Annotated in this window: 47 protein-coding genes (1 of these 47 running past the window's edge); 20 read left to right on the top strand and 27 right to left on the bottom strand. The window is 67.5% G+C overall.

Features of this window, described 5'->3' with window-relative positions:
* Positions 1–629: the beginning of a carboxylesterase/lipase family protein gene (locus J2W68_RS15180; RefSeq protein WP_310237414.1), read on the bottom strand. Its footprint begins 979 nt before the window's first position; the window shows 629 of its 1,608 coding nt (coding positions 1–629); it begins with the start codon at positions 627–629; the stop codon falls past the left edge of the window.
* Positions 626–1,579, bottom strand: a complete 954-nt coding sequence (locus J2W68_RS15175; protein WP_310237412.1) for an alpha/beta hydrolase — start codon at positions 1,577–1,579, stop codon at positions 626–628. Before J2W68_RS15175 ends, J2W68_RS15180 begins: the two co-directional genes overlap by 4 nt.
* 141 nt (positions 1,580–1,720) lie before the next feature.
* Between J2W68_RS15175 and J2W68_RS15170 the strand changes: the two genes are divergently transcribed.
* The 4 genes from J2W68_RS15170 to J2W68_RS15155 are packed head-to-tail and all read left to right on the top strand — an operon-like array spanning position 1,721 to position 5,397.
* Entirely contained in the window at positions 1,721–2,575 is an 855-nt protein-coding gene (locus J2W68_RS15170; protein ID WP_430539748.1) for a 2-keto-4-pentenoate hydratase, read from the top strand.
* Positions 2,572–3,564: a TRAP transporter substrate-binding protein gene (locus tag J2W68_RS15165; RefSeq protein WP_310237409.1), complete on the top strand. Its 993-nt coding sequence runs from the start codon at positions 2,572–2,574 to the stop codon at positions 3,562–3,564. Before J2W68_RS15170 ends, J2W68_RS15165 begins: the two co-directional genes overlap by 4 nt.
* 29 nt (positions 3,565–3,593) lie before the next feature.
* Positions 3,594–4,112, top strand: coding sequence for a TRAP transporter small permease (locus J2W68_RS15160; protein ID WP_310237407.1), 519 nt, complete (start codon positions 3,594–3,596; stop codon positions 4,110–4,112).
* 1 nt (position 4,113) lies between these two features.
* Positions 4,114–5,397, top strand: a complete 1,284-nt coding sequence (locus tag J2W68_RS15155; RefSeq protein WP_310237405.1) for a TRAP transporter large permease — start codon at positions 4,114–4,116, stop codon at positions 5,395–5,397.
* A gap of 774 nt (positions 5,398–6,171) precedes the next feature.
* Here the strand turns inward: J2W68_RS15155 and J2W68_RS15150 are convergent.
* The 5 genes from J2W68_RS15150 to xylB all read right to left on the bottom strand — a co-directional run bounded on the left by J2W68_RS15150 (position 6,172) and on the right by xylB (position 11,801).
* Entirely contained in the window at positions 6,172–6,408 is a 237-nt protein-coding gene (locus J2W68_RS15150) for a hypothetical protein (protein WP_310237402.1), read from the bottom strand.
* A gap of 205 nt (positions 6,409–6,613) precedes the next feature.
* Positions 6,614–7,486 (bottom strand): methylglyoxal synthase, encoded by an 873-nt coding sequence (locus J2W68_RS15145; RefSeq protein ID WP_310237395.1) that lies wholly within the window; start codon positions 7,484–7,486, stop codon positions 6,614–6,616.
* Positions 7,486–8,901 (bottom strand): sugar porter family MFS transporter, encoded by a 1,416-nt coding sequence (locus J2W68_RS15140; RefSeq protein ID WP_310237392.1) that lies wholly within the window; start codon positions 8,899–8,901, stop codon positions 7,486–7,488. The genes J2W68_RS15145 and J2W68_RS15140 overlap by 1 nt, the downstream gene beginning before the upstream one ends.
* Before the next feature lie 28 nt (positions 8,902–8,929).
* Positions 8,930–10,273, bottom strand: coding sequence for a xylose isomerase (gene xylA / locus J2W68_RS15135; RefSeq protein ID WP_310237389.1), 1,344 nt, complete (start codon positions 10,271–10,273; stop codon positions 8,930–8,932).
* 34 nt (positions 10,274–10,307) lie between these two features.
* Complete coding sequence (xylB, locus tag J2W68_RS15130; protein WP_310237386.1) at positions 10,308–11,801, bottom strand: xylulokinase; 1,494 nt, start codon at positions 11,799–11,801, stop codon at positions 10,308–10,310.
* Between the two features lie 210 nt (positions 11,802–12,011).
* Here xylB and J2W68_RS15125 point away from each other — a divergent pair, with 210 nt between their 5' ends.
* The 7 genes from J2W68_RS15125 (at position 12,012) to J2W68_RS15095 (ending at position 20,879) form a co-directional block, all read left to right on the top strand.
* A complete protein-coding gene (locus J2W68_RS15125) occupies positions 12,012–13,631 on the top strand; it encodes a family 43 glycosylhydrolase (RefSeq protein ID WP_310237382.1) in 1,620 nt (539 codons plus the stop codon).
* A 94-nt stretch (positions 13,632–13,725) separates the two neighbouring features.
* Positions 13,726–14,778: a LacI family DNA-binding transcriptional regulator gene (locus tag J2W68_RS15120; RefSeq protein ID WP_310237379.1), complete on the top strand. Its 1,053-nt coding sequence runs from the start codon at positions 13,726–13,728 to the stop codon at positions 14,776–14,778.
* Between the two features lie 386 nt (positions 14,779–15,164).
* Positions 15,165–16,013 (top strand): 5-dehydro-4-deoxy-D-glucuronate isomerase, encoded by an 849-nt coding sequence (kduI, locus tag J2W68_RS15115; protein WP_310237377.1) that lies wholly within the window; start codon positions 15,165–15,167, stop codon positions 16,011–16,013.
* Between the two features lie 45 nt (positions 16,014–16,058).
* Positions 16,059–16,814: a 2-dehydro-3-deoxy-D-gluconate 5-dehydrogenase KduD gene (gene kduD / locus J2W68_RS15110; RefSeq protein WP_310237375.1), complete on the top strand. Its 756-nt coding sequence runs from the start codon at positions 16,059–16,061 to the stop codon at positions 16,812–16,814.
* A gap of 116 nt (positions 16,815–16,930) precedes the next feature.
* Positions 16,931–17,569, top strand: coding sequence for an RpiB/LacA/LacB family sugar-phosphate isomerase (locus J2W68_RS15105; protein WP_310237373.1), 639 nt, complete (start codon positions 16,931–16,933; stop codon positions 17,567–17,569).
* An 89-nt stretch (positions 17,570–17,658) separates the two neighbouring features.
* Positions 17,659–18,771 carry a GDSL-type esterase/lipase family protein gene (locus tag J2W68_RS15100; protein WP_310237371.1) on the top strand — a complete coding sequence of 371 codons (1,113 nt, stop codon included), beginning with the start codon at positions 17,659–17,661 and terminating at the stop codon, positions 18,769–18,771.
* A 536-nt stretch (positions 18,772–19,307) separates the two neighbouring features.
* Complete coding sequence (locus tag J2W68_RS15095) at positions 19,308–20,879, top strand: SDR family oxidoreductase (RefSeq protein WP_310237368.1); 1,572 nt, start codon at positions 19,308–19,310, stop codon at positions 20,877–20,879.
* Between the two features lie 22 nt (positions 20,880–20,901).
* On the opposite strand, the gene J2W68_RS15090 is transcribed toward J2W68_RS15095, so the two are convergent.
* A complete protein-coding gene (locus J2W68_RS15090) occupies positions 20,902–21,159 on the bottom strand; it encodes a hypothetical protein (protein ID WP_310237365.1) in 258 nt (85 codons plus the stop codon).
* A gap of 61 nt (positions 21,160–21,220) precedes the next feature.
* Between J2W68_RS15090 and J2W68_RS15085 the strand changes: the two genes are divergently transcribed.
* Both J2W68_RS15085 and J2W68_RS15080 read left to right on the top strand, forming a co-directional pair.
* A complete protein-coding gene (locus J2W68_RS15085) occupies positions 21,221–21,997 on the top strand; it encodes an SDR family oxidoreductase (RefSeq protein ID WP_159677844.1) in 777 nt (258 codons plus the stop codon).
* Positions 21,987–22,481 carry a methyltransferase family protein gene (locus J2W68_RS15080; protein WP_310237363.1) on the top strand — a complete coding sequence of 165 codons (495 nt, stop codon included), beginning with the start codon at positions 21,987–21,989 and terminating at the stop codon, positions 22,479–22,481. The genes J2W68_RS15085 and J2W68_RS15080 overlap by 11 nt, the downstream gene beginning before the upstream one ends.
* Here J2W68_RS15080 and J2W68_RS15075 read toward each other — a convergent pair.
* The 3 genes from J2W68_RS15075 to J2W68_RS15065 form a co-directional block, all read right to left on the bottom strand.
* Positions 22,478–23,128, bottom strand: a complete 651-nt coding sequence (locus tag J2W68_RS15075; RefSeq protein WP_310237360.1) for a DUF4124 domain-containing protein — start codon at positions 23,126–23,128, stop codon at positions 22,478–22,480. The two genes, J2W68_RS15080 and J2W68_RS15075, sit on opposite strands and share 4 nt — an antisense overlap.
* Entirely contained in the window at positions 23,125–23,781 is a 657-nt protein-coding gene (locus tag J2W68_RS15070) for a DUF4124 domain-containing protein (protein WP_310237355.1), read from the bottom strand. Before J2W68_RS15070 ends, J2W68_RS15075 begins: the two co-directional genes overlap by 4 nt.
* A gap of 293 nt (positions 23,782–24,074) precedes the next feature.
* Positions 24,075–24,281 carry a hypothetical protein gene (locus J2W68_RS15065; protein ID WP_310237352.1) on the bottom strand — a complete coding sequence of 69 codons (207 nt, stop codon included), beginning with the start codon at positions 24,279–24,281 and terminating at the stop codon, positions 24,075–24,077.
* Between the two features lie 161 nt (positions 24,282–24,442).
* Between J2W68_RS15065 and J2W68_RS15060 the strand changes: the two genes are divergently transcribed.
* Both J2W68_RS15060 and J2W68_RS15055 read left to right on the top strand, forming a co-directional pair.
* On the top strand, positions 24,443–27,490 hold the full coding sequence (locus J2W68_RS15060) for a TonB-dependent receptor (protein WP_310237349.1): 3,048 nt from the start codon (positions 24,443–24,445) through the stop codon (positions 27,488–27,490).
* A gap of 86 nt (positions 27,491–27,576) precedes the next feature.
* Positions 27,577–29,091 (top strand): tryptophan halogenase family protein, encoded by a 1,515-nt coding sequence (locus tag J2W68_RS15055; protein ID WP_310237347.1) that lies wholly within the window; start codon positions 27,577–27,579, stop codon positions 29,089–29,091.
* A 110-nt stretch (positions 29,092–29,201) separates the two neighbouring features.
* On the opposite strand, the gene J2W68_RS15050 is transcribed toward J2W68_RS15055, so the two are convergent.
* The 10 genes from J2W68_RS15050 to J2W68_RS15005 all read right to left on the bottom strand — a co-directional run bounded on the left by J2W68_RS15050 (position 29,202) and on the right by J2W68_RS15005 (position 44,674).
* Positions 29,202–30,686, bottom strand: coding sequence for an FAD-dependent oxidoreductase (locus tag J2W68_RS15050; RefSeq protein WP_310237343.1), 1,485 nt, complete (start codon positions 30,684–30,686; stop codon positions 29,202–29,204).
* Between the two features lie 160 nt (positions 30,687–30,846).
* A complete protein-coding gene (gene gltB / locus J2W68_RS15045) occupies positions 30,847–35,304 on the bottom strand; it encodes a glutamate synthase large subunit (protein ID WP_310237530.1) in 4,458 nt (1,485 codons plus the stop codon).
* A 248-nt stretch (positions 35,305–35,552) separates the two neighbouring features.
* A complete protein-coding gene (locus J2W68_RS15040) occupies positions 35,553–36,119 on the bottom strand; it encodes a Sua5/YciO/YrdC/YwlC family protein (protein ID WP_310237341.1) in 567 nt (188 codons plus the stop codon).
* 10 nt (positions 36,120–36,129) lie between these two features.
* A complete protein-coding gene (locus tag J2W68_RS15035) occupies positions 36,130–38,694 on the bottom strand; it encodes a DNA topoisomerase I (protein WP_310237339.1) in 2,565 nt (854 codons plus the stop codon).
* A gap of 144 nt (positions 38,695–38,838) precedes the next feature.
* Positions 38,839–39,759 carry an RDD family protein gene (locus J2W68_RS15030; protein ID WP_310237336.1) on the bottom strand — a complete coding sequence of 307 codons (921 nt, stop codon included), beginning with the start codon at positions 39,757–39,759 and terminating at the stop codon, positions 38,839–38,841.
* A gap of 58 nt (positions 39,760–39,817) precedes the next feature.
* The gene (locus J2W68_RS15025; protein WP_310237333.1) at positions 39,818–40,825 is read right to left on the bottom strand and encodes an RDD family protein; all 1,008 of its coding nucleotides are present in this window, start codon (positions 40,823–40,825) and stop codon (positions 39,818–39,820) included.
* An 80-nt stretch (positions 40,826–40,905) separates the two neighbouring features.
* Positions 40,906–41,634: a GYF domain-containing protein gene (locus J2W68_RS15020; protein ID WP_310237330.1), complete on the bottom strand. Its 729-nt coding sequence runs from the start codon at positions 41,632–41,634 to the stop codon at positions 40,906–40,908.
* Positions 41,635–41,771: 137 nt separating this feature from the next.
* The gene (locus tag J2W68_RS15015; RefSeq protein ID WP_310237326.1) at positions 41,772–42,245 is read right to left on the bottom strand and encodes a DUF494 family protein; all 474 of its coding nucleotides are present in this window, start codon (positions 42,243–42,245) and stop codon (positions 41,772–41,774) included.
* 33 nt (positions 42,246–42,278) lie between these two features.
* Positions 42,279–43,430 (bottom strand): DNA-processing protein DprA, encoded by a 1,152-nt coding sequence (dprA, locus tag J2W68_RS15010; RefSeq protein WP_310237324.1) that lies wholly within the window; start codon positions 43,428–43,430, stop codon positions 42,279–42,281.
* 86 nt (positions 43,431–43,516) lie between these two features.
* A complete protein-coding gene (locus tag J2W68_RS15005; protein WP_310237321.1) occupies positions 43,517–44,674 on the bottom strand; it encodes a LysM peptidoglycan-binding domain-containing protein in 1,158 nt (385 codons plus the stop codon).
* Between the two features lie 136 nt (positions 44,675–44,810).
* On the opposite strand from J2W68_RS15005, the gene def reads away from it, so the two are divergent.
* The 4 genes from def (at position 44,811) to J2W68_RS14985 (ending at position 48,541) form a co-directional block, all read left to right on the top strand.
* Complete coding sequence (gene def, locus J2W68_RS15000) at positions 44,811–45,329, top strand: peptide deformylase (protein WP_310152426.1); 519 nt, start codon at positions 44,811–44,813, stop codon at positions 45,327–45,329.
* A 115-nt stretch (positions 45,330–45,444) separates the two neighbouring features.
* A complete protein-coding gene (fmt, locus tag J2W68_RS14995; protein WP_310237318.1) occupies positions 45,445–46,371 on the top strand; it encodes a methionyl-tRNA formyltransferase in 927 nt (308 codons plus the stop codon).
* Entirely contained in the window at positions 46,337–47,668 is a 1,332-nt protein-coding gene (rsmB, locus tag J2W68_RS14990; protein ID WP_310237527.1) for a 16S rRNA (cytosine(967)-C(5))-methyltransferase RsmB, read from the top strand. The genes fmt and rsmB overlap by 35 nt, the downstream gene beginning before the upstream one ends.
* A 39-nt stretch (positions 47,669–47,707) precedes the next feature.
* Positions 47,708–48,541, top strand: a complete 834-nt coding sequence (locus J2W68_RS14985; RefSeq protein ID WP_310237314.1) for a glycosyltransferase family 2 protein — start codon at positions 47,708–47,710, stop codon at positions 48,539–48,541.
* 278 nt (positions 48,542–48,819) lie between these two features.
* Here J2W68_RS14985 and J2W68_RS14980 read toward each other — a convergent pair whose 3' ends face one another.
* Positions 48,820–49,584 (bottom strand): glycosyltransferase family 2 protein, encoded by a 765-nt coding sequence (locus J2W68_RS14980; RefSeq protein ID WP_310237311.1) that lies wholly within the window; start codon positions 49,582–49,584, stop codon positions 48,820–48,822.
* 96 nt (positions 49,585–49,680) lie between these two features.
* Between J2W68_RS14980 and J2W68_RS14975 the strand changes: the two genes are divergently transcribed.
* A complete protein-coding gene (locus J2W68_RS14975) occupies positions 49,681–50,613 on the top strand; it encodes a glycosyltransferase family 2 protein (protein WP_310237309.1) in 933 nt (310 codons plus the stop codon).
* Here the strand turns inward: J2W68_RS14975 and J2W68_RS14970 are convergent.
* The 5 genes from J2W68_RS14970 to J2W68_RS14950 form a co-directional block, all read right to left on the bottom strand.
* On the bottom strand, positions 50,610–51,869 hold the full coding sequence (locus J2W68_RS14970) for a PepSY-associated TM helix domain-containing protein (protein WP_310237306.1): 1,260 nt from the start codon (positions 51,867–51,869) through the stop codon (positions 50,610–50,612). The genes J2W68_RS14975 and J2W68_RS14970 overlap by 4 nt on opposite strands.
* Positions 51,870–51,878: 9 nt before the next feature.
* Positions 51,879–54,014, bottom strand: coding sequence for a TonB-dependent siderophore receptor (locus tag J2W68_RS14965; protein ID WP_310237304.1), 2,136 nt, complete (start codon positions 54,012–54,014; stop codon positions 51,879–51,881).
* Positions 54,015–54,089: 75 nt separating this feature from the next.
* Positions 54,090–55,640 (bottom strand): PH domain-containing protein, encoded by a 1,551-nt coding sequence (locus J2W68_RS14960; protein ID WP_310237301.1) that lies wholly within the window; start codon positions 55,638–55,640, stop codon positions 54,090–54,092.
* Positions 55,627–56,178 carry a PH domain-containing protein gene (locus tag J2W68_RS14955; RefSeq protein ID WP_430539747.1) on the bottom strand — a complete coding sequence of 184 codons (552 nt, stop codon included), beginning with the start codon at positions 56,176–56,178 and terminating at the stop codon, positions 55,627–55,629. Before J2W68_RS14955 ends, J2W68_RS14960 begins: the two co-directional genes overlap by 14 nt.
* 10 nt (positions 56,179–56,188) lie before the next feature.
* A complete protein-coding gene (locus tag J2W68_RS14950) occupies positions 56,189–57,109 on the bottom strand; it encodes a lauroyl acyltransferase (protein WP_310237298.1) in 921 nt (306 codons plus the stop codon).
* Positions 57,110–57,671: the final 562 nt, after the last annotated feature.

Raw genomic sequence — 57,671 nt, 5'->3', positions numbered from 1 at the left:
GAATCGCCGCCGAATTCGGCCGCATGCGTTTTCACCCATTCCAGCGCCTGCACCAGATCGAGCTGGCCGACGTTGCCGGCGTGCGCGAATGACCCGTCGCCGAGATCGCGCAGATGCAGATAGCCGAACGCATTGAGCCGGTGATTGACGGTCACGACCACGACGTCGCCGCTGCGGCACAGCGCGCCGCCGTCGTAGAGCGGGTCGCTGCCCGAGCCGGTGTTGAAACCGCCGCCGTGGATGTAGACCAGTACCGGGCGCTTCGCGCCGTCCCGCAGCGCGGGCGTCCAGACGTTGAGGCGCAGGCAGTCCTCGCTGCCGGGGCCCTCGCTGCCGCGCTGCGGCGCAGAAGGCCCGTACTCGAACGCATCACGCACGCCGCGCCAGGCGGTTTCCCGCAACGCAGGTTGCCAACGCCGCAGCGTGGTATCGGCGCCATATGGAATGCCCCGGAAGACATGCACCCCCTGCTCGATGCTGCCGCCGATGCGTCCGCTGCGCACGCGCGCGACGGTCGTGCGCGGCGCAGGATCGGCGGCAAAGACGCCGGGCAACGCGGTCAGCGCCGCGGCGCCAGCGCCGACACGCAGCCAGTGGCGGCGGCCGGGATCGGTAGGTGTGTCGGTCATGGCGTGGGCGTCTGTTCCTGGATCCAGTCGATGGCCAGCTGCGGCCAGCGGGCGAGGGCGCCGGTGGCACCGCGGGTGCCGAATCCGTGCCCGCCGTGCGGAAAGATATGCAGCGATGCCGGCACGCCCGCGTGCAATGCGGCGGCATGCATGGCCAGTGTATTGCCGACCGGCACGACCTCGTCGTCCTGCGCATGCAACAGGAACAGCGGGGGGGTGCGGCCGTCGACATGCAGATCGGGTGAGAAGCGTTCCAGCGTGTCGGCATCGGGCGTGTGATCCGCAGCCAGCACACCCGCCCGTGAGCCGGGGTGCGCCAGCGGTGTGTGCATCGAGATCACCGGATAGACGAGCAGGGCGAAATCGGGACGCCCGGGCTGCGTATCCGCCGCGTCGACAGCGGGATAGACGGCCTCCGGCGTGGTGGCGAGCCGCGCGGCGACGTGGCCACCGGCGGAGAAACCCATCACACCGACACGCGCCGGATCGATTCCGTAGTCGGTCGCGTGCGCGCGGATCAGCCGCATCGCACGTTGTGCATCCGCCAATGGCGCATCCGCGCCTTCGGCATGTGTACGGTCCGGCAGTCGATAGCGCAGTACGAACAGGGTGATGCCAGCTGCGTCGACGAACGCGGGCACCAGGGCGGTGCCTTCCTTGTCCAGCACGATGCGCGCGTATCCGCCGCCCGGCGTCACCAGCAACGCGGTGCCGTTCGGGCGCGCGGGCGTGTAGATGGCGAGATAAGGCGCGCGGACTTCTTCGATGATGCGGTCCGGCGCGGTGGGGTCATCGCTGCGCTCGGTGATCCGCCCCTTCGGCGCGCCCGCGTCTGCCGGCCACAGCGTGAGCGTCGGCACCGCATCGTCGCGTGCAGGTGCAGCATCGGCAGCCGCGGACAGCGCGAGCAGAAAACTGCCGAAAAGCACTGCAATTCCCCAGATTCGCATTGCAATTATCCCGTCTTCCTATCGCGTCTTCGTGTTTTTGCCGCAGTGCACATTGAAGATGACACCGGTTTACCATACAAGACACCCCCAGGCATCGCGATCTGCGGTGCAGCAAACGGACCCAGGCCAGGAGCAACCCGCTTGAACAACGCCTCCGCGCATCTGCCGACGTCGAATCCGACGCCGAGCGACGCCACCCGCGGCATCGTCGACGCGTTCCTCGACGCACGCAGGAACGGGCACTCGCTGCCCGGTTTCCCCGGTGACATCCCCGACGATCTCGTCGCCGCCTATGCAGTGCAGGACGCTGCGATCGCGCAGTGGCCCGACACCCTGGTCGGCTGGAAGGTCGGCTATATCGTCCCGGAAAAGCGCGATGCATCCGGCGACGAGCGCCTGCTCGGACCGGTCTTCCGCAACCGACTGCAACGCGCGGACGCCGCCACCGAGTTCCACGTCTTCGAGGGCGGATTCGGCGCAATCGAGGCCGAGTTCGTGCTGCGTCTTGATGCTGACGCACCGGTGGACAAGATCGACTGGACGCCGGACGAGGCGGCGGCGCTGCCGTCGACGCTGTTCGTCGGAATGGAAGTCGCGAGCAGTCCGCTGGCGACGATCAACCAGCTCGGCCCACGCGTGGTCGTGTCGGATTTCGGCAACAACAATGGTCTGATCGTCGGCGGCGAGATCGCGGACTGGACGACGCTCGACGAGGCCACGCTGACCGCGGAGAGCTGGATCGACGACGCGCGCGTGGGCACCGGTGGTGCCACCACGCTGCCCGGCGGTCTGCGCGCGGCGTTCGCGTTCGCGCTCTCGCGCTCGGCACGTCGCGGCCGTCCGCTGAAGGCTGGCGAGCTGATCGCGACCGGCAATGCCACCGGTATCCACGACATCCTGCCGGGTCAGCTGGCCCGCGTGGTGTTCCCGGGACACGGCGAGCTGGTGCTCACCGCGCGCGCGGCGACACCGCAGACGGAGGAGAGCGCGGCATGACGACGCGGCGCGCCTTCCTCGCCGGATTCGGCGCGGCCTGCGCCGCGCCGTTGCTGCCGTCCGTGTTGCGTGCCGACGAGGCGAGCACGGTGCTGACCGCCACCGACGTCCACGTCGCCAACTACCCCACCGTCGAGGCGGTGCAGTGGATCGGCGAGACGATGGCGCGTGAGACCGGCGGCCGCGTGCGCCTGCGCCAGTACCACTCGGGCCAGCTGGGCCGCGAGTCGGAAGCGATCGACATGGCGCGCTTCGGCGCGATTGACATGACCCGGGTCTATGCCGGTGCGCTCAACAATGCGTTTCCGCTGACCACCGCGCTGTGCCTGCCGTACGCGTTCGATTCCGTTGCGCACATGCGCCATGCGCTCGACAGCGGCGTGGCGCAGACCGTGCTCGACGGCTTCGGCACCCGCGATCTCGTCGGCCTGGCGGTCTACGACAGTGGCGCGCGCTGCTTCTACAACACGCGCCATCCGATCGTGACGCCGAAAGATCTGCACGGACTGAAGCTGCGTGTCGCCGCCTCGGACATGTTCATCGATCTGGTGCGGTTGCTCGGCGCCAACCCGACGCCGATGTCGCTCGGTGACACGTTCTCCGGCATGGAGACGAACATGATCGACGGGGCCGAGAACAACATGCGCAGCTTCCATTCCAGCCGTCATTTCGAGGCCGCGCGCTACTGGTCGCAGAGTGACCACTCGTATGCACCCGACATCCTGTTGATCTCGCGGCGCTCGCTGGATGCGTTGCGTCCAGGGGACCGTGACCTGCTGATCGACACCGCGCGTGCATCGGTCCCGGTGATGCGCGGACTGTGGGACGAGTCCGAAGGGGCCGCCCGACAGTCGGTGGCGGACTACGGCATCGCGTTCAACGATGTCGACATGGACGCCTTCCGCACCGCGGCGCAGCCGATCCGCGATCGCTATCTGCAGCAGCCGGATCTGCAGGCCCTCTACCGTCGCATCCGCGACCTCGCCTGATCCGCCAGGATCCGACACGGGAATCCACGATGTCCGAAGACACGACCCTCGCGCCCGAAGTCGCTCACAAGAGCGCGCTCGATCGCGTGGCCGATGCCGTCATCGCCGTTGCCGCCACCGCCCTGTTCGGGCTGGTGATCGTGCAGGGCTGGCAGGTGTTCGCCCGCTATGTGATCAACGATTCGCCCAGCTGGACCGAGCCGGTGACGCTGCTGCTTCTGAGCACGGCGATGAGCCTGGGTGCGGCTGTGGGCGTGCATACCAACCGCCATTTCGGCTTCTTCCTGTTGCAGGAGCACATGCGCCCGGCGATCCGGCGCGTGGTCGAATTGCTGGTGCCGCTTGTGATCGTGGCGATCGGCGCGGTCATCGCCTGGTGGGCCACGATCCTGCTGTTCGATGGCCTGGGCATCAAGGCGGCCGGCGCGAATCTGCCGCAGAGCATCAACTATCTGCCGCTGGCGATCGGCGGCGCGCTGATGGTGCTGTTCGCACTCAACCATTTCGTGCGCGTCCTGCGCCCTGCGCCGGCCGGGGAGGGCCACTGACATGGCGATCGCGCTTCTGTTCATCATCTTCGCAGTGCTGCTGATGCTCGGCGTGCCGGTGGCGTTCGCGCTGGCCGCGGCTGCGCTGGCGACACTTCTCTATCTCGATCTGCCGACGATCGTGCTCGTGCAGCAGATCTCGGCAGGCACCGGCACCGCCTCGCTGATAGCGATTCCGCTCTTCATCTTCGCCGGCGAGATCATGATGCGCGGCGGCATCTCCGAACGCCTGATCGCGCTTGCGTCGTCGCTGGTCGGCCGGATGCGCGGCGGCTTGGGCCAGGTGTCGGTGCTGTCGTCGCTGTTCTTCGGCGGCGTGTCGGGCTCGGCGATTGCCGACGTGTCGGCCGTCGGCGGCACGATGATCCCGCAGATGGTCAAGCGCGGTTACGACCGCGACTTCGCGGTCAACGTCAGCATCACCGCGGCGCTGGTCGCACTGCTGGTGCCGCCCTCGCACAACCTGATCCTCTACACCGCAGCGGCCGGTGGCGGCCTGTCGATCGCCGACCTGTTCGCGGCCGGCATCATGCCGGCGCTGCTGATGACCGCGGCGCTGATGCTGACAGGCTATCTGGTCGCGCGGCAGCGTGGTTACGGCGTGGAGATCTTCCCGGGCTGGCGTGCTGTGCTGCTGCGGCTGGTCTCGGCGCTGCCGGGCCTGGGCCTGGTCGCGCTGATCTTCGTCGGCATCCGCATGGGCATCTTCACCGCGGTCGAGAGCGCGGCGGTGGCGGTGGTCTATGCGTTGCTGGTGACGACCGTGCTGTACCGCCAGCTGCGGCTGCGCGAGTTCATGGAAACGATCGTGCATGCGGCGCGCAGCACTGGCGTGATCCTGTTCGTGATCGCGACCGCCTCGGTGTTCGGCTGGCTGCTGGCCTATCTGCAGGTACCGGCGGCGGCGGTCGACTTCCTGCAGTCCTTCGCGCACAGCAAGCTGGCCGTGTTGCTGATGATCATCCTGGTCCTGTTGCTGCTGGGCACGTTCATGGATCTGGCGCCATTGATCCTGATCTGCACGCCGATCTTCCTCCCCGTCGCACGCGCCTACGGCATCGATCCGATCCACTTCGGCCTGGTGCTGGTGCTGGCCGGCGGTCTGGGTCTGGTGACGCCGCCGGTGGGCTCGGTGCTGTTCATCGGCACCGCGATCGGCAAGATCACGGTCGTGGAGAGCATGCGCACGATCTGGCCGTTCTGGATTGCGGGCTTCGTGGTGTTGTTGATCGTGGCGCTGTTCCCGGAAATGTCGTTGTGGTTGCCGGGGGTATTGCGCGCCTGATCGGTGAGTAGTTATTGACCACGAGACGGCCCCGCTTGCGGGGCCGTTTCTTTTTGTTGAACCAGCCTTGCGTTGATTGTGTGTTCGTTTGTGCCTTCGCCTTTCGCTGCTGTTCGCCTTCGCTCCACCGCCGTCATTCCCGCGATCGCGGGAGGCGCTTTTCAACAGCGCTTAGCGCTGGTCATCCATGTTGATTGTGCTTTGGCTATCGTTTCGTCCCTTGCCTTGGCTTGGCTTGGCTTTCAGCTTTTGACTTCAATCGAGCCGTAAAGCGAGCCGAGCATCGCAGGGGGGCGGGGTCGAAGAGCAGCCCATGTCTGAGCGTAGCGAGTTTGGGCTGCGTGCCCCGGCGACCGAGAAGCGCAGGGAACCGGCACGGCATAGCCGTGTCGGATCGCGTCCGGCGAAGACGGTTTTGCTTACTTTTGCCAAGACAAAAGTAGCCGCGCGACAGCGCGGAAGCCCTGTACTTGATCTTCGCGAAGCGAGCGTTTCGCTTCAGAGCGCGTAGCGCCAATGCGAAAGCAAAGAGCAAGGCCGAAAAGCTCAAGCAAGTGCAGGGCTTTCGCCCGCTGCGCGTGCGAGTCCCTTTTGGATGGACCCAAAAGGAACCAAAAGGTCCCTTCGCCGGACGCGAGCCGATGCGATGAAGCCGCATCGGTCCCCTGTGCTCCTCGCCTGACGCGGCACGCAGCCCAAACTCGCTGCGCTCAGACATGGGCTGCTCTTCGGCCCCGCCAGGCTCCAGTGCTCGGCTCGCTTTACGGCTCGATTTCAAATCAAAAGCTGTAAGCCAAAGCCAAAGCCAAAGCCAAAGCCAAAGCCAAAGCCAAACCCAAGGCCAAGGCCAAAGCCAAGGCCGAACGCGGGGCAGGGCACAGCCAACGTTCCGCTGGGATAGAACACTGGAGCGTGTTCGAGTCCGGCTTCATGGGACGGGCTCGGGCGCTGCGGCACCGGCAGTCTGCGCGCGCGCGAAGCGTGCCTCTGGCCAAAGCTGTTCGCGCGCAAGCGCGCTCCTACACATCGGGCCGCCTCGTGACTTTGTAGGAGCGCGCTTGCGCGCGAGGGCCTTTCCACGTGCGCGCGCGCACACAGAGTGATCTTGCCGGACATCCTTCGCGCGCGAGCGCGCTCCTACAGGAAGCATCGGGTGATCGAATGCGGGTGGCCGGACGCAGCGCCAGTGACCGGAGGTCTCAGCGCACCTGCAGGTTCAGGGCATCGCCGCGCGGCGCGCTGCCGCCTGCGCCCATCGGTCGGCAACTGCCGGCGAGGTCAGGCAAGCGACCGTATCGGTCACGGTGGTGACCGCGCGCTCCAGCAACTGGATATCCGCCTCGTGCTGACGTGCGACATGCGGGTCCTCGAAGAACACTGCGCGCTGACAGCGGCCGGACAGCACGAGGTCGGCGATCTGCGCGTCGCCGCCGAGCGGCCCGCTCTTGAAGCGCTGCGTCCAGGACTGGTCGAGGGGCCAGCCGCGCTGCCAGGCCAGATCATTGAGAAGCTGGCCGGTGGTGCCGGTGGCGACGCGAGCGTGGAAGCGCGACAGCAGATCGAAATGACGTTCAACGAACTCCAGCATTTTCGGCTTCATCGCATCGTGGGCGATCAGCGCGAGTGTCTGCTGTTCGAACGCGTGCAGATCGTCGGCGCCCGGATCAGCGGGCAGGCCGGCGTGCAGGCGCTCGCTTTCGATGAAGTCGCGCGCCGAGGCGACGGTCGACAGGAATGGTTTGCCCTGGATCACGCACTGGCGTTTCAACGCCACCGCTTCGGGAAAGATCGATGACGGATCCACCGGATCGATCAGATAGACCACACCGTCGAGCGTGCGTGCCGGGCCGAGGCCGACGATTTCGGCGACCAGCGTCATCAGGCCGCCTTCGCGCCCGTAGGGATACCGCTGCAGCCCCGTGTGTCCGGCGAGCGCGTCGCGTTCGACGATCGCATCGAAGGTGCGACCTACGGCATGCAGTCCGATGTCCAGTGCCCGGATGCCTGCGCCGCTGGCGCGTAGCCAGCGGAACAGGGCGGCGTCCGGGCGCGCGTGGTGCAGCCGGTTTGCCGCCAGTCCCAACCGCATCAGCCTTCCATCTGCTCGAGTTCGCGGCCGCGTGTCTCGTTGACGTAGCGCAACACGAATACCACCGACAACGCCGCGGCGATTGCATACAGGCCGTAGGCACCCGCCAGGCCGATCCCGGCCAGCAGCATCGGGAAGGTCCAGGTGATCAGGAAGTTCGCGCCCCACTGGAACAGGCCTGCAACCGCGAGGCCCGAGCCGCGGATCTGGTTGGGGAACATCTCGCCGAGCATCACCCACATCACCGGGCCCCACGAGGCGTTGAAGAAGATCACGTAGAGGTTCGCGGCAACCAGTGCCAGCAGCCCCATCGAGTCGGACAGCACCAGCCGGCCGTCGTCACCGAGCGTGCCGGTCCAGAACGCGGCGGTCACCGCCGCCAGCGTGACCGCCATGCCGGCCGAGCCGATCCACAGCAGCGGCTTGCGACCGATGCGGTCGACCAGCAGCAGCGACACGACGCAGGCGCCGATGCTCAGCGCGCCGGAGAGCACATTGATCAGCAGCGCATCGTTCTCCGAGAAGCCGACCGCCTGCCACAGCACGGCGCCGTAATAGAACACGACGTTGATGCCGACCAGTTGCTGGAACACCGCCAGACCAATGCCGACCCAGACGATCGGGCGCACGCGCCCCGTGACCTTGGACATGAGATCGGAGAACTTCGGGCGATGCAGATCGGAGGCCAGTGAATCGCGGATCTCGCCGAGCTTGCGGCGGCCGTCGATGTCGCCGTACAGGCGTACCAGCACGGCTTCGGCCTGTGCCAGCCGGCCGCGGGCGACGAGGAAGCGCGGACTTTCCGGAATCGCGAACAGCGCCAGCAGGAACAGGGTGGCCGGCGCCATTTCAATCCAGAACATCCAGCGCCAGGCCTCGAAGCCGGCCCAGAATTCCACGGTCGAGCCGCCGGCAAACCGTGCCAGCAGGTAATTGCTGAGGAACGCCGCGAACAGGCCACCGATGATCGCGATCTGCTGCACCGTGGCCAGCCGGCCGCGGTAGCGCGCCGACGACACTTCGGCGATGTAGGCGGGCGACATCACGCTCGCCGCGCCGACGGCGAGGCCGCCGATGATGCGGTAGAGCACGAATTCCAGCGAACCGGTCGCGATACCCGAGCCCCAGGCCGAGACCAGGAACAGCACGGCGGCCACGATCAGCAGCGTGCGGCGGCCGAACACGTCTGCCAGCCGGCCGGCGAAGAACGCGCCGACCGCGCAGCCCAGCAGCATGGACGCGACATTGAAGCCGGTGCCCACCGAGTCGGAATTGAACGCCCGCTGCAGGCCGTCGACCGTGCCGTTGATGACGCCGCTGTCGAAGCCGAACAGGAATCCGCCGATCGTGGCGACACAGCTGATCAGGATGATCAGCCGTGTGTTCTCACCGCTCTGTGTTGCCGTCATGTGCATCCCCTCCCGAGGGCGTGTCGTGATGCGCTCAGCGACGCAGGTACTGGTTGACCAGGTTCTCGTAGAGTTCCTGGCGCCCACTGCGCTGGCGCGGCTCGCCGGAGCGTAGCGCAATCGCATGCAGGTCCTGCAGCCCGCGTTCGCCGTTGGCGAAGGCCAGGCCGTCGCCGGCGTCGAAACTGGCGTAGCGTTCCCGGCGCCAGGTTTCCAGCGGCGAGGCTTCCAGCAGCGCATGCGCGACCTCGAGACCGCGTGCGAATGCGTCCATGCCACCGATGTGCGCGGCGAACAGATCTTCGGCATCGGTGGATTCGCGGCGCACCTTGGCGTCGAAGTTCAGTCCGCCCGGGGCAAGGCCGCCCTGGCGCAGCACGACCAGCATCGCGCCGACGGTGTCGTAGAGATCGCTCGGGAACTGGTCGGTGTCCCAGCCGTTCTGCGGATTGCCACGGTTGGCGTCGATGCTGCCGAGCATGCCGGCGTCGCTGGCGACCTGCAGGTCGTGTTCGAAACTGTGGCCCGACAGCGTGGCGTGGTTGGCTTCGATGTTGAGCTTGAAATCCTGGTCGAGCCCATGCGCGCGCAGGAAGCCGACGCAGGTCGCGCTGTCGAAATCGTACTGGTGCTTCATCGGCTCCATCGGCTTGGGCTCGATGAGGAAGTTGCCGGTGAAGCCGATGCTGCGGCCGTAGTCGCGGGCCGCGGTGAGGAAGCGCGCCATGTGGTCCTGTTCGCGCTTCATCTGGGTGTTGTGCAGGCTGGCGTAGCCCTCGCGGCCACCCCAGAACACGTAGTTCGCGCCGCCCAGTTCGACCGTCGCGTCCAGCGCCGCCTTGACCTGCACGGCCGCGCGCGCGACGACGGCGAAGTCCGGATTGGTCGACGCACCGTTCATGTAACGCGGGTGCGAGAACAGGTTCGCCGTGCCCCACAGCAGTTGCATGCCGGTGGCCTGCTGGCGCTGCTTGGCCAGCGTGACCATGTGTCGGAGGTTCTGTTCGTATTCGCCGATGTCGTCGGCATCCGGCGACAGGTCGATGTCGTGGAAACACCAGTACGGCACGCCGAGCTTGGTGAAGAATTCGAACGCGGCGTCCAAGCGCGCTTCGGCCTTGTGCAGCGCGGTGCCGGTGCCGGCATCCCATGGATACGCGCGCGAGCCGGGGCCGAACGGATCGGCGCCATTGCCGCAGAAGCTGTGCCAGTAGCACGCGGCGAAGCGGAGGTGCTCGGCCATCGTGCGGTCGCCGATCGTCTTGTTGGCGTCGTAGACCTTGAATGCCAGTGGATTGTCGGAGTCCGGGCCTTCGAACGCGATGCGGTCGATGCCGGGAAAGTACGTGGTGTCGCCGGTGAAAACCTGGGGGGACATGTCGGGTTCCGTGGTCGGTCGTGGGGGAGGGCGATCAGGCGCGGTAGAGCGGTGCGATCGCATCGAGATGGCGCTCGAAGGCGCGGTACTGCATGCGGTAGGCGTCGACGCTGGCGGCGTGTGGCTGCGCGGCGGCGGACGCGTCGAGTTGCACATGGGCATCGACGACATCGACCAGCGCGGCCCGGCCGCCTACATGGCGCCGCAACGCCCACAGCGCCTGCAGAGCCGCGCCGAAGGCTGCGCCTTCCGGCTGCGTCGGCACCGAGACCGGCAGATCGAGCATGTCAGCGGCCATCTGCCGCCACGCCGCGCTGCGGCTGCCGCCGCCGGTGAGCAGCAGGGTGTCGAAGTGCAGGCCTGCATCGATGAAGGCATCAAAGCCACTGCGCAGGCTGCAGGTGGCGCCTTCCATCGCCGCGCGCACCAGATGCGCGGGGGTGGTGTTCGACGGCGTCATGCCATGCAGGCAGCCACGCCCGGCCGGCAGGTTCGGCGTGCGTTCGCCGTTGAAGAACGGCAGCAGCAACAGGCCGTCGGCGCCGGGTGCGGTCTCGGCCAGCAGCGCTTCGCGCGCGGCCGTGCCCAGGCCCAGCAGCCGGCCGATGGTCTCGGTGGCCACGGTGCAGTTCATCGTGCAGATCAGCGGCAGCCAGCCATCGGCCGACGCGCAAAACGCAGCCCAGCGCGCCTCGTCGTCGACAACCGGCTGCGCGGCATGCGCGAACAGCGTGCCCGAGGTGCCGAGACTCATCGTCAGTCGGCCGGGCACGACGTTGCCGGTGCCGATGGCCGCCATCATGTTGTCGCCGCCACCGACCGACACGCGCACGTCGGGCGACAGGCCCAGCGATTCGGCGGTGGTCGCGCGGATCGGGACGCTGGCGTCCGCGTCGAGCAGAGGGGGCAGGCACAGGGTGAGATCGCGATCGGGATCGATCGCCGCCAGCAGTTCCGGCGACCAGCGCCGCGTGCGGACATCCAGCCAGCCGGTGCCCGAAGCATCGCCGGCTTCCATGAAGCGCTCGCCGGTCAGCCAGAAATTGAGGTAGTCGTGCGGCAGCAGCACGGTGCGCATCGCGCGCCAGGCGTCGGGCCGATGGGTGCGCGTCCATGCGAGTTTCGACGCGGTGTAGCCGGCGAGGATCGGATTGCCGGCCGCGGCGATGCAGGCGGCCTCGCCGCCAACCGCGATCATGATCGCGTCGCATTCGGCCTGCGTGCTCGTATCGCACCACAGCTTGACCGGCGCGACGACCGCGCCCGCCGCATCGACCGGCACGAAGCCGTGCTGCTGGCCGGACACGCCGAGTGCGCGGATGCGCTGGCGGATGTCCGCGGGGATCTGCGCGAAGCAGTCGGCGATCGCCGTCGTCCACCAGTCGGCCTGCTGTTCGCGGGTGCCATCGTCGCGTTCGATCAACGTCAATCCAACGCTGGCGGCTGCGATCACGTCGCGGCGGTCGGTGTCGTAGATCAGGAGTTTGACGCTCTGCGTGCCTGCGTCGATGCCGGCGACAAGCGTCACGACATGACCCGCGGAAACACGCTGTAACAGCTGGCTATCGGTGTCATTCTGGGGCGGACTGCAGCGGCTTGGGTCGTCACGACTGTAGCGGCGCACCCGGGAAAAGCCTTGCTGCGACGCAAAATGATGGATCCGGGCCGGTCTGCTAGGGTCCGTTGACTATCGGTGTCATCACTCGCATGCGCCGGCCGTTTCTACCTGGAGTTGCTGATGTCGCGATCGATGTTGCGTGCCCCCGTTCTCGTTGCCTGTCTCGCAGGCCTGTCGCTCGCTGCCGGCGCGTTCGCCGCGCCACCGGCTGCCAGCGCCACTTCAGACGCATCGCCCTGGGCGCGCGGTATCGAGAACCAGCGCAAGGCCGATCTGGGCGACGGTACCTTCCTCAACCCGGTGTTCGCGGGCGATCGCCCGGATCCGTCGGTGCTCAAGGATGGAGACGACTACTACCTCACGTCATCCTCGTTCGATGCCTATCCGGGCCTGCCGCTGTGGCACTCGCGCGATCTGGTGAACTGGCAGCCGCTGGGCCATGCGATCACGAAGAACGTCGGCTCGATCTGGGCGCCGGACATCATCAAGCACGGCGAGCGCTACTACATCTATTTCCCCGCGCGCACCGGCGGCACCGAAGGCAGCGAGCGCAGCAATTACGTGGTCTGGGCCGACGACATCAAGGGGCCGTGGAGCGAGCCGGTCAACATCGGCCTCGGCCGCTACATCGATCCCGGCCACGCGGTCGGCGAAGACGGCAAGCGTTATCTGTTTCTCAGTGGCGGCGCCTACGTACAGCTCTCCGACGATGGCCTCAGCGTGGTCGGCGTGCCGAAGCACGTCTATGACGGCTGGCAGTATCCGGAAGAATGGGACGTTGAGGCCTACGCGCAGGAAGGCCCGAAGATCAATTTCCGTGACGGCTGGTACTACATGACCACCGCCGTCGGTGGCACGGCCGGTCCGCCGACCGGGCACATGGTGATCACCGCGCGCTCGCGTTCGATCCACGGCCCGTGGGAGAACTCGCCGCACAACCCGATCGTGCGCACCGTCGATCGCAGTGAGCCGTGGTGGTCACGCGGGCACGCGACCATCGTCGAAGGCACCGATGACCGCTGGTGGATGATCTATCACGGTTACGAGAACGGGTACTGGACGCTCGGCCGCCAAGCGCTGCTCGAGCCGATCGAATGGACCGACGACGGCTGGTTCGTCGCCAAGGGCGGCGATCTCGGCCAGCCGCTGGCCAAGCCCGCCGGCGAGTCGGTCGGCCAGCACGGCATGGCGCTCTCGGACGATTTCAGCGGCGACACCCTCGGCGCGCAATGGTCGTTCTACGATCCGACGCAGACCGAATACGAGCGGCTGTCGTTCGGCGACGGCACGCTGACGCTGCAGGGCAAGGGCACGCAGCCGCGCGACAGTTCGCCGCTGACCGTGATCGCCGGCGACAAGTCCTACGAATTCCAGGTGGAAATGGAGATCGAGCCGGGCGCGCAGGGCGGGGCGCTGCTGTTCTACAGCGACAAACTGTATGTGGGTGTGGGCAGCAACGGCGAGCGTTTCATCATGCATCGCTATGGCGAGGAACGTCCCAACCAGATCGCGCCCGCCGCGGGCGGCAAGCTGTGGATGCGGGTGCGCAACGATCAGCACATCGTCACCATCCACACGAGCACCGACGGCGAGACCTGGACCAAATATCCGGTGCAGATGGAAATCTCGGGCTACCACCACAACGTGGCCGGCCGTTTCCTCGCGGTGAAGCCGGCGATCTACGCAGCCGGCGAAGGCAAGGTGCACTTCCGCGACTTCCGGTACCGCGCGCTGGACTGACAGGTCCGCCCAGGTGACCGGCGCCGCCGCACGGCGGCGCGGGAACTGCCGCTAGAATGGAAACCGCGCGACAACCCGACGGACGGAACGGCCGATGCCTGCAGCAAAGAAGACACCCAAGGCGCCGGCCGTGCGGGACCCGTCGCGTCCCGCGACGATCAACGACATTGCCCGGCTCGCCGGCGTGTCGAAGAAGACCGTGTCGCGGATCATCAACCACTCGCCACTGGTGCGGCAGGACACACGCGAGAAGGTCGAGACGCTGATGCGCGAAGTCGGCTATTCGCCCGACCCGCTGGCGCGCGGACTCGCGTTCCGCCGCTCGTTCCTGATCGGCATGGTCTACGACAATCCAACCGCGCAGTTCATCGTCAACATGCAGTACGGCGCATTGGATTCGCTGCGCGGCTCGGGCTTCGAGCTGGTGGTGCATCCCTGCGACAGCCGCAGCCCCGATTATGTCGACGGCGTGCGCCGCTTCGTACAGCAGCAGAAACTGCATGGCGTAATGCTGGTGCCGCGCGTGTCGGAAGATCCGGCGCTGGCGGCGATGCTCGATTCGATCGGCGTGCGCTATGTGCGTATCGCGGCGGTCTCGATGGACAAGCCCGAGCGCATGGTGGTGACGCACGACCACGACGGCGCGGCGGAAGTGGCCGATTACCTGCAGTCGCTGGGTCATCGCGATATCGCCCTGATCACCGGTCCGCGCGATTACCGCTCGTCGATCGAACGCACCGGCGGGTTCCTGTCGGCGCTGCAGAAGCGCGGCATCGAACTGCCGAAGTCGCGCGTTGTCGAAGCGGGCTACACCTTCGAATCCGGCGTCGCCGCAGCGGAGAAACTGCTGTCGGGCAAGAAGCGCCCGACTGCGATCTTCTGCGGCAACGACGAAATGGCGGCGGGCGTCTATCGCGTGGCGATGCGTGACGGTATCAACGTGCCACGCGACCTGTCGGTGGTCGGCTACGACGACAGCCCCCTGGCCACGCGCCTGTGGCCGCCGCTGACCTCGGTCCGCCGCGACACCCGCGACACCGGCCGCATCGCCGCGGCGATGCTGATCCAGCCCGAAGACGGCCCGAGGCCACTCGCCAGCGTGCGCCCGCATCTGATCCTGCGCGATTCCTGCCAGCCACCCCGATAAGACGTCATCTGCCGCAGAAGGCGGCAGATACCGATGCCCCTCTCCCTCCGGGAGAGGGGAGGACCGCCTGCGAAGCAGGTGGTGGGGTGAGGGCAGCTCGTACTGCGTTTTCACCCCACAACTTTGTGCAAGGTATTTGAGCTGAGGCCGTGCGTGCAGGGCTAAAGGCCATCCGGAATGACGGGCGAGAAATGGCGCGCGCCAAGCAACGCGATTGCGCGGAAACCGGTGGGCCTGGGGCTTGGCCGCGCAGTCATCTACCGAAGTCATTCACCCATGCCGCGCCGCGGAATGACACCGGTTACCGGACATCATAGAATGGCCCTCCGCGCAAGAACCCGGCGCCGTGCCGTGGTCACCGTGCCCTGTCCCGTCTGGAGCCCGTCATGTACCAGAAGACCTATCACGCGACCCATCCCGGTGTGATGCAGGGCATCGACAACGACACACTGCGTGACCTGTACCTGCTCGACGGTCTGTTCGCCGACGACGCGATCCGCCTGAGCTACACGCACTACGAGCGCTTCGTCATCGGCGGCGCGTCGCCGGTCGCCGGTCCGCTGTCGCTGCCCACGCAGACCGAACCTGCGTCCGCGGCGGGCCGTCCGTTCCTGGAGCGTCGCGAACTGGGCATCGTCAACGTCGGTGCAGGCGCCGGCACGGTGACCGTCGACGGCACCGCATACGCGCTCGCGCCGAAGGACGGTCTGTACGTGCCGATGGGCAGCGCCGAGGTCGTGTTCGCGTCCGACGATGCATCCGCGCCCGCGAAGTTCTATCTCGCCTCGACCCCCGCGCATGCGCGCTTCGAGACGAAGAAAATCTCGATTTCCGATGCGGTGCCGCTCGAACGCGGGTCGCTTGAAACCAGCAACGAACGCACCATCTACCAGTACATCGTGCCGGCGACCTGCCAGTCCTCGCAGCTGCTGCTGGGCCTGACGATCCTCAAGCCGGGCAGCGTCTGGAACACGATGCCGCCGCATCTGCACGACCGTCGCAGCGAAGTCTATTTCTACTTCGATCTCGGCGACGCCGATCGCGTCTACCACTTCATGGGCGAACCCGACGCGCAGCGCCACATCGTCATGCAGAACAACGAGGCCGTCGTCTCGCCGCCGTGGTCGATCCACATGGGCGCCGGCACGTCGAACTACTGCTTCATCTGGGCGATGGGCGGCGAGAACCTCGATTACACCGACATGCACGTGCTGGACATCTGCCAGCTCAAGTAACCGGCCGCACGTGGCCACTCACGCATCGCAACAGGGAGCAACGCAATGACGAATCCGTTCAGTCTCGAAGGCAAGGTCGCGCTGGTCACCGGTGCCAATACCGGCCTGGGACAGGGCATCGCAGTGGCGCTGGCAGAGGCCGGCGCCGACATCGCCGCGGCCGGCATCAGCCCGCCGACCGAAACCGAAGCCAAGGTCAAGGCGCTGGGTCGGAAATTCGTCGCGATCGAAGCCAATCTGACCAGCATCGAGCCGGTCGCGCGTCTGCTGCGCGAAACGCTCGACGGCCTCGGCGGCGTCGACATCCTGGTCAACAACGCCGGTCTGATCCGCCGCGCCGACGCGGTCGATTTCAGCGAGCAGGACTGGGACGACGTGATGAACGTCAACATCAAGTCCGCGTTCTTCCTGTCGCAGGCCGTCGGCCGCCACTTCATCGCGCAGGGAAGCGGCAAGATCATCAACATCGCCTCGATGCTGTCGTTCCAGGGCGGCATCCGCGTGGCCTCGTACACCGCCAGCAAGTCGGGCATCGCCGGCATCACCCGCCTGCTCGCCAACGAATGGGCCGGCAAGGGCGTCAACATCAACGCCATCGCGCCGGGCTACATGGCGACCGACAACACCGCGCAGCTGCGCGCCGACGAAGCCCGCAACAAGTCGATCCTCGACCGCATCCCGGCCGCGCGCTGGGGCGAGCCCTCGGATCTCGGCGGCACGGCGGTATTCCTCGCCAGCCGCGCCTCCGATTACGTCAACGGCGCGGTGATTCCGGTCGATGGCGGCTGGCTCGCGCGCTGATCGACTTCCACCACCTCGTGTAGGAGCGCGCGCCGGGCGCGACGACGTCCGCGGGAACGCATCATCGCGCCCGAGGGCGCTCCTACAGTGTTTCCAATCCGACCAAGAGAACATTCATGAAAATCGCACTGATGCAGGAATTCAGCCAGGCCGCCAAGAACCCGGTCGTGCTGGAACAGCTCAACACTGTGGCTGCCGACAAGGGCCACACCGTCTTCAACGTCGGCATGGACGGTGACAACGACCACCGCCTGACCTACATCCACCTCGGCATCATCGGCAGCCTGCTGCTGAATTCGAAGGCGGTCGATTTCGTCGTCGCCGGCTGCGGCACGGGCCAGGGCGCGCTGATGTCGCTCAACGCGTGGCCGGGTGTGTACTGCGGCTACTGCATCGAGCCGACCGACGCCTTCCTGTTCGCGCAGGTCAACAACGGCAACGCGCTGGCCATTCCGTTCGCCAAGGGTTACGGCTGGGGCGCGGAAATCAACATCCGCTACATCTTCGAGAAGGCGTTCGACGGCGAGCGCGGCCAGGGCTACCCGGTCGAGCGCAAGGAATCGCAGATGACCAACGCCGGCATCCTGGCCGACGTCAAGAAGGGCGCGTCCAAGGACTTCGTCGAAGGCCTGAAGGCGATCGACCAGGACCTGGTGAAGCAGGCCGTTGGCGGCGAGCGCTTCCAGAAGGCGTTCTTCGACAACGCGCAGGACGACGCCATCGTCGCCTACGTCAAGGGCGTGCTGGGCAAGTAAGCCCCGCGCGACATCGTTGCACGGCGCAGGCCGTCGCCATGGCGCGGCGGCCTGCGGTTCACCCCGGATTTCTGCGGAGCGCGCTCACGATGAAACGTCTGTTGTCGCTGCTGCTGTTCGGCGCCGCGGGTACCGCGTTCGCCGCATCGCCTGCTCCGCATCGCATCTTCATCGCCGGTGATTCCACCGCGGCGACCTACGGCGCCGAGCGCGCGCCACAGGCCGGCTGGGGGCAGAAGCTCCCGAACTGGACCGTCGAAGGCTGGGACGTCCGCAACCACGCCGTGGGCGGACGCAGCACGCGCAGTTTCATCGACGAAGGCCGGCTCGACGCGATCGCCAGCGAGATCGGCGCGGGCGACGTCCTGCTGATCCAGTTCGGCCACAACGATGCCAAGCGCGAGGACGCCACACGCTATACCGACCCCGCGACCGACTACCCGCAGCTGCTGCAGCGCTATGTCGAAGTCGCACGCGCAGCCGGCGCCACGCCGATCCTGATCACCCCGGTCGCCCGACTGCTCTACGACTTCCGCTCGCTGGTCGACACCCATGGCCGCTACACGCTGGCGATGCAGGATCTCGCGACACGCGAAGATGTCGCGCTGATCGACCTCAACGCCACGTCCAGCGACTGGATCCGCGCGCATGGCGAGGAGGGCGCCAAGCCCTACTTCATGCACGTGCCCGCGCAGGGCAAGACCGACGGCACCCATTTCAGCGAGGCCGGCGCCGATGCCGTGGCCTGCCTCGTCGCGGCCGGCTGGCGCGGCATCGATGCCGATGCGCCGGTCAAGGCCGTGACCGCGGCCGACTGCCACGCGTTGCCCGCACCGCCTGTGGCGCCGGTCTCGCCCTCGGTCGTCGTGCAGGAGCGCGACATCGCGATCACCCAGCCCGGCCCGCATGAGGGACTCGGTACGACGACCGCGTACCCGTTCTTCTCGGACGCCACCGGCTTCGACCTGATCTTCCGCAAGCGCGCCTTCCACCCCGGCGCGACGATCGGCGATCACGTCAACGACAAAGATGAGATCTACTATGTGCTGTCGGGCCGCGGCCGCCTGACCTTGAACGACACGGTGCGCGAGGTCGGCCCCGGCGACGCCATCCTGACCCGCAACGGCGACCGGCATGCGCTGGAGCAACTGGGGGACGAGGAACTGGTGATCTTCATCGTGTATCAGCCGGTGAAGCGCTAGGGCCATTTCCAACGAATCGCTTTAGGCGTTCTGACGGGGTAGGTAGGCTTTCGAGCGGTTCGCGAATCGCTGAAATCGTCATTCCCGCGCAGGCGGGAATCCAAGGACGTTTGTGCCTTCCTAAGCGAAAGTCCCTGGATTCCCGCCTGCGCGGGAACGACGGCCGTTTGCCCGAGGGTGTCGGAGAAAACCCCTCGCTTCTGAGCCCGTGCAGCAAGGCTTCCAGCCAACCGCGAAAAGGATCCTTGGCGGGTCAATCATGAACTCCAGGCCGGGCTTCCGGTGATCGCAGCCAGTCTTAGCTGACGTCGCAGGGGCCTCGCTCAGCCGTCCAATGGCACAGCCCCCGCTAATCGGCGAAAATGCCCCGGTTGTGGATCCCATCCGATCCCGACACGGTGACGCACCAGGCACCTCACGCCGCTGTCGCGACCACTCCACGCCCGCGAAGGCCGATCGGCCGATGCACCGCACGCCTCCCACCCGACACCGGCGCCCCGCGTCCTGCGTGTCGCGCACGCCCCACGGACACGCTCTTGAACTCGACCTCCGCTCCGCCCCCGGCATCCGACGCCGACGACTCCCTGCCGCAGCGCGCACGCATCGCCGCCGACCTGCTCGAGGCGATCCGCGACGACCGCAGCGTGCTCGACGGCCTGCCGGACGAGGCCCGCATCCGCCTGCTGCAGGCGGTCGCGCTCGTGCACCATCCCGAGCCGCGCGCGCGTCGCAAGCAGGCCAAGGAAGCGCTGCGCGAAGCCAACCGCGAGAAGGTGCGGCGCACCGAGGCGCTGCTCGACCAGACCGGTATCCGCACACTGCGACGCAAGCCGGTGTTCACCACGCCGAACTACTTCCCGCCGCAGCCCCCGGGGCAGCACGATCCGCGCAACGCCGCGCCGGAAGAGCTGCCGTACGCCGAGTCGCCGGAACTGCTGCACTGCTACGTCTGCAAGCAGAAGTACACGCAGGTGCATCATTTCTACGACCAGCTGTGCCCGACCTGCGCGGAACTGAATTTCATCAAGCGCACCGAGACCGCCGATCTCACCGGCCGCGTCGCGCTGCTGACCGGCGGCCGGGTCAAGATCGGCTACCAGGCCGGCCTGAAGCTGCTGCGCGCGGGCTGTTCGCTGATCGTCACCACGCGCTTCCCGCGCGACTCCGCGCAGCGCTACGCGCAGGAGCCGGACTTCGGCGAGTGGGGTGACCGGCTGGAGGTGTTCGGCCTCGATCTGCGCCACACGCCGAGCGTCGAAGCGTTCTGCGCCGAACTCGTCGCCACCCGCGACCGGCTCGACTTCATCGTCAACAACGCCTGCCAGACCGTGCGCCGTCCGCCGGCGTTCTACGCGCACATGATGGCCGGCGAGACCGCCGCGCTGCACGAGCTGCCCGAACACGTGCGCAAGCTCGTCGGCGGCTACGAAGGCCTGCGGGCGGCGGATCTGCTGCCCGGCGGCAGCCAGTCGCTGGTCGGCGGCGACACCAGCCGCGCCGGTCTCGCACGCGCCGCGGAACTGTCGCAGGTGCCGCTGCTCGCCGACGAACTGGTCGGCCAGGCGCATCTGTTCCCGGAAGGCCGCGTCGACAAGGACCTGCAGCAGGTCGATTTGCGCGGGCGCAATTCCTGGCGCCTGCAGATGGACGAAGTGCCGGCGGTCGAACTGCTGGAGACGCAGCTGGTCAACGCGGTCGCGCCCTTCATCCTCAACGCGCGTCTGAAGACACTGATGCTGCGCACACCCGAACGGGACAAGCACATCGTCAACGTGTCCGCGGTCGAGGGGCAGTTCTACCGCAACTTCAAGACCACCAAGCACCCGCACACCAACATGGCCAAGGCTGCGCTCAACATGATGACGCGCACCTCGGCTGCGGATTACCACGGCGACGGCATCCACATGAACGCCGTCGACACCGGCTGGGTGACCGACGAGGATCCGGTGGAGATCGCCGAGCGCAAGATCGTCGAGGAGCGCTTCCATCCGCCGCTCGACATCGTCGACGGCGCCGCGCGCATCGTCGATCCGATCATCGACGGCCTCAACACCGGCACCCACGTTTGGGGCCAGTTCCTCAAGGACTACAAGCCGACGGACTGGTGAGTCGTCGGAACGCCGGGGCAGCTCAGCCGCCGGCGTCTTCGATCGCCTGGCGTTGACGCTGCGCATCGGCGTCGGCGGTCGCTTGTGCTGCGCGCGCGTTGTCGAGTGGTGCCGGCGTTGCATCGCGCACCTGCGTGGCCTGCGGCTCTGCGGGTTTCTCGGTCGGCGAGTCGGGCGGCGGCGTACAGGCTGCGCAACCGAGCAACAGCAGCGCGCCGATGCCGACGCGGGCGCGGTGATGGACGGTGGCGACGAACGGATCCATGCGTTGACTGGACATGCGGCACTCCGACGGACGGGCTCGGCGCTATCCTAACGCCGACACAGATCAGGGATTGACGATGGATCCGCACCGCTGGCGCCTGGATGGACAACTGGCCCTCGTGACGGGCGGTAGCGCCGGCATCGGCCGCGCGATCGCCCGCGAACTGACCGGCTTCGGCGCGACCGTACTCATTGTCGGTCGCAACGGCGATGCACTGGAATCGACGCGCGACGAACTGCTCGAGGAATTTCCCCAGGCCGACGTGCGCGCGATGATCGCCGACGTCGTCGACGAAGAGCAGCGGCGCGAGATTCTTGACTGGGTCGAAGACCAGGGCGACGGGCTCGACATCCTGGTCAACAACGCCGGCGGCAATCTGAGCCGCGCGGCGAACGATTACGCCGAAGACGAGTGGCGCGAGATCTTCGAGGTCAACGTGTTCAGCGCGTTCGAACTCGCGCGCTATGCGCATCCGCTGCTCGCGAGTCGCGGCAGCTCGGCGATCGTCAACGTCGGCAGCGTCTCGGGCATCACTCACGTGCGCAGCGGCGCGCCCTATGGCATGAGCAAGGCGGCGTTGCACCAGATGACCCGCAACCTCGCGGTGGAATGGGCCGAGGACGGCATCCGCGTCAATGCGGTGGCGCCCTGGTACATCCGCACGCGGCGGACTTCGGGCCCGCTGTCGGATCCCGACTATCTCGACGACGTGCTGCTGCGCACGCCGATGGGCCGCATCGGCGAACCGGAAGAAGTCGCCGCGGCGGTCGCGTTCCTGTGCTTGCCGGCATCGGCCTACATCACCGGCGAATGCATTGCCGTCGACGGCGGATTCCTGCGCCATGGTTTCTGAGCCGCTGGATGTCGCGCCGCGCGCACCCTGGCTGGTGCGCAGCACGTCGCCGGTGCAGTGCATCCTGGCGTTCGTCGCGGGCGCCGGCCTGCAGCATGCGCTTGATCTGCCGCTGGCGCCGGAAGGCATTCGCCCCGCGCTGCATCTGACGGGCACCCTGCTCGCCGACGCTGGCCTGGTGCTGGCGGTGTGGGCCTTCGCGCTGTTCGCGCGTCGCAGGACCACGATCATCCCCGCGCACACGCCGGCGCGATTGATCCTGCGCGGCCCGTTCCGGTGGACGCGCAATCCGATCTACCTGGCCCAGGTGCTGGCCTATGTCGGCCTGGCGCTGATGCTGGATCTGCCCTGGGCGCTGCTACTGCTGCCGTTGCCGGTGCTGGCGCTGCAGCACGCGATCATTCCGTTCGAGGAAACGCGCCTGCGTGCGTGCTTCGGATCCGAATACGAGGCCTATCGGGCGGCCGTGCCACGCTGGCTCTAGTCGGCTGCGGGCGCGACGGCGGCGCCCGGACCGCACGTGCTGTCGCGCCAGGTGGTGAACAGCTGTTCGTACTCCAAGCGCAGCGGCGGCTGCTCGACTCGCTGCGCGTAGCGCCAGCGGAACTCCGCTTCGCGCACACGCGTTTCCCAGGCGCCGCACAGCGCCTCCGCGGGCACTGCCTCACAGGCATCCGCCACCTGTTCGCAGGCCTGGCCTGCTTGCATGCCGGGCAGTCCGCCGATGCCGACGGTCTGCATCGGGCGGCAGCGCAGTGGCGGTGTGTCGTCTTCGCGCCAGTAGGTGCTGTTGTCGAAGACGCGACAGGCGAACAATGCGGGCGGTGGATCGGGGACGTCGTCGTCCTCGCGCGCCAAGACTGGCTCTGGCGCCGGCAGGCGCGAGATCAGGGGCACCTGGGGTGGCGCGACGGGCGTTGCCGGCGGCGAAACGTAGGCGGGCATCGGCGTCGCCATTTCCACGACGCGACGTTCCTGTTTGTGTCCGCTCGGACAGGCCGAGCCGTTCTGGAACGTCACCGCGCCCGCAGCGTCGGTACACCGATAGATCACCGTCGTCACCGCCGCTTGGCTGCCGCCAGTCGCCAACGCGCATGCGAGCGCAATGCCGAGACGCCTGTGTGGTGTCACCGCTCGCAGTCCTGCGCCAGGCGTGCGTTGATCGTCTGCTCTTCGTGGGTCAGCTGCGCGCGCTCGGTGGGCTGCGCATTGAAGAAACGGCGGCGGATTTCCTCGCGGCGCGTGCCGAGCAGGCTGCACACCTCCCCCTGCGGCATCTGTCGGCATTCGTCCCGGATCCAGGTGCCCGCGCCGTAGTAACCGCCGCGCGCACGCTGCCGTGTGTCCACGCCGGAATCCACTTCGATACTGCCGCGCCCATCGCCGGCTTCGACACGCGTCGACGGGCCGCGCCGTGTGGGTCCGTAGCCGAGCGTCCACAGCGGCACCCAGCGCGGATTGCCGTCCGAGGAATCGCTGGTGTAACTGCTGCCGTCCGGGCGCACGCAGCGATACATCGGCTGCGGTGGGCGCATCACGATGACCTGCGGCGCCGGCGGATCGACCACGGCCGCGGTGGGTTCGCTCGGGCGCGGCGGCAGCGGCGTGCCATCGACCGGGCGCAACATATTGCGCACTTCTTGCGTCGCGCCTTCCGCGCAGGGCGAATCGCGCAGGGCCACGCGACCACTCGCATCGGTACACCGGTAGACGGTGACCTGCGGCGGCGGCGGCGATGCGAACGCAGACGCTGCACAGAGGCCACCGAGCAGCATTGGCAACATGCAGCAGGCGGGACGGGAGAAGAGGGCGATCCGTCGCATATCCATCGCTGCATCATGCAATGCACGACGCGGCGCGCGCACCCCTGACCAACCGTGGCACGGCGGTGATTCAGCCCACGTACGTATGCGCCGCGACAGAAGCCGGAACGTGCGTCTGCTGCACTGCCGCATGTAAACGGTTACATGCGGTGGTAGCGTCCGCCCCACTGACGAGGGCGGACGTTCGAATGAGCGCGGGGACGGTCGGATACGGTGAGCATGCGGCAGCGGGCTGCCGGGCGACTGTCGCCTGTTCAGTCATGACGACCGTCCTCGTAGACGGCGGCGCTGCGCAGGACTACGATGCGCGCCGACCCGCTCCGCCGCGCCCCCTCGTCACCCGAGGCCGCGCGGATGATGCAGGCGCCGGCGCCTGCCGTGATGACGTGCCCCGGCACGGCTCGCAATGCGGCGCGATCGGTGGAGACCGATCCGGCCAGGACGTGGATGCCACCCGACATCCGCGCTCCGTCCCGTCGATTTATAGGCCTAACCCGCTTCCGAAGCTCCGGTTCGCACCGGCGCGCGGTCGTGCGTGGGCGTGCCGCAAACGCTGTACCGCTGTCCCGACGTCAGAACAAGAACTCACACCAAGTATCGGAAGTCCCTCGGAGGGGATCCCATGAAAGCCAATCGCACCTCGCGTGCCCCCAAGCCCAGCCTGCTCGCCTGCGCGCTGCTGGGTTGTCTCGTCGTCGCAACGCCCGCGTTCGCCCAGTCCAGCAGCGCCACGCTGCGCGGTCAGGTGTCCTCCGAGGCCGGTGCGGAAGCCGGTACCACGGTCACTGCGACCAATCTCGCCACCGGGGCCACCCGAAGCGTGCAGACGAATGCCAACGGCAGCTACACGCTGGGCGGCCTGCCGCCGGGGACCTACCGGGTCGATGCCGGTGGCAATTCGCAGACGGTGACGCTGACGGTTGCCTCCACGTCGACCTTGAACCTGTCGGGCACGACCAGTGAGACGCCGGCCCAGGGCGACGTGACCGATATTGGCGCGGTGCGGGTCACGGCGCCCGTGCTGCGCGAGGTCAAGACATCGGAGGTCGGCAACACCATCTCGCTGCGCCAGATCCAGCAACTGCCGCAGGCCACGCGCAACTTCCTCGAGTTCGCGGACGTGGTGCCGGGCATGGTGTTCGAGATCGACGGCAACGGGAACACCAAGCTGCGTGGCGGTGCCTCGAATGCGAGCGCCGGCAACCTGTACATCGACGGCGTGGGCCAGAAGAGCTACGTGCGCAGCGGTGGTATCGCCGGTCAGGCAGACACGCAGGGCAACCCGTTCCCGCAGCTCGCGGTCGGCGAGTACAAGGTCATCACCTCGAACTACAAGGCCGAGTACGGCCAGATCAGCGGCGCGGCGATCACCGCGGCGACCAAGTCGGGCACCAACGAGTTCGAAGGCGAGGCGTTCTACCGCTTCACCAACCAGGACCTGCGCGAGGAGCGCCCCGACGAAGCGGCGAGCGGCAAGATCGATTCGCAGACCAAGGAGTTCGGCTTCGCTCTGGGCGGCCCGATCCTGCAGGACCGGCTGCATTTCTTCGTGGCCTACGAGGGCAAGGAGAACATCGTGCCCAAGAGCGTGCAGGCAGACCCCAACGCACTGCCCTACATCGGGTTGCTGCCGGCCAACCTGTCGAGCCAGTACGGCGCGGCCAACATGCCGTTCGAGCAGGATCTGGTCTTCGGCAAGTTGACGTTCGAAGCAGGCGACAACGACCGCATCGAACTGAGCACGCTCTATCGCGACGAGACCCAGACCGCGAACGTCGGCGGCATCAACAATCTTGAGCAGGCCACCGAGAAGCTCAACACCGACAAGCGCACCAACCTGCGCTGGCAGCACTATGCCGACAGCTGGATCAACGAGCTGGTCGTCGGCACCGAGGACTCGTCCAACAATCCAAGCGCGACCAGCCTGGGCAACGGCATCGTCTACAAGGTCCTCGCGCCGCGTCCGAACTCGACCGACGTCGATGAGTATGCGTTCCTCGCAACCGGTCCGGCCGGCGGCCTGAGTGTGCAGAACAAGAGTCAGAAGGGCTGGTTCCTGCAGAACGCGCTGACCTTCAACAGCTTCGAGTGGCGGGGCGAGCACACCATCAAGATGGGCTTCAACTACAAGGACGTGGAGCTGACCTCGCAGGACGCGGCGTCGGTCAATCCGCAGTTCTCGTATGAGATCGATGCCGCGGGCATCGCCGCCACGCCCTATCGTGTCGACTTCGTCGCGCCCTACGACACACCGGGTCAGCGGGCGACCGTGGTGTCGCCGTCCAAGCAGTACGGCATCTTCATCCAGGACGACTGGGCGGTGACCGACAAGCTGATGCTCAATCTGGGCATTCGCTACGACTACGAGGACACGCCGTCCTATACCGACTTCGTGACCTCGCAGGGCATTGTGGACGCGCTCTATGGCGACGATCCGGACCTCCCGGGCCAGCAACCGTGGGCGGACCGTCTGCTGCCCAGCGGCATCGACATTGCGGATTACATCAGTACCGGCAACAACCGCAAGAACTTCAAGGATGCGTGGGCGCCGCGCTTCGGCTTCTCCTACGATTTCCTGGGCGACGAAACGGCCGTGCTGCACGGCGGCGCCGCGCGTTCGTACGACCGCAACCTGTTCGAGCAACTCGCGTTGGAAACCAGCAAGGCGGCGCTGTCGCCGGTCGCGGTGTATTTCGAAGACCCGGCGACCGGTGAGTGCTTTCGCGACGATCGTGTCTGCGTGCCCTTCGACCAGCGTTATCTGGATGGCATCGACCAGCTCAATACGATTCCGGGCGTCAGCGGCAGCGCCGAACTCTTCATGTTCAACAACGAGATCAAGACGCCCTACAGCGACCAGTTCAGCATCGGCATCAGCAACCAGGTCGGCGAATGGCTCACCGACGTGACGTTCCAGCGCGTGCTGAGCTACGACGGTTTCGCGATGTCGTTGATCAACCGCTATCCGGATGGTTCGTACTTCGAGAATGGCAGCGTGCCGTGGGGTGAGCCGGTGCCCGGTTTCCAGAACACGATCATCGGCATGAACGGCCTGGAGCAGCGCAGCAGCCAGATCCTGCTGTCGGCTGAGCGTCCCTACACCGAGGAATCGGGTTGGGGCCTCAACCTGGCCTACACGCACACCAGCGCCCGCCAGAACCGCAACATCGACGAGGCGTTCGCGTTCGACAAGCCGACGATCCACGACTATCCGTTCGTAAAGTCGGATGCGGCATCGGCGCATCGCTTTGTCGCTTCCGGCTCGATCGACGGTCCGTGGGGCATCACCTTCGGCGCGAAGATCGTGCTGGCGACACCGGAGCCGATCAACACGTTTGCCTGCTTCGGTTTCACCGATCCCGATGGTGCGACCTGTCAGCAGGTGGGTGTCACGCCGCCGGGTACGGGCAAGTTCCTGTTCGGCGGCGATATCTGGGGCTACCGCACGGTCGACTTCCAGGCCAGCAAGGATTTCACCGTGGCCGGCAACTTCAAGCTGTCGGCGCGCGTGAATCTGCTCAACGCGTTCGATTTCAAGAACTACTCCACCTACGCCTACAACGGCTTCGGCAGCAACGGCCGCTTCAATCCCGATCTGACGGTCAACTCGACGGGCGACATTCTGTACGTGCCGCGTACGGTGACGTTCGAGGTCGGCGCGAAGTTCTGACGCAGTCCATCGCGTCCGCGTGATCACGACGGGACCTGCGGGTCCCGTCGTGCCGTGTGTCGTCGCCTTCGCAACAGGAGACCGGAATGGAACGTCTGCAACGCATCGTCATCGTCGGCGGCGGCACCGCGGGCTGGATGACCGCCGCCGCGCTGTCGCGCGTACTCGGGCCCGGCTACGACGTCGCACTGGTTGAGTCGGAACAGATCGGTACAGTCGGCGTCGGCGAGGCGACCGTGCCGCACATCAAGGCCTTCAACCAGCTGCTGCGCATCGACGAAGCCGATTTCGTGCGCAGCACGCAGGGCAGCTTCAAACTCGGCATCGAGTTCGTCGACTGGCTCGATCTTGGCGAACGCTACATCCACGGCTTCGGCAGCGAGATCGGGCATCCGCTCGGTCTGCTGCCGTTCCACCAGTACTGGCTCAAAGCGCGGCGTGCAGGACGTGCGGGCCCGCTCGGCGATTACACGCTCAATACGTTGGCCGCGCAGCGCGGCCGTTTCATGGTGTCGGCGACCGATGTGCCGGTCGGGTCACCGCTACGCAATATCGCCTATGCCTACCATTTCGATGCCGGGCTCTATGCCCGCTATCTGCGCGGCTACGCCGAGCAGCGCGGCGTGCGCCGGCACGAAGGCTTGATCGACCACGTGGCGCAGCATTCCGAAAGCGGTTTCGTCACCTCGGTGCGGTTGCAGGACGGCACCGTGCTCGAAGGCGATCTGTTCGTCGACTGCTCCGGTTTTCGCGGCCTGCTGATCGAGCAGACACTGCAGACCGGCTATCACGATTTCACCCACTGGCTGCCCTGCGACCGCGCGCTGGCCGTGCCGACCGCGAACGTCGGACCGCCTGCACCGTTCACGCGCTCGACCGCGCGCGCGGCGGGTTGGCAGTGGCGCATTCCGCTGCAGCACCGCACCGGCAACGGTTACGTGTATTCGAGCGCGCACGTCAGTGACGACGAGGCCGCCGCAACGTTGCTGGCGAACCTGGAAGGCGAAGCGCTGGGCGACCCGAGACCACTGCGTTTCACCACCGGTCGCCGCAAGCAATGCTGGAACCGCAACGTCGTCGCGATCGGACTGTCGAGCGGATTTCTCGAACCGCTGGAATCGACCAGCATCCATCTGATCCAGTCGGGCATTTCCAAGCTGCTGGAACTGCTGCCGCGCGACGGCTTCAATCCGGTACTCGCCGAGCGCTACAACGCGCAGCTGGCGTTCGAGTTCGACCGCATCCGCGATTTCATCGTGCTGCACTACAAGGCGACGCGTCGCGACGACACGTCGTTCTGGCGCCAGTGCCGGACGATGGAGGTGCCTGCGGAACTGCAGGGCGTCATCGATCTGTTCCGCGACAGCGGCCGGTTCTTCCGCAATGCCAGCGAGATGTTCGACACCATCAGCTGGGTGCAGGTGATGATCGGGCAAGGCATCGTGCCGCGGGGCTGGCATCCGCTGGTCGACAACGTGCCGGACGAAGAAGTCCATCGCTTCATCGACAGCATCGGCCGCACCTTGTCGGCCTGCGTGGATGCGATGCCACCGCATCAGGCGTTCATCGATCGGCATTGCAAGGCGACGCCGCCGGCCTGATCTGCCAGCGCGTGTCTGGATGTGCGGCGATCCGCTCCTTCCCCGCACGCGGGGGAGGGCCGTTACCAGCGGCAGGCTGAGGCGGATCGCGAGTCGCTCGCGCCAGACCCTCAGATCGTGTCGAGCGCTGCCATCTTCGGACGTGCGCCTTTGCGCAACATGCGCGCGATGCTGGCCGCGGCGTCGCGGCCTTCCTGCACGGCGGTGACGACGAGATCTGCGCCACGCACGGCATCGCCGCCCGCGAACAGCTTCGGATGCGCGGTCTGGTAGGGCAGGCGACGTTCGCCGCCGACACCGATGCGCCCGTTGCCCTTGGCTTCGACGCCGTGCGTGGTGAGCCACTCGGGCACCACCGGGGAGAAGCCGAACGCGATGATCACGACGTCCGCGCCCAGCAGCGATTCCGTGCCGTCGATCGGCACTGCGGCGCGGCGACCGTTGGCATCGGCTTCGCCGAGTTTCGTTTCGACCACGCGCACGCCGGCGACATCGCCGGCCGCGTTCGCTTCCACGCCAAGCGGCTGGCGGTTGAACAGGAAACGCACGCCTTCCTCGCGCGCATTGCCGACCTCGCGCGCCGAGCCGGGCATGTTGGCCTCGTCACGGCGATAGGCGCAGGTCACGCTGGCTGCGCCCAGGCGCACCGCGGAGCGCACGCAGTCCATGCCGGTGTCGCCGCCGCCGAGCACGACGACGCGCTTGCCGTCGAGCTTCGGCAGCGTCAGCGTGGTTTCCCAACCGGCGACCGGACGGCCCCAGGTATCGCCGCCGGTGACGATGCGGCCGTTGTGCACGAGGAATGGCAGGGCCGGCAGCACGCCCGGCAGATCCTGGCCGGGGAGGCCGCCGTCGGTGTAGCGGTAGGCGCCGGTGCCGACGAAGACCGCGTCGAACTCTTCGAGCAACGTGTCCATCCCGACGTCCTTGCCGATCTCGACGCCGAGGCGGAATTGCACGCCCATGCCTTCGAGCACTTCACGGCGCGTCGCGATCACCGACTTGTCGAGCTTGAAGCTCGGGATGCCGAACTGCAGCAGGCCGCCAATCTGTTCGTAACGGTCGTAGACAACGGCCTGGATGCCGGCGCGTGCGAGACGGTCCGCGCAGGAGAGACCCGCAGGCCCGGCGCCGATCACCGCAACACGCTGACCGGTTGCCACGACCTTCGACAGATCCGGTCGCCAGCCCTGCGCGAACGCGGTGTCGACGATGTACTTCTCGACCGCGCCGATGGTTACCGCACCGAAGCCGTCGTCGAGCGTGCATGCACCTTCGCACAGCCGGTCCTGCGGGCACACGCGGCCGCACATCTCGGGCAGTGGATTGGTCTCGTGACACAGCGCCGCGGCTTCGAGCACGCGGCCTTCCTGCACAAGCTTGAGCCAGTTCGGAATGTAGTTGTGCACCGGACACTTGGCTTCACAGTACGGATTGCCGCAGTCCAGGCAGCGATCCGCCTGACGCCCGGCCTCGCGATCCTCGAAGCTGCCGTAGAGCTCGTTCCAGTCGCCGTCGGTGCGCAGCGGCAGTGGCACCTTGTCCGGCATCTCGCGGGGTTCGTTGAGGAACCGGAATACATCGCGTTTGGTCATGGGGATTCGGAATTCGGGATTTGGGATTCGGAAATGCGAAGGTCCGCGAGCTTACGGATCGCCGTCGTCGGTAATCGATCGGGCGCAAGCCAAAGGGATCCGGTCGCGGAGAACCGCCGCGTCGAATCCCAAATACCGAATCCCCAATCCCCGCTCTCCATCATGCCGCCCGCCTCAGATCTTCGGCCAGCGCTTCCAGACTCGCGGCCTTCGGCTTGACCAGCCAGAACTTGCCGACGAAATCGCGGAACTCGTCGAGGATGCGGCCGCTCCAGGCGCTGCCGGTCAGGCGTGCATGGGTTTCGATCAGATCGCGCAGGTGCGAGCGGTAGTTGTCGAAGGCTTCCGGCGTGACGCGCAGGATGTCGATCAGCTCGTGGTTGTAGCGGTCGACGAAATCGCGATCGAGATCGAGCACATAGGCGATGCCGCCGGTGAAGCCGGCGCCGAAGTTCAGGCCGATGCGGCCGAGCACCGCGACTGCGCCGCCGGTCATGTATTCGCAGCAGTGATCGCCGGCGCCTTCGATGACCGCGACCGCGCCCGAGTTGCGCACGCCGAAGCGTTCGCCCGCGCGACCCGCGGCATAGACTTCGCCGCCAGTCGCGCCGTACAGACAGGTGTTGCCGAGGATCGGCGTGTTGCGAGAATCGAACACGCTGCCCGCCGGCGGGCGCAGCACGATGCGGCCACCGGCCATGCCCTTGCCGACGTAGTCGTTGGCGTCGCCTTCGAGATCGATGTGCAGGCCGCCGGCGTTGAACGCGCCGAGGCTCTGGCCGGCAGTGCCGCGCAGGCGCAGCGTGACCGGACGATCGCTCATCGCGGTGTTGCCGTGATGGCGCGCGATCAGGCCAGACAGGCGCGTGCCGATGCTGCGGTCGGTGTTGCGGATCTCGAAATCGAATTCACCACCGTCACCGCGTTCGATCGCCTTCGATACGCGCGTCTCCAGTGCCGCAGCCAGACCATCGGGCGGCGACTGCAGCGCCGGCGTGCCGCAATAGGACAGCGGCTTGTCCGGATCGCGGCGCAGCAGCATCGACAGGTCGATGTCGACGGCGTCGCGGGTGTGACGCAGATGCTGTTCGAGCAGGTCGGTGCGTCCGACGATCTCGTCGAGCGAGCGCACGCCGAGTGCGGCCAGATGTTCGCGTACGTCTTCGGCGACGTTGCGGAAGAACGTCTCCACGCGCTCGGGCAGGCCCTTGTAGTGATTCGCACGCAGGCGCTCGTCCTGGGTGGCCACGCCGGTCGCGCAGTTGTTGAGATGGCAGATGCGCAGGTACTTGCAGCCCAGCGCGATCATCGGCGCGGTGCCGAAGCCGAAGGTGTCGGCGCCGAGCATCGCGGCCTTGATGACATCGAGGCCGGTCTTCAGGCCGCCGTCGGTCTGCAGCAGCACCTGTCCGCGCATGTCGTTGTACTGCAGCGCCTGGCGCGCTTCGGACAGGCCGAGTTCCCACGGCGCGCCGGCGTAGCGGATCGAGCCCAATGGACTCGCGCCGGTGCCGCCGTCGTGGCCGGAGATCGTGATCAGATCCGCGCCGGCCTTGACCACGCCGGCGGCGATCGTGCCAACGCCTGCATGGCTGACCAGCTTGACCGAGATCAGCGCGTCGGGATTGACCTGGCGCAGGTCGAAAATCAGCTGCGCGAGATCCTCGATCGAATAGATGTCGTGATGCGGCGGCGGCGAGATCAGGCCGATACCGGGCTTGGCATAACGCAGGCGCGCGATCAGCGGATTGACCTTGCTGCCGGGCAGCTGGCCGCCTTCGCCGGGCTTGGCGCCCTGCGCGACCTTGATCTGCAGCACTTCCGCATTGATCAGGTATTCCGGCGTGACGCCGAAGCGGCCCGATGCGATCTGCTTGATCTTGCTGCGGCGATCAGTGCCGTAGCGTTCGGGATCCTCGCCGCCTTCGCCGGAATTGCTGCGGCCGCCGAGGCGGTTCATCGCGATCGCCAGCGCTTCGTGCGCCTCGGGCGACAGCGCACCGAGACTCATCGCCGCCGAATCGAAGCGGCGCACGATCGACGCGACCGGTTCCACGTCATCGATGGAGATCGGCGTCGCCGCCTTCGGCCGCAGCAGATCGCGCAGCGCAGCCGGCGGGCGCGTGTCGACGAAATCCGAGTAGCGCTTCCAGTCCTCGCGCTCGCCGGTCAGCACCGCGCGCTGCAGCGAGGTCACCACGTCCGGATTGAACTGGTGGTACTCGCCGCCGTGCACGTAGTGCAGCAGGCCGCCGGGCTCGGGCAGGGCGGCATCGTCCCAGCCCTGTTCGGCGAGATGGCGCGCATCGGCTTCCAGACGCGCGAAACCGGCGCCGCCGATGCGCGACGGCGTTGCCTCGAAGCACAGGTCGACGACTTCCGGCGCGAGGCCGACGATCTCGAACAGCTGCGCGCCGCGATAGCTGGCGATGCTGCCGATGCCCATCTTGGACATGATTTTCAGCAGGCCCTTGCGGATGCCGCGTCGGTAGCTGCGACCGAGCTGCAGGTGTTCGTTGCCGACCTTGGTCGCCAGCACGCCGCGGCGGCCCAGCGCATGCAGGGTCTGGAACGCGAGATAGGGATAGACCGCCGTCGCGCCGAAGCCGATCAGGCAGGCGAAGTGATGCGGGTCGCGCGCGGTGCCGGTCTCGATGACCAGATTGACGTCGCAACGCAGGCCGGCGCGCACCAGATGCAGATGGATCGCGCCCGTCGCCAGCAGCGCGTGCACGGGCACGGTGCCGCGCTTGGGATAGCGGTCGCTGAGCAGCAGGATCTCGACCCCTGCACGCGTCGCGGCTTCGGCCTCGGCGCACAGACGGTGCAGCGCGCCTTCGAGGGTTTCGGTGTCGGCGTCGAAGTACAGATCCAGCAGCCGGTTGGATTCCGCAAAACGGGGCAACGCCAACAACTGGCGCAGCTTGCGCTGCGACAGCACCGGCGAGTTCAGCAGCACGTGGTGCACGTTCTCGGCGCGGTCGAGGAAGATGTTGCCCTCGCGGCCGATCTGCGTGGACAGCGTCATGACCGCGCCTTCGCGCAGTGGATCGATCGGCGGATTGGTGACCTGGGCGAATGCCTGGCGGAAACAGTCGTAGAGCGGCCGCACGCGCTGGCTGATCGCGGCCATCGGCACGTCGTCGCCCATCGAGCCGATGCCTTCCTGCTCGGTCTCGGCCAGCGGGCGCAGCACCGATTCCTGTTCCTCGCGGGTGAGCTGGAACAGCTTCTGGAACGCGAGCAGGGTGTCGGGCGCGAACGGCTCGGCGGCGAGAGCGGGATCGATCAGTTCGGTGTGCAGATAGCTCATGCCGCGCTTGAGCCATTGCTTGTATGGCGCGCGCGCGCGGTTCACTTCGTCGATCGCGTCGTTGTCGAGCAGCGTGCCGGTGGTCAGGTCGATCGCGATCATCTCACCCGGGCCGAGCTTGCCCTTGGCCTTGACGCGTTCGGGCGCGACGTCCCAGACGCCCGCCTCGGAGGCGATGACGAAGATGCCGTCCTGCGACAACGTCCAGCGCGCGGGGCGCAGGCCGTTGCGGTCGAGCGTGCACGCGGCATGGCGGCCGTCGCACATCACCACGCCCGCCGGGCCGTCCCACGGCTCGGAATTGATCGCGTAGTACTCGTAGAACGCGGCGAGGTCGGCGTCCTTGTACTCCAGCGACTGCGTGGCCGGCGGCATCAGGATGCGCATCGCCTGCAGCAGGTCCATGCCGCCGAGCAGCATCCACTCGAGCATGTTGTCGAGCGTCTGCGAATCGGAGCCGTGCATGGTCACGGTTTCGTCGAACTCGGAGATGTCGAGCTGCTTAGATGCCCACACGCCGCGACGTGCCTGCGCCCAGCGCCGGTTGCCCTCGATGCTGTTGATCTCGCCGTTGTGCGCCAGGCGCCGGAACGGATGCGCCAGCGGCCAGCGCGGCAGCGTGTTGGTCGAGAAACGCTGATGGAAGACGACGGTCTTCGCTGCGAGATCTTCGCGCGCGAGATCAGGGAACAGCTGGGTCAGATGGCTCGGCAGCACCATGCCCTTGTAGCCGAGCAGGCCGGGGGTGAGACCGACGACGTAGAAATGTTCATGCGCGCGCAGCGCCTGTTCGGCGCGGCGGCGGGCGAGGTACAGCACGCGCTCGAAGGCCTGCGTGTCGTCGCCGTCGGCGGTCACGAACACCTGTTCGATACGCGGCATCGAGCTGCGTGCGAGTGCACCCAGCGCGGCGTCGTCGAGCGGCACTTCGCGCCAGCCGGCAACGCGCACGTCGACATCGCGCAGCAGTTGCGTGAGCGTCTCGCGGCACTGTTCGGCAGCGTCTGTCTCGTGCGGCAGGAACACCATGCCGGCAGCGCGACGCGCGCCGTTGAATGCGAGTCCGGCCTCGGCGGCGAGCGTGTCGACGAACGTATCGGCGGCGTAGAGCAGCACGCCGCAGCCGTCGCCCGACAGACCGTCGGCGGCGATGCCGCCACGATGCGCCATGCGCGACAGCGCCTGCAGCGCACCGTCGACGATCACGCGCGACGCGTCGCCGCCGATCGTCGAAATCAGGCCGAAGCCGCAGGCATCGCGTTCGTCAGCGGGGTCGTAGAGGCCCCGATCCGGGTGTTCCCGCATCGTCGTCATCGCAGTCCGTGGAGAGGTGCTGGGCCGGCGCGGGGATCGGAGCGCCAAGGTCCTTGCATCGCGACAACGCGTCCACACCGGGTCACGACTAGAGCATAGTTTGTGCAGTGCGGCAACCCGGTTTTCCGCGGCATTTCAGTTGCGTTTGCAACCGCAACGCGGGGCCTGCGGGCAGGCGCGGATTCAGCAGATTTGACGGGTGGCCGGTGTCGGCCAGCGGCGCATCGCGTACGCGCGGATCAGGCGCGCAGGATGTCACCGGTCAGCGCATCGCGGATCGTGGACGGTCCCTCGCGCCCACCGGTTGCGCCGTCGAGCACGCCATCGATGCGGGTGAGCAGCCGCAGGTCGAGCGCAGCGCGATCTGCGACCGCGGGTTCGCCGGTCAGGTTCGCGCTGGTGGAGACGAGTGCGCCACCGAACGCCGCGCACAGCGCCACGACATCGGCGTGCGCACTGACGCGCACCGCGACGCTGGCATGCGCGCCGGTGATCCAGGCGGGCACATCCGCGCGTGCGGGCATCACCCAGGTATTCGGGCCGGGCCAGCTGCCCGTCACGCGCTGGCGGGCGGCGTCGGGAAGACGCGTCCAGTCGACGATCGCGTCGAGCTGCGCGAGCGCGCCGGCGATCAGGATCACGCCCCTGTCGACCGGGCGCTGCTTGATGTCGAGCAGGCGTTCCACGGCATCGCGATCGAAAGGATCGCAGCCCAGACCCCACACGCCTTCGGTGGGGTAGGCGAGCACGCCGCCGCGCGCGAGCAATGCCGCGGCGGCTGGGATGTCGAGCACGGGTGCGGTCATGCGCGGCGTCTCAGAACGGCGCGTCGTCCGTGACCGGCTTGTCGCCGCCGGCCTTGATCACGCGCTTCTTGCCCGGCGCGACCTTGGACGCGGTCAGCAGCGACTTCGCCGGCTCGACGGCAGGCGCGATCGACTTGCTGGCCTTCTTCGCGGTCTTCTTGGCGGCCTTCTTGGCAGGCGCCTTCTTGGTCACGGCTTTCTTGGCAGCCGGTTCCTTCTTCACCGCGACTTTCTTCGCTGCAACCTTCTTCGCCGGTGCCTTCTTGCCGAAGCCCTTGCGCACCGGCTTGCCGGTTTCCTCGAGCAGCTTGGTCACTTCATCGAACGTCAGCGACGCCGGCTCGCGGTCCTTGGGAATCTTGCCGTTGAGCTTGCCGTCGCTGATGTAGGGGCCGAAACGGCCATTGAGCACCTGGATGTCGCTGTCCGGGAACTCCTTGATGATGCGGTTGCGCGCAATCTCTTCCTTTTCTTCGATCAGGAACACCGCGCGGGCGAGATCGACCTTGTACGGGTCGTCCTCCTTTTTCAGCGACGCGTAGACGCTGCCGCGCTTGGCGAACGCGCCGAAGCGGCCGATGCCGACGCTGACGTCCTCACCCTTGTCCTGGCCCAGGATGCGCGGCAGCAGGAAAAGCTCCAGCGCGTCCTCGAGCGAGATCGTGTGCATGCTCTGGCCCGGACGCAGCGATGCGAACTTGGGCTTGTCCTCGGCGTCCTCGGCGGTGCTGCCGATCGCGGCATACGGCCCGAAGCGCCCCAGTCGCACGCTGACCGGTTTGCCGGTCTTGGGATCGGTGCCGAGCTCGCGCGCGCCGGTGGCCTCGTTGCGGTCGACCGATTCGGATTTCTCGTCGACGAGCTCCTTGAACGGGGCCCAGAACTTCTCCATCAGTGGAATCCAGTCCTCTTCGCCGCGACTGACCGCATCGAGATCGTCCTCGAGCTTGGCGGTGAAGTCGTAATCGACGTAGCGGGTGAAGTGGCTCGACAGGAACTTCGACACCGCGCGGCCGACGTCGCTGGGCCGGAAGCTGCGGCCCTCCATCTCGACGTACTTGCGGAACTGCAGCGTCTGGATGATCGAGGCGTAGGTCGACGGACGCCCGATGCCGTATTCCTCGAGCGCCTTGACCAGCGCGGCTTCGGTGAAGCGCGGCGGCGGCTGGGTGAAGTGCTGTTCGGCGATGATCCTGTCCAACGGCACGCGGTCGCCCGGCTTCATCGCCGGCAGCTTGCGGCCTTCGTCCTCGTCTTCCTTGCCCTTGGTGTCCTTGCCTTCCTCGTAGACGGCGAGGAAGCCGGCGACAACCACCGTGGTGCCGCTGGCACGGAAACTGTGTTCGCTGCCTGCGGCCAGGTCCACCGACACGGTGTTGAGCGTGGCCGGGATCATCTGCGAGGCGACAGTGCGCTTCCAGATCAGTTCGTACAGGCGACGCTCGTCATCGCTGAGGAAGCGTGCGACCTGCGCCGGCGTGTGCAGCGCGGACGTCGGGCGCACGGCCTCATGCGCTTCCTGCGCGTTCTTGGACTTGGTCTGGTAGGTGTTGGGCTGGTCGGGCAGCGAGCTGGTGCCGTAGTCGCGCGCGATGACGTCGCGGATCTCACTGATGGCGTCCTGCGACAGGCTGACCGAGTCGGTACGCATGTAGGTGATCAGGCCGACCGTGCCTTCGTCGCCGAGGGCGATGCCCTCGTAGAGCTTCTGCGCGACCTGCATGGTCTTGCGCGTGGTGAAGCCGAGCTTGCGCGCGCCTTCCTGCTGCAGCGTCGAGGTGGTGAACGGCGCCGCCGGGCGGCGCTTGCGCTCTTTCGCGCCCACGTCGGTGACGTGCAGCGCGCCCTGGGCGGCAGTCTGGATGCGCATGCGCGCCGACTCGGCGGTGTCGCCGTCGGTGACGGTGAACTGTTCGAACTTCTGCCCGTCGAGCTTGGTCAGGCGCGCGGTGAACGGCTGCACCTGATGCGCACATGCGGCGTCGATCGACCAGTACTCGCGCGCGATGAAGGCTTCGATCTCTTCTTCGCGCTCGACGATCATGCGCAGCGCCGGCGACTGCACGCGGCCAGCCGACAGGCCGCGCTGCACCTTGCGCCACAGCACCGGCGAGAGGTTGAAACCGACGAGATAGTCGAGCGCGCGGCGCGCCTGCTGGGCGTCGACGAGATCCGACGCGATCGCGCGCGGCTTGAGCATCGCTTCCTTGATCGCCCGCGGGGTGATCTCGGTGAACACCACGCGCTGCAGGGTCTTGTTCTCGAGCAGGCCGCGTTCCTTCAGGATCTCCGCGATGTGCCAGCTGATCGCCTCACCCTCGCGGTCCGGGTCGGTCGCCAGATAGATGTCGTCGGCGCCCTTGGCGGCCTTGGCAATCGCCTCGACGTGCTTTTCGTTCTTCTCGATCAGGTCGTAGCGCATCGCGAAGTTCTGCGTCGGGTCGACCGCGCCTTCTTTCGGGATCAGGTCGCGCACATGACCGTAGGAGGCGAGGACGTGGAAATCCTTGCCGAGGTATTTGTTGATCGTCTTGGCCTTGGCGGGCGATTCGACGATAAGAAGGTGCTTGGCCATGTCGGCGGGGTCCGGGGCACGCCCGCAGGCGGCCCAACAAAAAAGGTGAAGATGACGACGCCCGGGGACGGACCCCGGGCGTCGGTTGCTTTTATAGTGGAATCACGCACGGGGTGGCCTGTCAAGCGCCGCCGCGGCTGCCAGTCAGGAAAAGGCAGCGATTCCGAGCAGACCCAGCAGCACCAGCAGGCCTAGCGCGGTCAGGCTGGCGACCAGCACGAGCACCACCACCGTGACCGTACCGAGCTCGCGGCGCTGCAGTTCCGGCCGATCTGTGAACGCCCAGCGGTCGACCACCAGCGTGTCGCAGACCATGTCGTGCAGGGCCTGCTTGCGCTGGGTGAACCCGGCCATCAGGAAGCCGATCATCAGGATCAGGCTGCTGAGGATGGTCGCAAAATAGCGGCCGATGCCGCGCAGGAAGGAGATCCGTCCGCCATCCAGGCGCACCACTTTGATGCCGACGGCCATCTTGCCCGGCGTCGCCATCGCGTAGGCGGCGTGGAACCAGGCGAAATAGAGCGCAGACAGCGCCACCGATACGAGGTTGACGACCAGCTGTTCCAGCCAGAAACCACGGCCGAAGCCGCCGACGCCCAGCAGTTCGTAGACCAGGCTGCCGACGACCGTACTGGCAATGCCGATGATGACCGCGTCGATGGCGTAGGCGGCAAGCCGCTTGCGGAAGCCGGCGAACACCACATCGCCGCCGTGGACGACCGTGTCGGGCCGGGCCACGTTGGCGGCCGGCGGTGCGTAAGGGGAGCCCGTCGATCCAGCACCGCCGGTGTCGGTCACCGGACGCCAGCTTGTGTCCGGGGCGTCGCTCTCGACCTGCGCGGCAGGTGGCGCCACGGGCTCGAGCGCCCAGGCCTCGATGCCCGGCGAGGTCGCGATGCCGAACTCCTGCGCCAGATCGCGGAACGGCTGCCAGGCGTCCAGGCCGTCGCGCCAGACCAGCGTGGCGTCGCCGACGACGCCGTCCTGGCGGAGCTGGAGCAGCGAGGGCCGGCTGACGGGGCCGTGGCGCGTGTTGCGTGTGTCGGCGTAGTACCAGTCGGTCATTTTTGGACGTCCTTGTCGTGGGGTGCAAGCGCGGGTGCGTGCTGTAGCGCCCGCGGCGTCAGAACGCGGCGGCGAGGCCGGCGAGCATCACGAAGCCGATGCCGAGCAGCAGCAGCCCGGCCCAGATCACCAGGATCACCGTCGCCACCGTGCCGAGCGAGCGTTGCTGGCGTTCTGGATGGTCGGTGTAGGCCCACTGGTCCACGACATACGTGCTGGCGACCATGTCGTGCAGACCCTGCTTGCGCTGGGTGAACAGTGCGACGAGGTAGCCGATGTAGAGCGTCAGGTAGTTGACCAGGTGCGAGGCCCAGCGGCCGAGTGCGCGGCCGCGGGTCATGCGGGCGCCGTCCAGTCCGGTCACCTTGATGCCGACCGCCATCTTGCCGAGCGTCGCCTGGCGCGCCGACGATTCCATCGTCACGTAGTAGACCCCGCTGATCACCGGCCAGGAAAAGTACAGGGCGACCATCAGGGCAACGGCGCCAGCGCCGAAATCCGGCGTGCCGCTGCCCATCCGGGTCAATGTGCCGCCGAGCCCGAACAGCAGAACCGCTGCGATGATGATCGCGTAATACACGGCCGTGACCAGCAGCGAATCGATGAACAGCGCCGCGACTCGCTTGAGGAAGCCCGCATCGACGACATCGCCGCCATGGACGACCGTCGCCGTGCGGGCCACGGGTGCAACCGGCGGCGTATAGGGCGAGGCCGTAGCGGACGCGGGCGTGGCCGGCGTGGAAGGCACCTGGTCGTTGCCGGCCGGTTGCCACGCGGTGTCGGCAGGCTGTGCTGGCGTCTCGCCCGCGCCCGGCTGTGGCTGGACCGGTTCAGCGGTACCGCCGTTGGACGTGGTCGCAGGCATGGCGGGTGGATCGGCCGGGACCGGGACAATGCCGCTGAGTTCGTGCGCCAGTTCGCGCAATGGGGTCCAGCCGTCCAGGCCTTCTCGCCATAGCAGGGTGGCGTCATCGAGCATGCCCTGCTGGCGCAGCTGCAGCAGTGCTGGTGTCGTGATCGGGCCCTGGCGGCTGTTGGCGGTGTCGGCGTAGTACCACTCGGTCATCGGGAAAGCGTCCTTATTTTTTATCGTTATTTCTATCGTTGCGTGCTGTCGGCGCGGCAGTGCCGGCAGAACAGGTCTTTTCAGTTCCGGCATGCCGCCGGCAGATAGCGGACAGCGATCGTGCCGCCGCAGGTCCAATGGCCGGAGGCCGGGTCCAACCACCAGGTCAGCACCTCGCCATCAATCGCCGCCAGCTCGAACCCCTGAAGTCCGACCACGATCTCGCACCGCGCGCTCGGATCGGCGTGGCTTACCTGTACGTCCAGCGTGCCCTGCGTCGTCAGCAGGCTCTCGACACGTGGATGCGCGAGCAGGGTGGATCGGGCGGCATCGACATCTGCGTTGGAAAACGCAGCATGGTCGGTGCCGGGCACGCGGCCTGACGCGGTGATGGGGCAGGGGCGTCCCTGTGCTTGGGCGGCTTGCACAGCCAACCGCAATGGCGCTGCACTGGCGGCCACCTCGCCGATGCCGGAGCGGGCGCGGTAATCGTTGTAGGCCGGAAGCGCGATCGCGGCGAGGATCGCCAGCACCGGCACCGCCAATCCCGCGAGTACCAGCACCACGATCCAGATCCAGTGGAGACCGCGACGCGGCGGCACAGGGCGATGGGGCAGTGGCGGGGGTGCCATCCGCACGCCCAGCGCGTCGGCGACGGAGGCAAGCGGTACCCAGTCGGACATGCCTTCGCGCCAGACAGGCGTCGCGTCATGGATGCGTCCTGCCTGGAACAGACGCAGCAGGTCGTCAGCCCGCATCGGGCCGCTGCGCCCACCGTCGGGCGTCGCGTGGAACCAGGTGTCCGCCATCGATGATCCTGCGGGCCGGACATCGGCCACTCCCCGCGTTCATCCTACAGCGGCAACGTAGGCAGCCCAAGGCACCGGAAATGCGACAGGCGCCCGGATAGGCGCCTGTCGGTGTCATCTTCGAGCAGGTTGCTGCGTCAGTGCACCGGCTCGGGCTCGTCGGCGAACATCTGGGTTTCCATCCACGCATAGGCCGCTTCACTGCCGGGCTGGTTGAACAGCACCATCAGCACGACCCACTTCAGATCGTCCAAATCCAGCTCGTCCTGATCGAGCGCCATCGCCCGGTCGAGGACCAGTTCGCGCTGGTCGGCATCGAGTACACCATGCTGTTCGAGGAACATCAGGAAGCCGCGGCAGTCGACATCGAGGCGGTCGAGCTCGGGGCCCGAGAACACGCGGGTGGGACCGTTGGCGCGGACCACCGGTACAGCCGGGCGCTGGTCGGCGAGTGCATCGAGCCAATCGAAGGCCTTGCTGACTTCGGCAGGGCTGAAACCGGCCTGGAGCAAACCGCTCTGGAGGGAATCGCGATCGCGGACGAGGTCCGCATCTTCGGTGAAATAGTGTTCGAACAGGTACAGCAGTACATCCAGGATGCTTTCTTTCATTTCCCCTCGGCCTGCGCCCTTGGGCGCTTCGTTTCAGGACTTTCGGGAATACCGACCGTGCAGCAGGGCCACACGTCCATCCAGCTCCATGGACAGCAGCATGGCCGACGCCCGGGCGACCGTCAATCCACTGCGTTCGACCAGTTCATCCATACCGGTTGGGTCGTGCCCGAGGGCTTTCCACAAGCGGTTGTAGTCCGGGTCGACGCTGTCGGGATCGGGCGGGACGCCTGCGCCAGCCGTGTTCAGTATCGTCTCGCCGCTCTGGATGGGGGCGTCCAGCCGCTCTCGCAAGGCATCGGCGAGTTCCCCGGCGATTGCCGACAGGGCGCCGGTCACCTCGTCGGGCGCTTCGACCAGGGTGGCGCCGTCGCGCAGCAGCCGGTGGCAGCCGCGCGCCATCGGGTTGTGGATCGAGCCGGGGATCGCGAAGACCTCGCGGCCGGCGTCCGCGGCCAAGCGCGCGGTGATCAGCGCGCCCGAGCGCTGCGCGGCCTCGACCACCAGGGTGCCGAGCGCAAGACCGGCGACGATGCGGTTGCGGCTGGGGAACTGTTCGCGCCGCGCGGGCGTGCCTGGCGGGTACTCGCTGACGACCGTGCCGGCTTCGATGATGCGCGCATGCAGGCGCAGGTTCGAGCGCGGATAGGGCGTGTCGATGCCGCTGCCCAGCACGGCAACGGTATCGCCGCCGGCATCGAGCGCCGCGGCATGCGCGGCCGCATCGATGCCGCTGGCCAGCCCGCTGACGACGGACAGACCCGCCGAGGCGAAATGACGCGCGAACAGTGCCGCGTTGTCGCGTCCGCCGGCCGTCGGGGCGCGGCTGCCGACCACGGCCACGCCGGCGCGCCACAGCCGGCAGGGATCACCTTCGACGAACAGGGCCAGCGGCGGCGCCTGCATGCGCTTGAGCAGCAGCGGGTAGTCGGCATCGTGCCAGCCGATCACATGGCGGGCGGGTGCGCCTCCCAGCCAGCGTCGCCAGTCGTCGACCGTGTCTTCCGGGCCGGCCAGCGCCGCACGCTGCGCGGCATCCAGACCAGCGTTGCGCCAGGCCGATGCACCGCCTGCCAATGCGGCCGCAGGGCCGTCGGCGTGTTCGAGCATGCGGCGGCGCGGGGCAGCGGCGCCACCGGCGTGGATCAGGTGCAGCAGCGCGTGCAGATCGGCATCGTGGTCCATGCGGTCAGCCTAGGCCGCACATGAAAACGGCACCCGAAGGTGCCGTCGTCTGATGCCGTCGGAAAAGCCCGCAGCGCGGGCCGCCCTTACTGCTCGGCGTCGGGATGCTTGAGCGTGTAGCCGACCTGCGTCGGCTTCTCGCCTTCCATCACCAGCGCATAGCTGACGAAGTCAAAGGTGAGGAACACCATCGCGTGCGCGGCGTATTCGTCCGGCAGGCGGTCACGACGCGTGCCCGCATTCGGCGACTCGGTGATGCGCGAGGTGTTGGGGTGGTTCACCCGGTCGACGACGTGCGAGCCGGTGCGCCAGATCGAGAACACGGTGCCGTTGTCGACGCCGTTCTGGTGACCGGCCGAAATCGCGATGACATCGCGCGGGCCGCCGGTGACCAGCATGTCGGCGACGCCAATGACGCGAGCGTCGGACGAGAGTGCATCGGCGCTCGGCGGATGCGGGAAGAACTGCAGGTCATAGGGCTGCGGATTCACCGGCACGAGGCGATCGCCAGCGCGGGCCTCGTAGCCGTTGTTGTCCAGCGCCAGCGCTGTGGTGTCGCTTTGCGCGGTGGGGCCGTGCACGACCGTGCCGACGCCCATCTGCACCATCTCGTAGCCGAGGAACGCATCTTGTTGGCGCGACTTCGGCTGGGTATGCGACCACAGGTTGCTTTCGCCCGGGATGCGCTTGCCGCGGAGGTCGAGATCACGCGAACGGCGTGCGCCGTAGAACTCGGTGGCGGCGCGCAGCACGGCATAGCGCTCACCCGGACGGGCGTTGTCCAAACCCTTGACGTAGACGTTGCGGTCGACGCTTCCGCGCAGGCGGCCGTCCTCGTAACCGAGCACATGCGGCAGGGTGTCGAAGTCGAACACGATGCGGCGGTTCTTGAGGAAGGGCTCGACGTCCGACAGCGGAATCGCACCGATCGGCGAGGCCTCGACCGGGCGCGGGCCCGGACGCATCGTCACGCGGTTGAGATACGCCAGGCTGATCACGTCGCCCGGATAGATCAGGTGCGGGTTCGCGATCTGCGGATTGGCCTGCCAGATTTCCGGCCACAGCCACGGCTTGTCGAGGAACCGGCCGGCAATACCCCAGAGGGTGTCGCCGCGGACCACGACATAGGTCTCGGGATGATCGCCGCGCATCTGCTGCGCAGCTGCGAATGTGGTGACAGTCAGCAACGCGACGGCGCAGCCCGTGCGGAACGACCTTGAAAGGCGTTGAAGCGTGCCGGCCATCTACCTGCTCCCCTTGGATTTTTTCCCCTTGCAGCGGCGCAATATAGCCTGAAAGGTCCGCGCGGACGCAAGTGTGGGGCACGTTACAATGGCCGCTTCGCTCCCGCGGCTGTGACCGCCTTCGCTCTTCGACCCCATGGCCCTGCTCGAGATCCTCGAATACCCCCATTCCCGCCTGCGCAAACTGGCCGAGCCGGTTGCGGCCGACCGTTTCGCCGATCCCGCGTTCCAGCGCCTGCTCGACGACATGTTCCAGACCATGTACGAGGCGCCGGGCATTGGCCTAGCCGCGACGCAGGTCGATACCCACGAGCGCTTCATGGTCATCGACGTGACCGAGGGACGCGAACAGCCGCTGGTGTTCGTGAACCCGGAAATCCGTGATCGTTCGGCCGACCTGCGTGTCCATACCGAAGGCTGCCTGTCGATCCCGGGGATTTTTGCCGACGTGACCCGCGCCGACGGCATCACCGTCACCGCGCTCGATCGTCATGGCAAGCCGTTCGAGCTGAGCGTCGATGGCCTGTTGGCCACCTGCGTGCTGCACGAAATCGACCATCTCGACGGCAAGCTGTTCATCGATTATCTGTCCCCGCTCAAGCGCGACCGTGCGCTGAAGAAGCTCGAGAAGCTGCGCAAGGACGAGCGCGGCTGAGTCGTCCGCCGCACGCGGCCCGGTCTGTCCGACGCGCGCGACGCTGCGTCACCTGCGCGCTGTCGTCGCGCCACGCGTCCCGCTCTGGCGGGACGCCTTCCAGGAAGCAACGCCCATGAAACTCGTGTTCGCCGGCACTCCCGATTTCGCCGTGCCGTCGCTGCTGGCAGCCGATGCGCGCCATGAAGTGGTCGCCGTCTACACCCAGCCCGATCGTCCTGCGGGCCGCGGCCGTGCGCTGACCGCCTCGCCGGTCAAGCAGATGGCGCTCGAGCGTGGACTCACCGTGCACCAGCCCGAGCGCCTCAAGGGCGCAGAGGTGCTCGACACCCTGCGCGCGCTCGAACCGGATCTGATGATCGTCGTCGCCTACGGCCTGCTGTTGCCGCAGGCGGTGCTCGACATCCCGCGCTTCGGCTGCTGGAACGTGCACGCCTCACTGCTGCCGCGCTGGCGCGGCGCCGCGCCGATCCAGCGTGCGATTCAGGCCGGCGACGCCGAAACCGGCGTGTGTCTGATGCAGATGGAGAAGGGCCTCGATACCGGCCCGGTACTGATGCGCCAGTCCACGCTGATCACCCCGGAAGACACCGGCGGCAGCCTGCACGACCGGCTTGCCGCACTCGGCGCGCAGGTGCTCGCCGATGGCCTGGGCCTGCTGCGTGCCGGCATCCATCCCGAACGCAAGGTGCAGCCCGAGGCCGGCGTGACCTACGCGCACAAACTCGACAAGGCCGAGGCGCGACTGGACTGGTCGCAAGCGGCGGGCATGCTGGCCGACACCGTGCGCGCCTTCAATCCCTGGCCGGTGGCCGAGGCCGAGGTCGCCGGCGAGCGCCTGCGCATCCATGCCGCGACCGCGCTGCCGCTGGCGCACGCGCAAACGCCAGGCACGGTGCTGTTCGCCGGTCGCAACGGCATCGACATCGCCTGTGGCGAGGGCGCATTGCGACTGTTGCGCGTGCAACGCGCCGGCGGCCGGACGATCGATGTCGCCGATTTCCTCAATGCGCGCAGCGATCTGCGCGGCGCGGGCGTCTGACGTGGACGGTGGCGCGCAGGCGCGGCTCGCGGCGGCGCGCGTCATCGACGCGGTGCTGCACCACGGCCGTTCGCTGAAGGGTGAACTTTCGACGGCGCTGGCCGGCATCGACGATGTGCGCGATCGCGCGCTGGTCGAGGCGATGGCGTTCGCTGCGGTTCGCCATCAGGGCCGCTATGCCGCGGCCCTGTCCCGCTGGATGCCGCGTCCGCCGGGCGCGCGCGACGCGCCGCTGCGTGCACTGATCTATGCCGGCTTCGCCCAGCTCGATCCGATGGGTCTGCCGGCCCACGCCGCGCTCAACGCGACCGTCGACGCCGCGCGTCTGCTGGGTCGCGCGCACCAGGCCGGTCTGGTCAATGCGCTGCTGCGCCGCGCGCAGAAGGACGGCCTGCCGACGGCCGGCGCCGATGCCGCATGGCCTGCATGGCTGCTGGGTGAAGTGCGCGCCGACTGGCCGCAGGATGTCGAGGCAATCCTGACCGCCAGCGCTTCTGCAGCGCCGCAGTGGTTACGGGTCAACACCCGTCGCGGCACGCGCGACGCTTATTACACGCGCCTGATCCAGGCGGGTCTGCAGGCCGACGTGCCGGCCGACATGCCCGATGCGCTGCGACTTTCGACGCCGGTGCCGGTCGATGCGCTGCCGGGCTTCGGCGGCGGCGACGTGTCGATCCAGGACGGCGCCGCGCAGCGCGTGGCCGATGCGATGCAGCTGGCGTCCGGCGCGTCCGTGCTCGATGCCTGCGCCGCGCCCGGCGGCAAGAGCGCGCATCTGCTCGAACGCGATCCCGCGCTGCGCCTGCTGGCGATCGATATCGCCGCGCCGCGCGTCGCGCGGATCGAGCAGACCTTCAAGCGGCTGGGCATCGGCGCGCAGGCCCGCGTGCGCACCGCCGACGCGCTGGACACCGCGCGCTGGTGGGACGGCGCGCCGTTCGACGCGGTGCTGCTGGATGCGCCGTGCTCGGCGACCGGTATCGTGCGCCGCCAGCCCGACGTGCTGCTGCATCGGCGCCCCGCCGATCTCGATGCATTGGCCCAGCTGCAGTCCCAACTGCTTGATGCACTGGCTGCCGTCGTCGCGCCGGGCGGCATCTTGCTCTACGCGACGTGTTCGATCCTGCGGCGCGAGAACGCGGCGCAGGTCGAAGCCTTTCTCGCGCGCCAACCGGACTTCGCACTCGAACCGCTCGATGCGCGGTTCGGCCGCGACACCGGTGCGGGCCACCAGCGCCTGCCCGGCGAGTCGGGCTTGGACGGCTTCTTCTACGCGCGCCTGAAGCGTCTGCGCTGAGCACGGTCACCGCGCGGGGGCTCGCTTAGAATCACCGGCATGCAGACGCCCGCCGCCAGCCTGATCATCAGCGCCTACAACAACACCGACTGGCTGCAGCGGTGCCTGTGGGGATTTGCCCAGCAGGACCGGCAGGATTTCGAGCTGATCGTCGCCGACGACGGGTCCGGTCCGGCGACGCGCGAGATGCTCGCGGCGATCGCGCCGGAATTGCCGTATCCGCTGCGGCATGTCTGGCACGAGGATGCGGGCTTCCGCAAATGCACGATCCTCAACCGCGGTATCGAGGACGCGCGCGCCGACTATCTGATCTTCTCCGACGGCGACTGCGTGCCGCGCGCGGATTTCGTCAGCCAGCATCTGCGCCTGCGCGAGCGGGGGCGCTATCTCGGCGGCGGCTACTGCAAGCTGCCGATGGACCTGAGCTTGAAGATCGATCGCGACGTTATCTTGCGCGGCCTGCATACCGACCTCGAATGGCTCAAGGCCAATGGCCTGCCGCGCAGGAAGCGTTCGCTGAAGCTGTGGGCGCGGCCGGGCTGGCGCGAGCAACTCCTCAACGCCACGACGCCGACCAAGCCACGTTGGGCCGGCAACAACGCCTCGGGCTGGAAAGCGGATCTCGTACGCGTCAACGGATTCGACGAGCGCATGACCTACGGCGGCGAGGATCTCGAACTCGGCGAGCGGCTCGCCAATGCCGGCGTGACTGGCAAACAGATCCGGTTCTCGGCCGTGTGCATCCATCTCGACCACGCGCGTGGCTACGTGAAGCCGGAGATGAAGGCGGCGAACCAGGCGATCCGCGATGCGGTCGCGGCCGGGCGGCTGACGTGGACCGAGTACGGACTGGTGCGTGGGCCGCGGCCCTAAGGCTGGTTCCGGGTAGGCGTGGCAATCAATATCGGAACGGCCCTTCGCGCGCGAGCGCGCTCCTACAGAGTTGTGTGCAGATGGATCGCGGCGCCGTCCTGCGCATCGTCGGTGCGTTGGTCGGGGCGGGGCGCCCGACTGACGGGACGCAGCCTGGTAACGGCGGGCATTGATTGACGGAACACCGCGTAGGAGCGCGCTTGCGCGCGATCGGGCATTGCCGGCCCTGTCCATCGCGCGCAAGCGCTCCTACAGAATGTTGCGTGCAGGCCGATCGTTCAGGACATCGCGCGCAGGCGCCGGTACTTCTCCAGCACGTAGTCGGCCTGCGCCTTGTGGAAGCGCCAGCCCGGCGCGCCGTCGAGAAGCGCACCACGCAGCAGGTACTGCTTGAGCAGATAGGCGGTTGCATGCAGCGGACCATCGAATGCGTTGGCACGTTTGCCCGCATCGCGTCGTTGCTGCGCCCACAGCGCGGCGTACTTCGACAGCTTGGCGACGTGCTCGGCATGGCTACGCGAGGTGTCGTGTTCGAAGTCGGCGTCGAGCGTCGCGACGGTCTTGCCTTCGAGGTCAGGGCGTTCATGCACCTGCGAGGGCAGGTAACGCCAGCCGGCGCGGACCAGGCGCTCCATCGGCTCGCCGCCACGCAGGCGATGGCCGAGGAACCAGTTGCGGCGGGTCAGCAGCCAGGCATCGGCGGTCTCGACACGCCCGTTCGCGAACAGCGCGCGGATCTCGGGTTCGGTTCCTGGCGACAGCCATTCGTCGGCATCGAGCAGCAGCAGCCAGTCGTGCACGGCCAGGGTATTGGCGAAGGTCTTCTGCGCCGCGTAGCCCAGCCAGTCCTGGTGCACCACGCGCGCGCCGTGCGCGGCGGCGACGGCGACGGTGTCGTCGGTCGAACCGGAATCGACGACGATCAGCTCGGCGCACAGGCCGCGCATCGAGTCGAGGCAGCGGCCGATGCGGTCGCCCTCGTTCTGGGTGATGACGACACCGGAGATGGGGAGCGGCGCAGTGGCGGGTGCAGGAATCGGCATGCGGCGATTGTCGCCGATCGCGCCGACGGCGTCCGGGCGTAGCGGGACGCGTTGTTATGATGCCGGCGCCGCATGCGCGGCGTCTGCCCGATGTCCATGACCGCTCCCGTCCGTCCCACCGTCAGCGTGCTCGTCTCGAGCTACAACTACGCCGCGTTCGTCGTCGAGGCGATCGAGTCGGTGCTCGCGCAGACGGAAAGTCCGCTCGAGATCATCATCGTCGACGACGGCTCGCGCGACGGCTCGCCCGAGCTGCTGCGCCGGCACTACGGCGACCATCCGTCGATCACGATCATCGAACAGGCCAACGGCGGTCAGCTGCAGGCCTGGATCACGGGGTTCGCGCAGGCGCGTGGCGACGTCATCGCGCTGCTCGATTCGGACGACCGCTGGAACCCCGACTATCTCCAGCGCATCGTCGATGTCTACGCCGCGCGGCCGGAAGTCGATTTCGTTTATACGAACATGCAGCTGTTCGGGGATCTCGACGAGCCGATGTTCAAGCCCGGTCAGGACCGCGACCTGGGCCTGTCGATCCTGCTCAATGCCTACTACCACCGCTTTCAGGGCGCGGCGACGTCGGCAGTGAGCCTGCGCCGCACGCTGATGACGCGCCTGCTGACGCTACCGCCCGAGCGCGCCGCCGACTGGCTCTCGCGCCCGGACGACTGCATCGTCTACGGCGCCGACATCCTCGGCGCGCACAAGGTCTACCTGTCCGACACACTGGTCGGCCACCGCGAACATGGCAGCAATGCGCTCAAATCCTTCGGGCCGTCGCCGTTGCGGGTGTACCGCCACGTCGTCGGTAGCGAACGCATGCTCGAGTTCTATCGCCAGCAGGCCGGCATCACGCCGCGCTGGTTGCGCATGGCCAAGGCCGAATTCCGCACCAAGCCCGCGCCGACGTTCTGGGAACTGCGCGCCTATAGCTGGTTGCTGTTCCAGGCGCCGATGCCGCTGGTCAAGCGCATCGAGCACTGGGTCGGCATGCTGTCGCACTACCTGCGGTCGCGACGCGCGCGCTAGGCGGCGCGCAGCGCGACGGCCAGCAGCCAGCCCCAGACGCACAGCAGCGGAATCCAGAGCCAGCGCCAACGCGCCACGCCGGTCCACACCTGGCCCCACGGACTGACTGCCCGGGGGTCCGCGTTGCCCTGGCGACGCGCCGCGGAGCGCAGCGCATCGGACACCCGCAGGCCATAGAGATAGACGCCGGTCACGCTCAGGGTGGTGAGCAGCGCGCCGGAGACGAACCACAGCCAGCGCACCGGCCACCCGCCGAATGTGCCGAAATGCAGCGGATCGGCCATCTCGGAAATGCGCTGATGGATGCCCATGTCGCGGCCATCGCGTTGCCCGGTCATGCGGTGGTCCTGCAGGTCGTAGCCGACTGCATTTGCACGGTCGCGCACCAGCCAGGCCTGCGCTTCGCCATCGAGCAGCAGGCTGCGCGCGCTCACGTCGTGCAGGCCGCGGACCTGCAATTCCGGCCACTGCCGTGTGACCTCCGCGACCGCGTGATCGATCGCATCCGCATCGGCCGGTGCGGTGGCGACCCCAGGCTCGGACAGCACGATCTCGGCTGCAGGACCGGCGCCCCCGCCCAGCGATTCGACGAGATACCAGCCGCCGGTCAGTGCGATCACTGCGATGAACCACAGGCTCCAGACGCCTGCCAGACGATGTACGTCGCCCCACAGTCGACGCGGCCTGTCGGCGCGCGGCCAGGTCAGGAAGCCGCGCCACCAGCGCTTGTAGATGTACAGACTGCTGATCAGGGTCAGCAGCAGCGGCACCGCCAGTGCCGATACCAGCGGCACGCCGATCTTCAGCGGCAGCATCAGATGCCGGTGCGTGTTGCGCAGGATCCGCTGCGCGTTGAACCAGGTGGTGTCGCCGGTGACGCGCCCGCTGTAGGGATCGACCCAGACGAAGCGGCGCGCGCCATCGGGCAGGCGCATCACCGCGCGCGCGGCGAATCGCGACGCATGCGGCGCGGACAACGACTCGAGCGTCCACTGCGGATACGCGCGCTGCACCGCAGCCGTCATCCCGCCCCAGCTCGCGCGCTGCACGGTGGGGGTGACCCGAGCCTCGGGGAAGACCAGCCAGTCGATCTCCTGCGAGACCGTCGCCAACGTGCCGGTCAGGCACACGAACGCCATGAAGATCGACAGCTTCAGGCCGATCCAGCTGTGCAGGTCGAACCACAGGCGACGCCCGCCGCCGCCCTTGGCGGGCGCGGCGGTCGTGTGCGGGCGCGCGGCTGGCGTCGTGCTCACGTGCGTCGATCAGAACGTGTAGGCGGCCTGCAGATAGAGGCGCCGCGGCTCGCCGGGGAAGTGCCCGTTGCGGGTGAGGAAGCCGCTGGCCGCGTAGACCCTGTCGAAGACGTTCTTGACGTTGGCCTGGAACTTCCACGAGCGCCAGTGCGTCTGCCAGCTCAGGTCGAACACGGTGTAGGGCTTCACCCGCTGGCCATCGAGGCTGACGCGCTCGCCGGTGTAGTCGAGGCCGAACCCAAGCGCCGATGACAGCGCCGGCAGGTCGTGGCGCGACCACAGCCCCAGCTTGTTGCGCGGCGCGTTGGCGAAACGGTCGCCGGATGCATTGACGATGCCGTTGCTGCCGGCGTCGACCACACGCGCATCGTTCCACGCATAGGCGAGGCTGAGCACCCAGTGTTCGGTGACGTCGGCCAGCAGGTCGAGCTCCAGCCCTTCGCTGCGCACCAGGCCCAGCGGGGCAAGCTGGTTGACGCCGTCCACGACATCGCCGGTCGCCTGCACGATGTTGCTGCGTTCGATCCGGTACAGCGCGGTGCCCAGGGTCATGCGTCCGCCGGCGAGCTCGGTCTTCAGCCCCGCTTCCCACTGCCTGCTGCGTTCGGCATCGAACGGCCCGCCCGCGGCGGGGTCCTGGTTCGCGGTGGCCTGCGGCAGGAAGCCGCTGGCGACATTGGCGTAGGCGTTGATGCCTTCGGCCAGGGTGTAGGTGCTGCCCAGGCGCCAGCTCAGGTCCTGACCGTCGACCGCCCCGCCGGTCACCCGGTCTTCGTCCTCGAACCCATCCCAGCGCAGCCCGGCGAGGACGCGCCAGCGCGGCGTCAGGGTGATCTCGTCCTGCACGTAACCGCCGAATCGCAACCCGCGCGTGCGCGTCGTGCGCCACGGCAGCCGGTCCAGACCGTAGTCGAACCAGCCGCTACGCCCGTAGACCGGTGCGAACAGATCGATGCCCGGGACGGGCCCGGCGCCACGGGCGAGGTCCGCGCTGTTCGCGGTTTGCGCCGTGAAGTCCGCGTCGAGCCGATACCAGTCGGCGCCGAACAGAAGCTTGTGTTCGACGGCGCCGGTGGCGAACCGCCACACCGCGTTGCCCGCCACGGTCAGGCCTTCGTTGTCCCGGATCTGGTTGCGCAGCTGTCGGGTCATCCATTCGGCGGTGCCATCGCGGTCACGGTCGATCAGTCCCATCGGCTCGTGATAGATCTGATGTTCGATGTTTTCGAACCAGCGTGCCGAGAGATCGACATCCCAGTCCGCCGAAGGCGATGCGCGGTACTGCGCCAGCGCGATACGCGCGTCCATGTCGAGGAAGTCGGTGGCTTCGTTGTGGTTCCAACGCCGGTCGGTCAGGAACGTGCCGGCATCGTTCACCGGCACGCCGCGCAGGCGGTTGCCGCCCAGATTCTGGGTGATGTCGGTGAGCTGCAGCGTCAGTTCGCCGGTCTGTCCCACGTCGAACGCCACCGAGGCATCGCCGATCCTGCTCTCGCTGTCCGCGTTCCAGCGCACACCTGCGTCGCCGTCGGCATGCAGGCCGAGCCGATAGCGCGCGCCCGGCGTGACCGCGCCCGTGGCTTCGAAGGAGCCTGAAACGTAATCGGCGTTGCCGGTGGACACCTCGATCCGGCGCCGCGCCTGCCCCTGCGGCTTGCGGGTCACGTAATTGATGACGCCGCCCGGTTCGCCGCCGCCGTACAGCGCGCCGGCCGGACCCTTGAGCACCTCCACGCGCTCGATGTTGAACAGCTGCGGCACCGAGAAGCCGGCGTAGGGATCGCCGCGCAGTCCGTCGTAGAGCACGTTCTCCTGGCGAAAGCCGCGCAGCGTGACCCCGGCGTAGCTGAAGAAGCTGATGCCGCTGATGCTGCGATACAGATCGGTGACGTCGTGCGCCGCCTGATCGTCGATCAGTTCGCGCGGCAGGACCTGGACCGACTGCGGCACCTGCGACAGCGGCGTATCGGTGCGCGTGCCCACCGCTGCGTCATCGCTTCGATAGAGCGTCTGTGCCCGCCCGACGACGCGCACGGCGTCGAGGTCTGTCGGCGCGGTATTCGTCGCGTCCTGCGCGGAAGCGGGGAGGGTGGGCAGACAGAGCGCGGCCGCGATGGAGAAGAAAACACTGCTGCGAAGACGCATTGTGAAAACAACCGGTCGGGAAGTCGCCACATGATAATGAATCTCATTGTCAAAAACAGCCCATTCAGGCGCGTATTACCAGCGCAGTGGGCGGCGCGCGATCTCCTGGGCAAGCGTGGCGTGGATACGCGCGGCATCGCCCAGCGGCAGGAAGCGCAGGCGCAGCGGCGTGGTCATCGCGTTGGCGCCAGCGGTGTCGAACCAGACCGAGGCCATGCCGAAGCCGCGGTCCAGCGGCGACTGGCGCAGTTCCACAGCCTGCAGCTTGCCGAGTTCGGCAAAGCGCCAGGTGCGTGACCACCAGCCTTCGCGCACCGCGACCAGTGCATCGTCGACCACATAGCCCGCGCGCGCGGCGTGGCGGCGCGCGACGAACACCGACCACGGCAGCCACAACAGGCCCAGCGCGCCCCACCACTGGAAGAACCACGCCAGCACCGCGCACAGCCCGACCGTCATGAAGAGGTCGCCGAGCACCAGCCGCTGCCACGCGCGTGGGTGCAGCGGCTGCCAGTCCACCGGCGGCCAGGCAGGCAGCAGCGCAATGTCGCGCACGATCGCATCGCAGGTGTCCGGCGGCGCGATCGGCGCCAGTGCGTCGAGCCCGCGCTGCGCATTCGCGTTGCCCTGGCCGTCGCTGCCGCGCGCGCTGGCGGTGTCGATCTCCAGCGTGCGCCGCGCGAACAGGCGGTGCAGCACGCCCTCCTGCTGCGTCCATGCCTGGATGCGTCGCCGCGGCACACTGCTGCGCGAGCGGCCGAGCAGGCCGCGCTCGACGGTCAGGCGCCGACCCTGCCGCTGCAGGCGGAACCCGTGGTAGCGCAGCAGCGACAACAGCACGGAAAACGCACGGATCAGCACCAGCGCCGTCGCGACGACGCCCATCAGCACCAGGCCCTTGGCCATCCAGGTCGTCGCGAAACCGCTGGCATAGCCGAAGGCCTCGCGGCCGTACTCGACCAGCAGCCGCCCCATCGCGCGTTCGGGCATGACTTGGAACGACAGCGCGACCGCACCGGCGACGACGATCAGGCCGCGATTCGAGATCAGGCCGAGCTTGACCACTTCCCAGGTCGACAGCGCCAGCAGCGTGGTGCCGGCAGCTTCTGCGACGGGCGTGCCGTCCGGCGCCGCGGTCACGGCGTCGCTGCGCCCGCGATCGCGGATCAGCTGTTCGAGCGCCAGTGCTTCGGGCATCCGCAGCACGCGCATCTGCGCTTCGGGTTTCGTGCCGCCGGCCGATTCCAGCCGCACCTCGGCCACGCCCATCAGGCGGTGCAGCAGGGTCTGGTGGATCGCGACGTTGTGGATGCGCGAATAGGGTATCTGCCGCACGCTGCGCTCGAGCAGGCCGCTGCGCACGACGAGCCGGTCGTCGTCGATGCGGTAGCGGAATGTCAGGTATTGCCACACCGACACGATGACCAGCGCGCCCACGCCGATCATCGGCAGCCACCACGGATAGCCGTCGTCGCGGCGGCCGCCGGCGAACACGAGCACGGCCAGCGGCACGATGAACTGCCGCAGGTTCTGCAGCAGCACGAACAGCCACGAGCCCGGATGCAGGCGGCGCTCGTGGTCCTCGGGCAGCAGCGCCTCGGGTGCGGCTGGCTCAGGCGTCGTCATGGTCGTCGTCGCGTGCGGCGCGCGCGGCCAGCGTGTCGCGCAGACGCTCGGCTTCTTCGAAGTCCAACCCCGACAGCGACAGCGCGCTGTTGCGGGTGCCGGCGGTATGCACGATCAGCGTTGCCAGCCCGAACGCGCGCTCCAGCGGGCCGCGGCGCACGTCGAGATGCTGCACGCGATTGCCGGGCACGCGCGTGTCGCTGCGCCACAGATGCCCACGACGCACGCCGAAGCCGTCGTCGTCGAGCCGCCAGCGCGTGCGCAGCCAGCGCCGGCGCGAGATCCAGACCGTCCAGGCCGGAATCACCAGCAGCAGTGCCCCGGCGATCGCGAACGACAGCGGCTGGCGGTCGGCGGCGATCAGCCCAACGCCCAGCGCGATCGCCAGCGGGATCAGGGTGCCGATCAATGTGGCGATCGTCGCCAGGGTGCGCGCCCGCAGCGGCAGTGGCTGCCAGACGTCGGTCTCGACTTGCGGCTCGGGCGCCGTGTCGGCGGCCGGCAGCGGCATGGAAACAGGGGCTTCGCTGGCGGTCATCGGTGTGTGCTCATCGTCGACGTTCGAGGTCGAGATAGGGATTGTCGTCACCCGAGCCGGACGGTCGGGCCTTGTAGCGCTTGTAGGTCCACTGGTACTGCGCAGGGTCACGCCGCGCGATGTGTTCGACGCCGGCGTTGAGCGCGGTGGTCGCGCGCACCAGGTCGGCATCGGCAATCGCGGGATGTGCGGGCTCGATACGCAGCGCGAAATCCGGACCGTCGCCGATGCGCTCGCAGTACGCGAACAGCACGGTCGCACCGGTGCGCTCGGCGAGTCGCGAGGCCAGCGTCATCGTCAGCGCCGGCATGCCGAAGAACGGGGCGAACGCGCCGTCGCCGGCCTTGGGCTGCTGGTCGGGCAGGATGCCGACCACGCCGCCCTCTTTGAGTGTCTTCCACAACTGCCGCACGGCCGGGCCTTCCGCGCGCACCTGACGCACGCGGTCGGCCGCGCCAGCGCGCACGCGGCGCAGGAAGGCTTCGCCGACCGCCGAATCCGGCGCGCGATAGAGGATCGAGATCGGCGTGCGCGCAGCCAGCCACTGGTTGAGCAGTTCCCAGTTGCCGTAGTGCGGTGCGCACACGATCAGACCGCGGCCATCGGCCAGCGCCGCGTCGAACAAGCCCACGCCGTGCTGCTCGCGCAGCATCTGCAGGTTGCGCGCATGCGGCCGCGTCCACAGGCGCAGGGTTTCCAGTGTCTGCAGCGCGGTGGTGCGCAGGACGGCCTTCTGCAGCGCCGCCCGTTCGTCGTCGGTCAGTTCGGGATAGGCCAGTTCGAGATTGCGCAACGCGACCCGGCTCTCGCGGCTGCCGGCCAGCCGGCCCAGCGTTGCTACGGCGGAAGCGATGGCACGCAGCACCGGCGTCGGCAGCGCGCCGACCAGTTTGGCAAGCAGATACAGGCAACGGGCGATCAGGTCCGGCATGCATGAAGTCTAGGGGGTGTCGCGCGGGTGGGGATAGGTGCCGGACGTCGGCTGTGTTGCAGACGCCGGCGTCGTACGTCTACGACCGGGCGAACGCTCGCGCATTGCGCCGGCCTTTGTCGCTGTCGTTGTTTTGGCTTTGGCTGTCGCTGTCGCTGTGGCTTTCAGCTGTTGATCTCAATCGAGCCGTAGAGCGAGCCGAGCACCGGAGCCTGACGTGGCCGAAGAGCAGCCCATGTCTGAGCGCAGCGAGTTTGGGCTGCGTGCCGCGTCAGGCGAGGAGCGGAGGGCACCGATGCGGCTTCATCGCATCGGCTCGCGTCCGGCGAAAGGACCTTTTGGTTCCTTTTGGGTCCATCCAAAAGGGACTCGCACGCGCAGCGGGCGAAAGCCCTGCACTTGCTCCAGCTTTTTCGCTCGTCGCTTGCGACTTTGATGTTCTGCCGGAAAGAAGATCAACCGCAGGAGCGAAGATCAAGTACAGGGCTTCCGCGCTGTCGCGCGGCTTACTTTTGTCTTGGCAAAAGTAAGCAAAACCGTCTTCGCCGGACGCGATCCGCCG

This window comes from Luteimonas terrae (genome assembly GCF_031457535.1).
In the GTDB taxonomy this organism is placed as follows: Bacteria; Pseudomonadota; Gammaproteobacteria; order Xanthomonadales; family Xanthomonadaceae; genus Luteimonas; species Luteimonas terrae_A.
Note: the sequence above shows the minus strand (reverse complement) of the source record. Positions and strands in the feature narration are given on the sequence as shown.

Excerpts from the sequence above, each read along its gene's own strand:
- J2W68_RS15060 (WP_310237349.1), top strand. The coding sequence starts at position 24,443 with ATGAAAGCCAATCGCACCTCGCGTGCCCCCAAGCCCAGCCTGCTCGCC.
- J2W68_RS15070 (WP_310237355.1), bottom strand. The coding sequence starts at position 23,781 with ATGTTGCCAATGCTGCTCGGTGGCCTCTGTGCAGCGTCTGCGTTCGCA.
- def (WP_310152426.1), top strand. The coding sequence starts at position 44,811 with ATGGCCCTGCTCGAGATCCTCGAATACCCCCATTCCCGCCTGCGCAAA.
- J2W68_RS15050 (WP_310237343.1), bottom strand. The coding sequence starts at position 30,686 with ATGACCAAACGCGATGTATTCCGGTTCCTCAACGAACCCCGCGAGATG.
- J2W68_RS15105 (WP_310237373.1), top strand. The coding sequence starts at position 16,931 with ATGAAAATCGCACTGATGCAGGAATTCAGCCAGGCCGCCAAGAACCCG.
- gltB (WP_310237530.1), bottom strand. The coding sequence starts at position 35,304 with ATGCGGGAACACCCGGATCGGGGCCTCTACGACCCCGCTGACGAACGC.
- kduD (WP_310237375.1), top strand. The coding sequence starts at position 16,059 with ATGACGAATCCGTTCAGTCTCGAAGGCAAGGTCGCGCTGGTCACCGGT.
- J2W68_RS14950 (WP_310237298.1), bottom strand. The coding sequence starts at position 57,109 with ATGCCGGACCTGATCGCCCGTTGCCTGTATCTGCTTGCCAAACTGGTC.
- J2W68_RS15065 (WP_310237352.1), bottom strand. The coding sequence starts at position 24,281 with ATGTCGGGTGGCATCCACGTCCTGGCCGGATCGGTCTCCACCGATCGC.
- J2W68_RS15145 (WP_310237395.1), bottom strand. The coding sequence starts at position 7,486 with ATGCGGTTGGGACTGGCGGCAAACCGGCTGCACCACGCGCGCCCGGAC.
- J2W68_RS15165 (WP_310237409.1), top strand. The coding sequence starts at position 2,572 with ATGACGACGCGGCGCGCCTTCCTCGCCGGATTCGGCGCGGCCTGCGCC.
- J2W68_RS14965 (WP_310237304.1), bottom strand. The coding sequence starts at position 54,014 with ATGCGTCTTCGCAGCAGTGTTTTCTTCTCCATCGCGGCCGCGCTCTGT.
- J2W68_RS15040 (WP_310237341.1), bottom strand. The coding sequence starts at position 36,119 with ATGACCGCACCCGTGCTCGACATCCCAGCCGCCGCGGCATTGCTCGCG.
- J2W68_RS15100 (WP_310237371.1), top strand. The coding sequence starts at position 17,659 with ATGAAACGTCTGTTGTCGCTGCTGCTGTTCGGCGCCGCGGGTACCGCG.
- J2W68_RS15035 (WP_310237339.1), bottom strand. The coding sequence starts at position 38,694 with ATGGCCAAGCACCTTCTTATCGTCGAATCGCCCGCCAAGGCCAAGACG.
- J2W68_RS15030 (WP_310237336.1), bottom strand. The coding sequence starts at position 39,759 with ATGACCGACTGGTACTACGCCGACACACGCAACACGCGCCACGGCCCC.
- J2W68_RS14975 (WP_310237309.1), top strand. The coding sequence starts at position 49,681 with ATGACCGCTCCCGTCCGTCCCACCGTCAGCGTGCTCGTCTCGAGCTAC.
- rsmB (WP_310237527.1), top strand. The coding sequence starts at position 46,337 with ATGCGCGCAGCGATCTGCGCGGCGCGGGCGTCTGACGTGGACGGTGGC.
- J2W68_RS15120 (WP_310237379.1), top strand. The coding sequence starts at position 13,726 with ATGCCTGCAGCAAAGAAGACACCCAAGGCGCCGGCCGTGCGGGACCCG.
- dprA (WP_310237324.1), bottom strand. The coding sequence starts at position 43,430 with ATGGACCACGATGCCGATCTGCACGCGCTGCTGCACCTGATCCACGCC.
- J2W68_RS15160 (WP_310237407.1), top strand. The coding sequence starts at position 3,594 with ATGTCCGAAGACACGACCCTCGCGCCCGAAGTCGCTCACAAGAGCGCG.
- fmt (WP_310237318.1), top strand. The coding sequence starts at position 45,445 with ATGAAACTCGTGTTCGCCGGCACTCCCGATTTCGCCGTGCCGTCGCTG.
- J2W68_RS15175 (WP_310237412.1), bottom strand. The coding sequence starts at position 1,579 with ATGCGAATCTGGGGAATTGCAGTGCTTTTCGGCAGTTTTCTGCTCGCG.
- J2W68_RS15015 (WP_310237326.1), bottom strand. The coding sequence starts at position 42,245 with ATGAAAGAAAGCATCCTGGATGTACTGCTGTACCTGTTCGAACACTAT.
- xylA (WP_310237389.1), bottom strand. The coding sequence starts at position 10,273 with ATGTCCCCCCAGGTTTTCACCGGCGACACCACGTACTTTCCCGGCATC.
- J2W68_RS14980 (WP_310237311.1), bottom strand. The coding sequence starts at position 49,584 with ATGCCGATTCCTGCACCCGCCACTGCGCCGCTCCCCATCTCCGGTGTC.
- J2W68_RS15025 (WP_310237333.1), bottom strand. The coding sequence starts at position 40,825 with ATGACCGAGTGGTACTACGCCGACACCGCCAACAGCCGCCAGGGCCCG.
- J2W68_RS14955 (WP_430539747.1), bottom strand. The coding sequence starts at position 56,178 with ATGACCGCCAGCGAAGCCCCTGTTTCCATGCCGCTGCCGGCCGCCGAC.
- J2W68_RS15055 (WP_310237347.1), top strand. The coding sequence starts at position 27,577 with ATGGAACGTCTGCAACGCATCGTCATCGTCGGCGGCGGCACCGCGGGC.
- J2W68_RS15005 (WP_310237321.1), bottom strand. The coding sequence starts at position 44,674 with ATGGCCGGCACGCTTCAACGCCTTTCAAGGTCGTTCCGCACGGGCTGC.
- J2W68_RS15155 (WP_310237405.1), top strand. The coding sequence starts at position 4,114 with ATGGCGATCGCGCTTCTGTTCATCATCTTCGCAGTGCTGCTGATGCTC.
- J2W68_RS15090 (WP_310237365.1), bottom strand. The coding sequence starts at position 21,159 with ATGTCCAGTCAACGCATGGATCCGTTCGTCGCCACCGTCCATCACCGC.
- J2W68_RS14960 (WP_310237301.1), bottom strand. The coding sequence starts at position 55,640 with ATGACGACGCCTGAGCCAGCCGCACCCGAGGCGCTGCTGCCCGAGGAC.
- kduI (WP_310237377.1), top strand. The coding sequence starts at position 15,165 with ATGTACCAGAAGACCTATCACGCGACCCATCCCGGTGTGATGCAGGGC.
- J2W68_RS15020 (WP_310237330.1), bottom strand. The coding sequence starts at position 41,634 with ATGGCGGACACCTGGTTCCACGCGACGCCCGACGGTGGGCGCAGCGGC.
- J2W68_RS15085 (WP_159677844.1), top strand. The coding sequence starts at position 21,221 with ATGGATCCGCACCGCTGGCGCCTGGATGGACAACTGGCCCTCGTGACG.
- J2W68_RS14985 (WP_310237314.1), top strand. The coding sequence starts at position 47,708 with ATGCAGACGCCCGCCGCCAGCCTGATCATCAGCGCCTACAACAACACC.
- J2W68_RS15125 (WP_310237382.1), top strand. The coding sequence starts at position 12,012 with ATGTCGCGATCGATGTTGCGTGCCCCCGTTCTCGTTGCCTGTCTCGCA.
- J2W68_RS15080 (WP_310237363.1), top strand. The coding sequence starts at position 21,987 with ATGGTTTCTGAGCCGCTGGATGTCGCGCCGCGCGCACCCTGGCTGGTG.
- J2W68_RS15140 (WP_310237392.1), bottom strand. The coding sequence starts at position 8,901 with ATGCACATGACGGCAACACAGAGCGGTGAGAACACACGGCTGATCATC.